We start from the raw sequence: 57,671 nt of genomic DNA on the forward strand, positions 1-57,671 counted from the left end.
GCGCAGCGCCTCGTAGCGTTTAGCTCCAATCCAGTTTAGAACCTGTCCCCTCCTGCCTAGCCCCCTACGGGCGATCATGTCCCAGGCTGGCGGCACGCCGTGTTGGCATGTCGCATCCGATACAGCTTCTAACGAAAAGCTCGCCTTCATTGCCGCGAGCTGCCCCCGTTTTTCGATTTGCTCGCTGCTTCTTTGCTCGCTGAATCCGACGACTTGGGTATGCCGATTGGCGCCGACGTTTTAATTCCGTGTGTACCAAGGATTTACCAAGGATTCTCATGACTTCGAGCAATACCCCCAGCAGCCCGTTGAACGCCATCGCCGATCAAGCCCTCGGTCTCGTTGACAGCAACATTGCACCCGCACAAGCCGCAGCAGTCGCTGCCGCACCGGAAGCTGTCGCCGCAGAAGCCGCCGCACCGGCCGGCCCGTCGTTCGCGTCGCTCGGTCTGTCCGCGGATGTCGTTTCCGCGCTGACCGCCGCTGGCTATCAAACGCCGACTCCGGTTCAGCAACGCGCGATCCCCGCCGGTATCGCCGGCCGCGATCTGCTGGTGTCGAGCCCGACCGGTTCGGGCAAGACCGCCGCGTTCATGCTGCCCGCTATCGAGCGCTTCTCGCAACTGCAAAAGGCGCAAGCCAGCCAACCGCGTGAACCGCGCCCGGCTGACGGCGCCCGCACGCGCCGTCCGCAACCGGTTGCCCGTCCGACCATGCTGGTTCTGACGCCGACCCGCGAACTCGCCATGCAGGTCACCACTGCCGCCGCCACGTACGGCAAGCACCTCAAGCGTCTGCGCACCGTCAGCATTCTGGGCGGCGTCGCTTATGGTCAACAGCTGATGCTGCTGGCAAAGAACCCGGAAATTCTGGTTGCCACGCCGGGCCGTTTGATCGACCACCTGGAACGCGGCCGTATCGATCTGTCGCAACTGCAGATCCTCGTGCTCGACGAAGCCGACCGCATGCTCGACATGGGCTTCATCGAAGACATCGAAACGATCGTCGCCGCCACGCCGGCTACGCGCCAAACCATGCTGTTCTCGGCCACGCTCGACGGCAAGATCGGTTCGCTGACCGGCCGTCTGCTGAAGGATCCGGAACGTATCGAGATCGTTCAACGCCTCGAGCAACGCACCAACATCGCGCAAACCGTCCACTACGTTGACGACCGCGATCACAAGGATCGTCTGCTCGACCATCTGCTGCGCGACTCCGGCCTCGATCAGGCTATCGTCTTCACGGCAACCAAGATGGACGCGGACCAACTGGCCGGCCGTCTGGCCGACGCCGGTTTCGAATCGGCAGCGCTCCACGGCGATCTGCCGCAAGGCGCGCGCAACCGCACGATCCGCGCTCTGCGCGAGCGCCGTGTGCGCGTGCTGGTGGCAACGGACGTCGCCGCTCGCGGCATCGATATCCCGGGCATCACGCACGTGTTCAACTACGACCTGCCGAAGTTCGCTGAAGACTACGTGCACCGTATCGGCCGTACCGGCCGTGCTGGCCGCTCGGGTATCGCCGTGAGCCTCGTGCACCACGCCGAACAAGGCGCGCTCAAGCGCATCGAGCGCTTCGTGCGCACCCCGCTGCCGGTCAACGTCGTCGAAGGCTTCGAGCCGCGCAAGTCGGCTCCGTCGGGCAATGGCCGTCCTGGCTTTGGCGGCCGTGGCCGTCCGGGCGGTGGCAATGGCGGTGGCCGTCGCTTCGGCAGCGGCGCAGGCAAGCCGGCCGGCAACGGCGGCGGTTCGCGCAGCGGTAGCGGCAATGGCGGCGGCTGGGCCGGCAAGTCGGCTGGCGGCGGTTCGCGTGAAGGCGGCTACGGCGGTGGCTCGCGCGAAGGCTACGGCGGTTCGCGTGACGGCGGCTACGGCGCACGCCGCAGCGACGGCCCGCGTACGGCGCGTCGCGGCAGCTAAGCGGCAACTCAGCAGTCGTCAGGCAAGCGTTATTGACGTGGCTCGTTCAGCACGTCAGGCAGCCTGACAAGACCCGAACGGCCCTGCGCCGTTCGTCAGTCGAAAGAAACCGGTGCTCACGCGCCGGTTTTTTTTCGTCCAGACTTTGGGGATCGGCAATATTTCACGATGTGGAAAATTTTTTTGCGTCGTAAAAAATCGTGTTGCAAGGCACAACGCAGCCTATTGCAAGATGGAAAAAGACGTTTCTCAATGCGGAACGCATGATATAAATAATTGATTTTTAACGAAAATAAATATTCGAAAAACGCTCATGGGCGGCTATTGCGCGACGGTCGATTTGCCTAGACTCTTATATAAGACTTCACGAAACGAAACGCCTTAACGGGCCAAGCGCTTCGACGAAGACCGCAAACACCTATCCATTACAGGCAACCAAGGAGCACACCATGTCGCGCGAACAACAAGCCAAGCAACTCCAACAGCAATGGGAAACCGATCCGCGCTGGAAAGGCGTGAAGCGTACGTACACCGCTGAAGACGTGATCCGTCTGCGCGGCTCGCTGCAAGTGGAGCACACGCTTGCCAAGCGCGGCGCGGAAAAGCTGTGGGAAAGCGTCAATAACGAGCCGTTCGTGAACTCGCTCGGCGCGCTGACCGGCAACCAGGCGATGCAGCAGGTCAAGGCCGGCCTGAAGGCGATCTACCTGTCGGGCTGGCAAGTGGCGGGCGATGCGAACGTCGCCGGTGAAATGTACCCGGACCAGTCGCTGTATCCGGCGAACTCGGTGCCGCTCGTCGTGAGGCGCATCAACAACACGCTGACGCGCGCTGACCAGATCCAGTGGTCGGAAGGCAAGAATCCGGGCGACGAAGGCTATATCGACTACTTCGCACCGATCGTGGCCGACGCGGAAGCCGGTTTCGGCGGCGTGCTGAACGCATTCGAACTGATGAAGGCGATGATCGAAGCCGGCGCGGCAGGCGTGCACTTCGAAGACCAGCTCGCTTCGGTGAAGAAGTGCGGCCACATGGGCGGCAAGGTGCTCGTGCCGACCCGCGAAAACATCGCCAAGCTGACCGCCGCGCGCCTGGCCGCCGACGTCTCCGGCACGCCGACCGTGCTGCTGGCTCGCACCGACGCCGAAGCCGCCGACCTGATCACGTCAGACGTGGATGACAACGACAAGCCGTTCCTGACAGGCGAACGCACGGTGGAAGGTTTCTATCGCACGAAGCCGGGTCTGGAACAGGCGATCTCGCGTGGCCTCGCCTACGCGCCGTACGCCGACATGATCTGGTGCGAAACCGGCAAGCCGGACCTCGAGTTCGCGAAGAAATTCGCCGACGCGATCCACAAGGAATTCCCGGACCAGCTGCTGTCGTACAACTGCTCGCCGTCGTTCAACTGGAAGAAGAACCTGGACGACGCGACCATCGCCAAGTTCCAGCGCGAACTCGGCGCTATGGGCTACAAGTTCCAGTTCATCACGCTGGCCGGCTTCCACGCGCTGAACTATTCGATGTTCAACCTGGCGCACGGCTATGCCCGCAACCAGATGACCGCTTTCGTCGAAATGCAGCAGGCTGAATTCGCTGCGGCCGAAAAGGGCTTCACCGCGGTCAAGCACCAGCGCGAAGTCGGCACCGGCTACTTCGACGCCGTGACGCAAACGGTCGAGCGCGATGCATCGACGACCGCCCTGCACGGCTCGACGGAAGACGAACAGTTCTTCGACAAGAAGGTCGCTTAAGGGACCCAGCGGTCTGATCGCAGGAGCGGCATGGCAGACGAAAAAAGCGGCCCCGGCAGAGGGCCGCCGTCAGGGAGGCACCATCAGGGCGGCAGCACGCCGACCGTCCTGATGGCTGGAATCTGGGAGAGGTTGCGTGGGACCGGAGTAGACAAAGCCAGCGCAACGCATTGTGCGGCGAACATGCGACGCGCCGGCCTCATCGCCGGCGCGTTTTTTTTCATGCCGTATCCGCCCGCAACGAGGAACGCGAGTATGCACCTCAGCGGTACACGATGACCGGAATCTTCGTATGCGTGAGGACCCGCTGCGTCTCGCTGCCGATCAGCAGGCTGCCGAGACCGCGCCGTCCGTGCGACGCCATGAAAATCACGTCGCAGCCACCCTGCTCGGCCGCCTCGATGATGCCGAGATACGGCGCCGGATGCACGCTGGTGCGGCTGTCGAATGCGACACCGACACGGCGCGCGGCCAGTTCCACTTCTCGCAGGTGCACGTGTGCTTCACGCTCGCTGCGCTCCAGAAACTCGACGGGCGGCTCGATCACCACGTCGGAGAACGGCGAGTACGGATATTGCGGCAGACAGGCGTAAGCGGTGACGCGCGCGCCGACGGCCTGCGCGAGATCGATGGCGCCGTTTATCGCTTTGCGTGACAGGTCTGAACCATCGGTCGGAACCAGGATGTGCCTGAACATGATGTCCTCCGTCGCCGGCTGCGTGCAGCGCGGCGTCAGCGTCCCACGATCGGCAGAAGCCGCTTCAATCGATTGTAGGTCGCAGAAACGCGCTCAAGGCCGTCGTGCGGGTCTGTCCGCATATCGGAAACCCGCTGCGCGGGGCTGCGTGGCAGTCGTGTGCGGCGGCTGTGCACGACGGCGTAAGGGCCGTTGCGCTGGATCGTCGTTGCGCCGTGGCGCCGTTGCCGGGTCGCCAAATCGCCGGGCCGCGGCCGCACCTCAGCCGGCCTCACCCCAGTAATCAGGATGGCCGTACGTATGCTTGAGAAAGTCCAGAAACAGCCGGACCCGCAGCGGCAAATGCCGGCGCTGCGGAAAGACCGCGTGGATGCCGATCGGCGGCGCGGCGAACTCGTCGAGCACGCTGACCAGCCGGCCGGCCGCGATATCCGTGCCGACCTCCCACCACGAGCGCCATGCAAGCCCATAGCCCTCGAGGCACCACTCATGCAGCACGGCACCGTCCGAGCATTCCATCGTGCCGGACACCTTGATCGACACGACCTTGTCGCCCTGCTGGAACATCCAGCCGCGCTGCTGATTGGCGCTTGCGCCAAGCGCGAGGCAATTGTGATGCGCGAGGTCGGCCAGCGAGTGCGGCGACCCGCGCCGGCTCAGATACGACGGCGACGCCACGCACACGCGGCGGTTCTCACCGAGCTTGAGCGACACCAGCGACGAATCCGGCAGCTCGCCCAGGCGCACGGCACAGTCGAAACCCTCGTTGACGAGGTCCACCAGCCGGTCGGACAGGTCGAGCGTAATCGACACATCCGGATGCGCGACGGTGAAGGCGGGCACCAGCGGCGCAACATGCCGGCGCCCAAACCCGGCCGGCGCCGACAACCGCAAATGGCCGCTCGCCTTCACGCCGCCCGCCGATACGCTGGCCTCGGCGTTCTGCATGTCGTGGATGACGCGCTGGCAATCTTCGAGAAACGCCGAGCCTTCAAAGGTCAGCGTGATCTTGCGCGTGGTGCGCACCAGCAGTTTGACGCCGAGGCGCTCCTCGAGCGCGTCGATGCGGCGGCCGATGATCGCGGGCGCGACGCCCTCGGCGAGCGCCGCGGCGGACAGGCTGCCCTTGGCCGCGACGGTCACGAAAGTCTCGATCTGCTTGAAACGGTCCATGGGGAGCGGAGCCGCAATACCCCGAAGGAAGTCTCCTCTGGGGGGCGTTGTGCGGGAAAGTGGTCGGTGCGCGTCAGATTAGGTGTATGAAAGTAAAAGATCAAGTGATCTTTAGCCTCTTTTTTAGCGTGGAGCATCACTAATACAATCCGTCCTGACCTCTGATAGGAGTGCACGGCAATGTCGGCCACAACGACACCCTTTCCCAAAGCAGTGATTTTCGACGCCTACGGCACGCTTTTCGACGTGCATTCGGTGATCGCTGCTGCCGAGCAGATGTTTCCCGGCCACGGCGACGCGCTCTCGCAGTTGTGGCGCCAAAAACAGATCGAATACACGCAGCTGCGCACGCTTGCCGATCCGGCCGGCGCGCCTGGCGCACACTACCGGCCGTTCTGGGACATCACGCTCGACGCCTTGCGCTTCTCGGCCAAGAAACTGCATCTCACGCTGGGGCGTGCGGCAGAGAAGCGTCTGATGGACGAATATGCGTGCCTGTCCGCTTTTCCCGATGCCGTGCCCGCCCTGCGCGAGTTGCGCGACGTGCCTTCGGCATCGTCCGGGTCCGGGTCCGCGTCTGCGGGCGGCAAAGCCGGAGCAGGGGCAAGTTCACGGCCCGGTCTCGCGATCCTCTCGAACGGCAATCCGCAAATGCTCGACATCGCCGTGAAGAGCGCCGGCATGACGGGCCTGTTCGACCATGTTCTATCCGTCGACACGGTACGCGCCTTCAAACCCTCACCCGCGGCCTACGCACTCGGCACGCAAGCCTTCGGCGCAGAGCCGCGCGAGATCGTCTTCGTGTCGTCGAACGGCTGGGACGTGGCAGGCGCGAGCTGGTTCGGTTTCACGACTTTCTGGCTCAACCGGCAAAACGCACCCGTCGAAGAACTGGGCGTCACGCCGCATGGCGCGGGCGGAGGCATGAACGATCTGCTCGCTTTTCTGAAGTCCCTCGCGTCGCCCTCTCCCGGCCGCAGTAGCGGCACGGGCAGCACCGGAAATCCTGGCGGCAGCCGCACGCGCCACAGCCCTGGCGCATGACGGTTACCACCTGGATGCCTCGACGCAATTCAACCGCATCGCAACATTTGCACCTTCGCAATCTGACCGACCAAGGAGAAACCATGGCGCATCCGCTGTCATCGCAATCATCGCTGCAACTGCCGCAGGGCATGGAAATCACGGCTGAGATCAAGCCGGGTTACGAAGCGATCCTCACCCGTGAAGCGCTCGAACTCGTCGCCGCGCTGCATCGCACGTTCGAACCGCGCCGCCAGCAACTGCTGCAGGCGCGTGTGGAACGCACCAAGCGTCTCGATGCCGGTGAGCGTCCCGACTTCCTTGCCGAAACGAAAAGCGTGCGCGAAGGCGACTGGAAGATCGCGCCGCTGCCGCACGATCTGCAATGCCGCCGCGTGGAGATCACCGGACCGGTCGAGCGCAAGATGATCATCAACGCGCTGAATTCGGGCGCGGATTCGTACATGACCGACTTCGAGGATTCGAATGCGCCGAGCTGGGATAACCAGATTACCGGCCACATCAATCTGAAGGACGCAGTGCGCCGCACGATTGCGCTCGAACAGAACGGCAAGTCGTACACCCTCAACGACAAGATCGCCACGCTGATCGTGCGTCCGCGCGGCTGGCATCTGGACGAAAAGCACGTGACGGTGGACGGCAAGCGCGTCTCCGGCGGCATCTTCGATTTCGCGCTCTTCATGGTTCACAACGCGAAGGAACAGGTTTCGCGCGGCACGGCGCCCTACTTCTATCTGCCGAAGATGGAGAGCCACCTGGAAGCGCGCCTGTGGAACGACATCTTCCTCGCCGCACAGGAAGCGGTCGGCGTGCCACGCGGCACGATTCGCGCGACCGTGCTGATCGAAACGATCGTCGCCGCATTCGAAATGGACGAGATCCTGTACGAGCTGCGTGAACACAGCTCGGGCCTGAACGCCGGCCGTTGGGACTACATCTTCTCGGCGATCAAGAAGTTCAGGAACGACCGCGATTTCTGTCTCGCCGACCGCTCGCAGATCACCATGACCTCGCCGTTCATGCGTGCCTACGCGCTGCTGCTGCTGAAGACCTGCCATCGCCGCAACGCACCGGCAATCGGCGGCATGAGCGCGCTGATCCCGATCAAGAACGATCCGGTCGCCAACGACAAGGCCATGGGCGGTGTGCGCTCGGACAAGGCGCGCGATGCCGGCGACGGTTACGACGGCGGCTGGGTCGCGCACCCGGGGCTCGTGCCGATCGCGATGGAGGAATTCGTCAAGGTGCTCGGCGACAAGCCGAATCAGATCGGCAAGCAACGCGACGACGTGCTCGTCTCGGCCGCCGACCTGACGGACTTCCGTCCGGAAGCGCCGATCACCGAAGGCGGTTTGCGCAACAACATCAACGTCGGCATTCACTACCTGGGTTCGTGGCTCGCGGGCAATGGCTGCGTGCCGATTCACAACCTGATGGAAGACGCCGCCACCGCGGAGATCTCACGCTCGCAAGTGTGGCAGTGGATTCGCTCGCCGAAGGGCAAGCTCGAAGACGGCCGCAAAGTCACGGCCGAGTTGGTGCGCACGTTGTCGGCAGAAGAGCTCGACAAGGTGAAGCAGGCGGTCGGCGGCGATACGAAACCGTACGATCGCGCTGCACAAATCTTCGAGGAAATGTCGACGTCGGAACAGTTCACCGACTTCCTGACGCTGCCGCTGTACGAGGAAATCTGAGGCAACTGGACGGCCTCATGCACCAGCTTCGTTGACCAGCAATAACGACGTCGTACCGGGCCCGCTTTCACCAGCCACGCAAGACGAAAGAGCGGCCCGGGTCGCAAGGCTGACCGACCGGACGGCCCGACAGGCGCATGCCTGCCGGGCCGTTTTTTTATACGCTTGCTTGGTGCCCGCGGTCTGTTCGTTACGCGTCCGCTATGTGTCCGCTAAGTGTTCGCCATGTACTTGCGGCGCGCTCGCTGCGCGCTGGTCGTGCCCGCCTCAACGCGTGCTGCGGTACTCGACCCAATCGCCCGACCTGATTTCCGGGAGGCCCTTTACCGCTTGCGGCGCGACCGGATAGAAGCGGCAATTCACGACGTTGCCGTCTACTTTCACCATCACCTCGCGCGCGAGGAAACGATTCTCGACGCCGGGATACACCGCTTCGATCTCGTCGAGCACCGCAACCAGTTCATCGTCGATTTCGTAGACGTCGCCCGTCACATTCACACCTGCTTCGTCGACCACCAGACCCGGATACAAGCCGAAGTCGAATAGATGACCGCGCACCGTGGCCGTGCCAAGCAGATTCGGCGCGGCGATGTCGTTGCGCGCGGCAGCCTCCCGAAGGTCGTTCACTTCACCGGCCCGCAACGTGCCGTATACAAAAACGGTCTGCATCGTGGTTTGTTCTCCTTGACGATGGGTTCGGTTTTCTCCGGCTGTTGCCGGAAGTTCAGTTCAGCGGCGCGCTCGCCACCAGTACGCCGTCGATATCCGCGTAGATCCATTCGCCCGGATGTACCAGCGCACCCGGCAATTGCACCGGCACGTCGCGCTCGCCGGTGCCGAGCTTCTGGCCACGCCGTGGGCAAGTCGCCAGCGCCGCCACGCCGACATCGACTTCGTTGAGCTCCAGCGTGTCGCGCACACACCCGTTCAGCACGATGCCCGCCCAGCCATTGCGCTCGGCAATTTGCGCGAGATTGCCGCCTACCAGCGCACAACGCAGACTGCCACCGCCATCGACCACCAGCACCCGGCCGGCGCCCTTCTCTTCGAGCGTGGCGCGTACGAGAGCATTGTCTTCGAATACTTTTAGCGTGACTGCCTCGCCGCTGAAGCACTCGGCGCGGCTGAAGAGATGAAAGACCGGCTCGAGCACACGCAGCGTGCCCAACGCGAGTTGGTCCTCGTGTGCGTCGCACAAGTCAGCGGTTGCAAAACTCATGGCGTTCTCCTCGGGATCCTTGTAATCGGGACATTATGCAACGTTGACTCCGACGTAACACCTACAATGAGAAGCCTGCGGTGGTTTTGGGGGTCCACGCTCTCCAGGCCCGCGCTCGATGGCTCGGTACATGAGCGCTCGTTGCCCGCGGGTTGCGCGTTGACACCCACTGCGTTTTTTTTCGCTCCATCCATTGGATCGATCTTCAATATGAATTCGTCCACTGACTCAGTCCTGTCGAGCCAGGTCCACTTCGCCGACATCCCGCCCGAATTCCAGCCGACCCAGACGCATCCGATCCGCGTGCGTTCGCGGCTCATGCCTTCGGGCTGGCGTATCGCGCGACACACGCACGCGTGGGCCCAGGTGGCCTATGCGTCGCGCGGCGTGCTGCGGGTCGCGACAACCGGCACGACATGGATGGTGCCGCCATCGCGGGCGATCTGGGTACCGCCGCATGTGACACACGAAGTGGTCGCCGTCGAAGATGCCTTTCTGCGCACGCTCTACATTACCGAAAGCACCGTCCCGGCCGGACTGGATACGCCGCGCGTGGTCGAGGTGTCGGATCTGCTGCGCGAAGTCATCGCCGCGCTCGATACGCCAGGTATTTCCGCGACGCGCGAACAGTTGCTCGGCGCGCTCGCGCTCGACGAACTGACGCGTTCGGAGCCGCTGCCGCTGTCCGTGCCGATGCCCAACGAGAAGCGCTTGCGCGCACTGTGCGAAGCCGTGATCGCGGACCCGACACACGGTGAATCGCTCGAGCAATGGGCATCGAGCGTGGGGGCGAGTACACGCACGATCGCGCGGCTGTTTCGTCAGGAGTTGGGCGTGAGCTTTTCGCAATGGCGTCAGCAGGCCATTCTCGCGCGCGCGATTCCACTGTTGAGCCAGGGGCGACCGCTTTCGCATGTCGCGCAGGAACTGGGTTATCAGAGCCAGAGTGCGTTCTCGGCGATGTTCAGGCGGGCATTCGGTGAAAGTCCACGCGCGTTTATCGAGCGCGGCGCTGAATATCGTGTGGAGAGCGGGGATCGTGACGATACCGAGGCGGACGAAGAAACCGCGCAAAAGTGACGGCATGACGCGTAACCGCAAGCCATAGCGCCTCAGACGCGCCGCGCCAGATGACGGATCGCGCCGAGTTGTGCCAGACGCGGCCCGGTCAGCTTGTACCCCTTGCGTTGGTACAACCGCGCGGCAGGATTGTCGACGAACACGCGCAACTGCAACTCGTGCAGCCCGCGCTCGCGCGCCCATTGATGCGACATATCGAGCAGATACGTGCCGGCGCCGAGGCGTCGATGCCCTTCGGCAATCTGCACGTCGCGGATATGGAGTGAATCGCCTTCCTGGGTGACGCGCAGCACACCAATCGGCGTGCCGTCCAGTTCGAGAATGAAATTTTCCGATTCGCGCCAGCTGCCGAGAAACAGATCGCCACGCCAGATCAGATGGTGCCGGCGATAGTAGCCACCCATGTTGTTGCGGGTCAGCGCCTCGGCGAACTCGAAATCGTCCATGCTGGCCGGGCGCAGATAAAACGGTGACGGAGCTTCGGTTGGATCGAACATGGTGGAACGACGAAGATGAGTCGGGTCAACGGTAAAACAGGCCGCGCCCGCTGGCAATGGCTGTTTGTCCCGAGCATATCCAGTCGAACCCGGCTGCGGAAATAAAAAAGCCCACTTCTTGCGAAGTGGGCTTTCTAAGATCTGGCGGAGCGGACGGGACTCGAACCCGCGACCCCCGGCGTGACAGGCCGGTATTCTAACCAACTGAACTACCGCTCCAGATTTTTGCACCGTGGCGCGCGAGCTTTGCTCACTCACCAACTGCACCGTTCAAACTGCCAACCGAACGACGCCGATGTTTTGGCGTCCCCTAGGGGATTCGAACCCCTGTACTCACCGTGAAAGGGTGATGTCCTAGGCCTCTAGACGAAGGGGACAACGTACTGCTTACACCTTTAATGAAAAAGCCCGTTCAGGTTTGTATGAACGGGCTTTGTCTGGCGGAGTGGACGGGACTCGAACCCGCGACCCCCGGCGTGACAGGCCGGTATTCTAACCGACTGAACTACCACTCCAGTCTTTACACCCTGGCTTGCGAGCGTCGGTTTTTTCTCTGCAAGCTGCGCTGCTTTACTACTTCTTATCGAATACTAAAGCGACGCTGATGTTTGGCGTCCCCTAGGGGATTCGAACCCCTGTACTCACCGTGAAAGGGTGATGTCCTAGGCCTCTAGACGAAGGGGACATAATCTTTTCAGATCTGTCTTTATCTTGCTGCTAACTCACGCTAACTTCTCGCCGCCAGCAGCAAAGACCGATATTCTAACTACGTTACAGCCGTTTGTGAAGTCTTTTTTGCTACAAGCCCCAGACTTCGGAACCACTTCACTCTGCTCTGATGGTGGAGGTAAGCGGGATCGAACCGCTGACCTCTTGCATGCCATGCAAGCGCTCTCCCAGCTGAGCTATACCCCCCCTTGCAGAACAGAAACGAGATTTTAGAGGCCAATCTGCGCTTTGTAAATACCCTTTGAGCAATTGCATGCGACTTTTTTCGCAAGTCGCATGCAAACCCGCTCAATGCACGCGCGAACGTGCTCAAGCCAACGCTTTTTCGATACGGCTCACGACGACATCGCGGCCGAACAGCATCAGCACGCTGTCGATCGACGGCGTATGCGTGGTGCCCGCCACCAGCAGACGAACCGGCATGGCCAGTTGCGGCATCTTCAGCTTGTGCGCGCCGAGTGTCGCCTTCAATGCCGCAGCGATCGCCTCCTTGGTCCACTCCACCGTCTTAAGCGATGCAGCCAGATCGGCAAGCGCCGGGCGCACGGCATCCGTGACGTGCTGCGCGAGCGCTTCTGCTTCAGGCTCAGGTACGCGGTAGAACATCGCGGCGTTTTCAGCGATTTCCTTCACCGTCGATGCACGGTCCTTCAGCAAGCCCACCACCGACGTCAGATCGGCGCCTTGCGCAATGGCGGCTTCGTCGATACCCAGTTCAGCAAAGAAAGGCTTGGCAAGCCCGGCGAGGCGCGCGTTGTCCGCTTCCTTGATGTAGTGCGCGTTGAGCCAGTTCAGCTTGTCGTGATCGTACTGAGCCGGCGACTTGCCCAGATGCTCCAGATCGAACCATTCGACGAACTGCTCACGCGTGAAGATTTCCGCGTCGCCATGCGACCAGCCCAGACGCGCCAGATAGTTGACCACCGCCTCCGGCAGAAAGCCGGCATCGCGATAACCCATCACGCTCATCGCGCCGTGACGCTTGCTCATCTTCTCGCCCTGCTCGTTCAGCACGGTCGGCAAGTGCGCATAGACCGGCGGCTCACCGCCGAGCGCGCGCAGGATATTGATCTGACGCGGCGTGTTGTTCACGTGATCGTCGCCGCGAATCACGTGCGTGATGCGCATGTCCAGATCGTCGACCACCACGCAGAAGTTGTAGGTGGGCGTGCCGTCCGGGCGCGCGATCACGAGGTCGTCGAGTTCGTCGTTCGAGATTTCGATACGGCCCTTCACCGCGTCGTCCCATGCGACCACGCCCGAGAGCGGATTGCGGAAGCGCAGCACGGGCTGCACGCCGGCCGGCGGTTCCGGCAAGACCTTGCCGGGTTCCGGACGCCACGTGCCGTCATAGCGCGGCTTTTCGCCGGCCTCGCGTTGGCGTTCGCGCAGTGCGTCCAACTCTTCCGTCGACATGTAGCACGGGTACACGAGCCCCGCGCCCTGCATCTGCTTGAGCACTTCGCGATAACGGTCCATGCGCTGCATCTGGTAGAACGGGCCCTCGTCGATATCGAGGCCGAGCCATTCCATCCCTTCGAGAATGGCGTCGACCGCTTCGGTACTGGAGCGCTCGACGTCGGTGTCCTCGATCCGCAGCACGAAGGTCCCTTTCATCTTGCGCGCGAACGCCCACGGATAAAGCGCGGAGCGAATGTTGCCGAGGTGGATGAAGCCGGTGGGACTCGGTGCGAAACGGGTACGGACGGAGGTGGTCATTAGCGGTTACTCGGAAGACAGGCGCCGGCGCCGTGGCAGAGATTGCCAGTGAAGCGCGGCAGCGGACCGCGTCCGTGCAGCAGAAAGCTGTCATGCACAGACACGAAGGAAATAAATGCGAGAGCCGAATTATACCTTCCGAACACGTGCTGCCCGCCCTCGTCCGAATGGCCATGCGCAGCACACAGGACGCCCGGGAAGCGTGCCTCAGGGGACCTGAGCGTTTCCTCTGCAACGTTTCATTACCGGACCGACGCGCGCCCGGAGCTTTGATTTATGATGTGCGCGCGCTGCGGGTGAGGATAGAACCACAGCGCGATGGAATCGCCACTGGCGATCCCGTCCGTTTGACTATCCGCCTGATTGCGGCACCGCTTGTGCCGATCGTCGATCGTCGATCACGCCGCCGCTGCCGTTGCTGGAGAACCCGTTGAAACCGTCATCCCCTAGCCTCGCCCGCCGCAACTTCTCATTGGCGGCCGCCTCCGCAGTGCTCGCGGCCTGCACCACGACCGGCGGCAGCAAGACCGACAGCACACCGATCGCCACCACGCCCGCCGCCAACCCGCCACCGCTCGACAAACCGCAGCGGCCGATCCGCGTCGGGCTCGCGCTGGGCGGCGGCGCGGCGCGCGGCTTCGCGCACATCGGCGTGATCAAGGCACTCGAGGCGCGCAATCTCCAGATCGACCTCGTGGCGGGCACCAGCGCGGGTTCGGTGGTCGGTGCGCTGTACGCCTCGGGGATGAACGGCTTCGCGCTGAACAAGCTCGCGTTGACCATGGACGAAGCGTCGATCAGCGACTGGGCGATGCCGTTTCGCACACGCGGCTTTCTGCAAGGCGTCGCGCTGCAGAACTATCTCAATACGACGCTCAACAACCGTCCGATCGAAAAGATGGTCAAGCCGCTCGGCGTGGTCGCCACCGATCTGAAAACCGGTCAGCCGATCCTGTTCCAGCGTGGCAACACCGGCATCGCAGTGCGCGCGTCATGCAGCGTGCCGTCGATTTTCGAGCCGGTGAAGATCGGTGGGCACGAGTATGTGGACGGCGGCCTGGTGAGTCCGGTGCCCGCCTCGTTCGCGCGCAAGATGGGCGCGGATTTCGTCATCGCCGTGGACATCTCGCAGCGCCCGGAAAGCGGCCTCACAGCCAGCTCGTTCGACGTGCTGATGCAGACCTTCACGATCATGGGCCAAACGATCAAGGCTTATGAGCTCGACAAGTACGCCGACGTCGTAATCCGGCCGAATCTGGCCGCCATGAGCGGCAGCGATTTCTCACAACGCAATGCAGCGATCCTGGCCGGCGAGGAAGCCGTGGCGAAAATGATGCCCGAGTTGCAACGCAAGCTGGCCGCGAGCCGCGCCGCGGCTTAACCTGCCTGCGGCGCGCCGGTTGCGCCGGCCGCCGCAGCGCAGCTGCCGTCACGCACGCCGCGCCACCTCAACCGGGAGTGCGGCGCGGAAGATTCCGTGCCGGATCGGTATGCGCCCAAACGCAAAAAGCCTGCTTCAAACGAAGCAGGCTTTTTTGTCGCCCCAACAAACCGCGGGGGCGGGCCGAATCAGTTACTGATTACCGCCAATCGAAGCATTCACGCGCTTGCGCAGATCTTCACCTTCCTGATAGGAGGTCTCGATCCGGCGTGCGCCGGTGAAGCGCTTTTCCCAATAACCGCTATCCATATCGTCGACGCGAATCGTGCTGCCCGTGGAAGGCGAATGCACGAATTTGTTGTCGCCGATGTAGATGCCGACATGCGAGAACGTGCGGCGCATCGTATTGAAGAACACCAGATCGCCCGGCTTCAGATCGCTCACACGAACTTTTTCACCGACGCGGCTCATTTCCTCGGCGCGGCGCGGCAGCGCCATGCCGAGCGTGTCCTGGAACACGTAACGAACGAAGCCGCTGCAATCGAGTCCCGAATCGGGCGTATTGCCGCCCCAACGGTAGCGCACGCCAATCATGTTCAGCGCGCCGACCACCACATCGCCCGCTTTACCGGCCATGCCGGACAGGAACGATTTGGCGCCACCGTCGCTGGCAGGAGCGGCCGATTGCGAATTAAGGGGGGACAAAGAATTCGACCCGCTGGGGGTCGAAAATGAGGCATTCTGATTAAAACTGCTTACTTCGTCGGCGAACGCGCCGGGAGCTGCTGCCATCAAGACGCCAATGAACATCCCGGCGACGACGCGCGTGCAAGCCTGGGTTAGGTTTCTGTGCTGCATTGGTCGGTATTTTTTGCCTAAAAATCAGTGGGCTACGGAAAAAAGTTTGGTCGATACTAGCCAGTAAGTATTCACGTGTCAAAACAAATAGAAAAATACAATCGAGACACGCACCCAATTGGTGAAAGAGTGCAAAATCAGTAGTCAAGCGCCGCTTTCAGCAGCTTTCGGGTGTAAGGGTGCGCTGGTGTCGCAAAAATCTGCTCAACGTCCCCGCTTTCGACGATCGAACCGTTTTGCATCACTGCGACACGATGCGCCATCGCCCCGATCACAGCCAGATCGTGACTGATGAAAACGAAGCCGAGGTTGTACTTCTGTTGCAACCCGGCAAGCAGTTTCAGCACCTGCTGCTGAATCGACACGTCGAGTGCGCTGGTCGGTTCGTCGAGAATCAGGATGCGCGGCTCCAGCACCAGCGCGCGCGCAATCGCTATCCGCTGACGCTGGCCGCCGGAAAACTCGTGTGGATAGCGATACAGCACCGTGCGGTCGAGACCGACCTCGCGCAGGACCGATACCACCTTGTCGCGCCGCGCCTCCTGGCTCATCTGCGGCCGGTGCAGCGCGAGCCCTTCGCCGACGATCCGTTCGATGGTCTGGCGCGGCGAAAGCGAGCTGAACGGGTCCTGAAAGACAACTTGCATATTCGAACGTAAGGCGGTCTGTTCGTCGCCGCGATAGCTGCCGAGCGCCCTGCCCTGAAACTCGATCTCGCCGTGCGCGGTGCGTTGCAGACCGAGCAAAGCCATCGCAAGCGTCGATTTGCCCGAACCCGATTCGCCGACGATCCCCAGTGTCTCGCCCTGGCGCACCGACACGGTTGCATCGGCGACCGCGCGAAAGCGCCCCGAGCGAAACCAGCCGCTCAAGCCCGGCAGTTTCGTTTTGAAATCGACCGAGACATCGCGTGCTTCGAGCAGCACCGGCGAGATCGGCAGCACCGGCACCACCGTGCGCTGCGGACGGCTTGCCAGCAGACGCTGCGTGTACGGATGCTGCGGCGACTCGAACACCTGCTCGACCGGCCCGCTTTCCACGAGCACGCCCTTCTCCATCACCGCGATGCGTTGCGCGAAATGGCGCACCAGGTTCAGGTCGTGCGTGATCAGCAGCACGGCCATGCCGCGCTTCTTGGCTTCGTCGCGTTGCAGCTCCAGCAGCAGGTCGACGATCTGCGCGCGAATCGTCACGTCGAGCGCCGTGGTCGGCTCATCGGCCAGCAGCAGACGCGGGCGGCACGCGAGCGCCATCGCGATCATCGCGCGCTGCCGCTGACCGCCCGAGAGTTGATGCGGATAGCTGTTCACGCGCTTGCCAGGCTCGGCGATGCCCGTGCGTCCGAGCAGCGCCACGGCGCGTTTGCGCGCCTCGTTCGCCGTGACGCCGTCGTGCACGACGATCGTCTCCGCGATCTGATCGCCGACCGTATAGAGCGGATTGAGCGCCGTCATCGGCTCCTGGAAGATCATCGCGATGTCGGAGCCGCGCATGCCGCGCATCTCGCGCTCGCTTTTGGCAAGCAGATCCTGGCCGTCGAAACGGATCGCCCCGCTCACCTGCGCGTCGCTCAACAGACGCAGGATCGACAGCGCGGTCACGCTCTTGCCCGAGCCCGATTCGCCGACCAGCGCGACCCGTTCGCCGCGTTGGATCGCGAGCGTGACATCGTTCACCGCGACAGTGTCGCCAAAGGCCACATGCAGCCGATCGAGTTCCAGCAGCGGGGGCGTCATGCCGTGTTTTGCGTCGTTCTCCACCATGGCGCTCACTGGTTGCCTCCAGCACGCATGGCATCGGCGATGCGGGTGTCCAGCGCGTTGCGCAGCGCGTCGCCCATGAAAGTCAGCAGCAACAGCATCGCGACCAGCACGCCGAACGTGGACAACGAGATCCACCATGCGTCGAGATTCGCTTTGCCTTGCGCCAGCAGTTCGCCCAGGCTCGGCGTCGGCGACGGCACGCCGAGGCCGAGAAAGTCGAGGCTGGTGAGCGCGAGAATCGAGCCGCTCATGGTGAACGGCAGGAACGTGATCACCGGTGTGAGGCTGTTCGGCAATATATGCCGCCACATGATCTGCCAGTTCGACAGGCCGATCGCCCGTGCCGCGCGCACATAGTCATGCTGGCGATTGCGCAGAAATTCCGCGCGCACATAGGCCGCCAGGCCGACCCAGCCGAACAGCGACAGCAGAACAATCAACAGAATGAAGCCCGGCTCGAAGATCGAAGCGAAAATGATCAGAAGATACAACTGCGGCATGGCGGTCCAGATTTCGATCAGCCTCTGCCCGACAATGTCGATACGTCCTCCGAAATATCCCTGCACCGCGCCCGCGGCAATCCCGAGTATCGTGCCAATCAAGGTCAGCACCAGTCCGAATTCGACCGACACGCGAAAACCGTACAGAAGACGCGCGAACAGATCTCGGCCGCGGTCGTCGGTACCCAGCCAGTTGTCACGCGACGGCGGCGCCGGGTTCGACGCCTTCGAGAAATAATTCAGCGTGTCGTAGTAGTACCGGTTCGGCGGATACACCACGAAGTTACCCGGTGCATCGAAACGATGCTTGATATACGGATCGAGATAATCGGCAGGCGTCGGGAAGTCGCCGCCGAAGGTGGTTTCCGCGTAAGTCTTGAACATCGGAAAATACCACTGCCCTTCGTAGCGCACGACGAGCGGCTTGTCGTTCGACCACAGCGGCCCGGCGAGGCTCGCCGCAAACGCGACGACGAAGATGATCAGGCTCCAGTAGCCGAGGCGCTGCTGCCGGAAACGCTGCCAGATGCGTCGCGCGGGTGTTGGCGAGACAAATGCGCGAACCGGTTCGGTGCGCGCCGCCGCATCGGCTGAAAGGCGGGCTCGATTCATCTGCGCTCCAGTTGTTCGAATTGGATGCGGGGATCGACCCACACATAGCAAAGATCGGAAATCAGATTGGTCGCGAGACCGATCAGCGTGAACAGATACAGCGTGCCGAGCACGACCGGATAGTCGCGCCGCACCACCGATTCGTACGACAACAGGCCGAGTCCGTCGAGCGAAAACAGCGTCTCGATCAGCAGACTGCCGGTGAAAAACGCCCCAATGAACGCCGCCGGAAAGCCGACGATCAACGGCAGCAACGCGTTGCGAAACACGTGTTTCCATAGCACGCGCTTTTCGGACAACCCTTTGGCACGCGCGGTCAGCACATATTGCTTGCGGATTTCGTCGAGGAAGGCGTTTTTCGTCAGCATCGTGACGACGGCGAAACTGCCCACCACGGAGGCCGTGATCGGCAACGCGATGTGCCACAGGTAGTCGACGATCTTGCCGAAGAAGCTCAACTGCGCCCAGTTATCCGAGTAGAGATTGCGCAGCGGAAACAGCTGCAGAAACGTGCCGCCACCGAACAGCACCAGCAGCAGCACGCCCAGCACGAAACCCGGAATTGCATAGCCGACCAGCACGACGAGGCTCGTCGCGATATCGAAGCGCGAACCGTTGCGCACCGCCTTGGCAATGCCCAAAGGCACCGATATCAGGTACGTGAGAAAGAACGTCCATAAGCCGATGCTGATCGACACCGGCAATTTCGAAACGATCAACGACCACACGCTCTGGTGGCGGAAATAGCTCTGGCCAAGGTCAAACGTCGAGAAGCGCTTGAGCATCAGGACGTAGCGTTCGAGCGGCGGTTTGTCGAAGCCGTATAGCACTTTCAGTTGCGCGATCTGCTGGGCGTCGACGCCGCTATGCGCGCGCAGGCCGAACGGCGCGCCATTCTCCGCCGCGCCTTTGCGCAGCTCGTGCTGCATCTGCTCGACCGGGCCGCCCGGGACGAACTGGATCACGACGAAGGTCAGCGTCAGCACGCCGAGCAAGGTCGGAATCATCAACAGCAGGCGTTTGAGGATATAGCTCCACATAGCGGCGTTTCCGGTGCGAATGCGGTGAATGAATGGACGCGTTCAGTGCGGCTGTGCTTGCGCCGGTTGCGGCTCGGCATACCACCACATCGACGTGATCCAGCCTTCCGCGCCATAGTACAGAGGCAGCGTCTTCGGCCACGCCAGGCCGCGCTTGAACGCTACCCGGTGCGACGCGCTGTACCACTGCGGAATCACATAGTAGCCATGCATCAGCACGCGGTCGAGCGCGTGCGTCGCGTCGGTCAGCTGCTCGCGCGTCTGCGCATGCACGAGCGCGTTCACGATCGCGTCGACGGCCGGCGACTTCAGCCCGATCACGTTGTCCGAGCCGTTGGTGTCCGCCGCTTTACTGCCGAACCGGTCGATCTGCTCCGAACCGGGCACCTGCACGTCCGGCATGCGGATCGTGGTCGTATCGAAGTCGAATGCGTCGAGCCGCTTCTGATAGACCGCGAAGTCGGATACGCGGAAGGTTGCGGTGATGCCGAGTTTCTGCAGATTACGTATGAAGGTCGCGGCGATCGGCTCAAACTGAGCGGACGAACCGGAATCGTCGAGAATCTCGAACTGGAATGGCTCGCCTTTGGCGTTACGCAATGCGCCGTCACGATAGGTCCATCCCGCCTGCTGCAACAACGCGCGCGCTTGCAGCAGATTGGCGCGCAGCGAGCCGGGCGGATCGGTGTCCGGCTGCTTCGGCGGCGGACCGAACACGGTCGGATCGAGCCGGGCGCGCCATGGTTCGAGCAGCGCCAGCTCGCCCGGCGACGGCATGCCCTTCGCCTGCAAATCCGTATTGGCGAAGAAGCTGTCGATACGCGTGTACTGATTGAAGAAGAGTTGCCGGTTCAGCCACTGAAAGTCGAGTGCGAGATCAAGCGCTTTGCGCACCCGTACGTCCTGGAACAATGGCCGCCGCATGTTAAGCACGAAGCCTTGCATGCCGGTGCCGTTATGTTGCGGAAACTCGCGCTTGATCAGCTCGCCGCTATCGAACTTCTTGCCGACGTCGCGCCGCACCCAATTGCGCGCGACATATTCGACCAGGGCGTCGTACTCACCCGCCTTGAACGCCTCGAGCCGCGCGGTGCTATCCGAATACAGCTTGTAGACGATCCGATCGAAATTGTTCATGCCGACCCGCACCGGCAACGTCGCGCCCCAATAATTCGGATCCCGCCGATAAGAAATCGTGCGGCCGTTCTCGTACTGATCGATCAGGTAGGGCCCGCTGGCAATCGGCTTCTCGAACGCCAACTGGTCGAAAGCGATGCGGCTGCCGTCCGGCTTCATCCCCCACTTGCGCGAGAACACCGGCATGCTGCCCACGAGCAATGGCAACTCGCGATTGCGCTGATGAAACTCGAAACGGACCGTATGCGGGTCAACGACGACTGCACGCGTGATCTCGCCGAAAATCGACGCGAACTGCGGCGCGGCCTGCGGGCTTTTCAACGTGTCGAGCGAAAACTTGACGTCGTCCGCGGTGACCGGATCGCCATTCGAAAAGCGCGCGCGCGGGTTGATGTGGAAGGTGGTCGACAGGCCGTCGGGCGCGATCTTGATGTCGTCGGCGAGCAGGCCGTAGGCAGAGGCCACTTCGTCGCTGCTGCCGATGGTCAGGCTTTCGAACATCAGGTCGACGCCCGGCGCGGCGTTACCGCGCAGCGTGAACGGATTGAATTTGTCGAAGCTGGTAAGCCGGCTCGGATTGGCCAGCACCAGCGTGCCGCCCTTCGGCGCATCCGGGTTGACGTAGTCGAAGTGCTTGAAATCCGCGGGATACTTCGGCTCGCCATATTGCGCGATCGCGTAGACCGCCTGAGCCTCGGGCGCCGCGAGCAAACCGGCGAGGAGAGACGCGCCGCACAGCGCGACAGCATACGCCGGGCGTGAGACGTGAAGTACAACCCGCGGCACAACCGGTAGACCGACACGCGATAGCCTGTGAATCACGCTGCACCAAAGTGCACGAGGCGTTTGAACCCATCGCGAGCCAGTTGTCATAGGGGCCTTGTTGGTCAGTAGGCAATTGCGGTGTGAGGGAATTCTACCCAATAAACCCGGGCAATCCGCACAACTCATCTGCAAGACGTTGCTCAGCCTGCGGGTTTCTCGAGCGCAATAAAAAAGCCGCCCTTTTCAGGCGGCTTTTTTCAACGTGGCGACTGCGGCTTTTTTTGGCGCTTAGTGCCAGCCGCGACGATTGTCGTAGTGGTCACGGCCGTAGTCGTAGCGGCCCGGGGGATGATGGCGATACCAGTCGTCTCGCGCCCAGTAGCGGCGACCGTCCCAGTAGCGATCGCCATGCCAGCCGATCACGATCGCCGGGCCGCCGTAGTAGACGGGAGCCGGTTGGTAGACGACAGGCGGCGGCGGGGGCGGCGGCGGTGCGTAGACCGGAGCCGGCGCCACGTAGACCGGCGCGGGGATGCCGATGTTGACGCCGATGTTAAGCCCGCCGGCCATTGCAGCACCCGACGCAGCCAACCCGAGAACCCCGATCAGAAGTGGAACAAGACGTGCGGACTTCATCGATCACCCTTTTGAAGAATGTGTGTTGTTGGCCGAAATATAGCGCAAGGCAGCCATCCGCGTATTTCAAGTTTGTAATAACTGATGCTCAACATCGCACCGGTGGCCACCCCGTTACGTCTGGTTACATTGGCCGAAGGTTTGGTGAAAAAGTCACGGCGAAGTAATCGCGCGGCCTCGCCGTGAGTCGCCTGTCTGTCGGCAAGTTAGTCACCTTTTCCCGCCCTCGCCGCTGTTGGGCAATTCTGGCCGCCGCTTTCTCACGCGCCTGCTAACCCTGTCGCCTGCTTAACGATCAGCGTTGTGACCGCGGCAGCGGTGGCACACCCGCATCAATAGGATATCGAAGCATTATTGCGGCACATAACGGGCTTGACCCGACTCCCAGACACGTCCGTGCCATCTGCCTCGATCGCCTGCGCCTTCTCGGGCGTTCGCACCGCCGCGCCTCTCCCCGCAGGCAATTCAACATTGAATCGCAAGATAGTAGCGCGGCGTTGTAAAGCTTCGCCGCCTCTCCACCTCTCCACCTCTCCACCTCTCCACCTCTCCGCGTCTTCGCGTCTTCGCGTCTTCGCGTCTTCGCCCCCCGCCGCAGTGCCCGCGGCACCCGGCGCGCCCATTCGCACAGGCCGCCAAAACGAACATTGGATGTTCGAAAGAACATTTTACAGTTATTGGTAAGTCACCGGTCGTCCGACCTCATTATCACCAAGGCACACCACAAAACGCCCTAGTCAGCGAATATTTCAAGAAACTCAATCACTTAAACCATGGTTTTCCCTAGTATCCACCCGCTCCACCAGTGATACGATGACTGACACTAAACGCCGGTAAATGTTCGAATTCGCGCATGCCTGCTGTCCAGCGGACAGTCAGCGGACACATTGGGTACGGAGACAGATTTTGAAAACAATCATTGGTTTGCGCTGGTGGATCATCGCGCTCGTATGTGTCGGGACGATCGTCAACTATCTGTCGCGCAACGCCCTCGGCGTGATGGCGCCGGAGTTGACGAAGCTCCTGCACATGAGCACCAAGCAGTATTCGTACGTCGTCGGCGCATTCCAGGTCGGCTACACGATCATGCAGCCGGTATGCGGGCTGATCATCGATCTGATCGGCCTGAGGCTCGGCTTTGCGCTCTTCGCCTGTCTGTGGTCGCTGACAGGCGTACTGCACGGTTTCGCCAGCGGCTGGCTCTCGCTGGCGGCCTTGCGCGGACTCATGGGATTGACGGAGGCCGTCGCCATTCCGGCAGGCATGAAGGTGGTCGCCGAGTGGTTCCCCAATCGCGAGAAATCCGTGGCGGTGGGTTACTTCAACGCGGGCACGTCGCTCGGTTCGCTGCTCGCCCCGCCGCTCGTCGTCTTCCTGTCGTTGAGATATGGCTGGCAAAGCGCGTTTGCAGTGACGGGTGCGCTCGGCTTCGTGTGGGCCGCCGCCTGGTATCTGCTGTACCGCTCGCCGGCCGATCACGCGCGCATCTCCGCGGCAGAGCGCGAGACGATCGTCAGCGGACAAACCCCGGGCACCCCGCAACGGCGCAGCATCCGCGAAGTACTCCGCACGCGCCGGTTCTGGGCAATCGCACAAGCGCGCTTCTTTGCGGAACCCGCGTGGCAAACGTTCAGCTTCTGGATCCCCCTTTACCTCGCGACGCAACGGCACATGGATCTGAAGCAAATCGCGCTGTTCGCGTGGCTGCCGTTTCTTGCCGCCGACCTCGGCGGCCTGTTCGGCGGCTACCTGTCGCCGTTCCTGATGAAGCATTTGCGGATACCGCTGATCGGGTCGCGTATCGCCGGTGTCGTGCTCGGCGCCTTCATGATGCTCGGACCGGCATGTATCGGCCTCGTCGCCTCGCCGTATCAGGCGATCGCGCTCTTCTGCGTGGGCGGCTTCGCGCATCAGATGATCTCGGCGCTCGTCAATACCCTGGCGGCCGACGTGTTCGACCCCAGCGAAGTCGGCACCGTCGCCGGATTCGCAGGAATGTCCGCGTGGATCGGCGGCCTGGGCTTTTCGCTGCTGGTCGGCGCGCTGGCCGATTCGATCGGCTACACGCCGCTATTCGGCGCCCTTGGTGCTTTCGACCTGATCGGCGCCACGCTGCTGATCATTCTGATGCGCGGCGTCAAACGCGACGCGCGTCCGCATCAAGTCGACAACAACGCCAGCACTGCTGCGTGACCCCACTCGAAGACCCATCATGCGTTCACTGACGAATCTGAAGCACCCGCCGCGTTTTTCGCTGTCGTCCCATACCGGCAGCCACATTGTTCTCACCGCGCAGGGAAACTGCCGGATCGAACTGTTCGTTCTCGCTGAAGACATCGTCCGGGTACTCGTGCTGCCGGACGGCGAAACGCACGGTCCGCGAACCTGGTCCATCGCACCGGGCGCGGACGACGTCCCGCTCGAAGGACGCGATCGCCGGGACACGAGCGGCTTCACCCCGCCGCCGTTTACGCTTTCGAGCGACGCCGGGCAGGTCGTGGTCGAAACGGCGCGCATCCGCTTGACGGTCACGCTCGACGGCGGATTTTGCGCGTGGGACATCCTGCACGGCTCGACGTGGCATCGCGTGATGAACGATCGGAAGACGCAGGCGTATAACTTCGGCTGGTGGGACGAGCGCGCGTACCACTACATCGAGCGGCGCAAGGACGAAATGTATGTCGGCCTGGGCGAGCGCGCCGGTTCGCTGAATCGCGCGGACCAGTCCTACGAAATGCGCAATATCGACGCGATGGGTTACAGCGCGCGCACGACGGATCCGCTCTACAAGCACATCCCCTTCTACGTGACGTGGCAGCCGGAAACCTCCACGGGATTCGGCCTGTTCTACGACACGCTGGCCGACTGCCGCTTCGACATGGGCCGCGAGCTCGATAACTATCACGGGCACTACCGGCACTTTGTCGCCGAGCATGGCGACCTCGACTATTACTTCATCGCGTCGGCGGGCACGCCCCTGCATGCGGTGCGCCGCTTTACGTGGCTGACCGGCCGTCCGGCCTGGATGCCGAAGTGGGGGCTGGGCTATTCCGGCTCGACGATGAGCTACACCGACGCGGCCGACGCGCAGCACCGGATGGGCGAATTCATCGAACGATGCAGCGAGCACGACGTGCTGTGCGATTCATTTCACCTGTCGTCGGGTTATACCTCGATCGGCGCGAAGCGCTACGTGTTCAACTGGAACCACGAGAAGTTTCCGGATATCGACGGCTTCGTGCAGAGCTATCTCGACCATGGCGTTCGCCTGTGCGCGAACATCAAGCCTTGCCTGTTGCAGGATCACCCGGCGTTCGACGAAGTGGCGCGCGCCGGCCTGCTGATCGAGTCGCGCGACGGCGATCCGGCGTGGGTGCAGTTCTGGGACGAAGTCGGCGCCTATCTGGACTTCACGAATCCCGCCACCATCGACTGGTGGAAAGCGCGCGTGAAAGACAGCCTGTTGAAACACGGTATCGCCGCGACCTGGAACGACAACAACGAATTCGAAATCTGGTCGCCCGACGCGATGGCTCGGGGCTTCGGCCAGCCGTATCCGGCGCGCGAGGCGAAGGTGCTGCAAACGCAACTGATGATGCGGGCGTCGCACGACGCGCAGCGCGAATACGCGCCGGACCGCCGGCCGTTCCTCGTGTCCCGCTCGGGCGGCGTCGGCATGCAACGCTATGTGCAGACATGGTCCGGCGACAACTTCACCTCGTGGGAAACGCTGCGCTTCAATCTGAAGATGGGACTTGGGCTCGCCATGTCCGGCGTGTCGAACAGCGGCCACGATATCGGCGGATTCTCAGGTCCTGCACCGGGCCCGGAACTGTTCGCCCGCTGGGTTGCCTTCGGCATCTTCCTGCCGCGCTTCAGCATTCATTCCTGGAACGACGACGGCACGGTCAACGAACCCTGGATGTATCCCGAAGTCACGCCGCAAGTGGCGGCGCTGATCAAACTGCGCTACCGGCTGATTCCCTACCTGTACGAGCTGCTATGGCAATCGCACAGCGCATACGAGCCGGTACTGCGTCCGATGTTCGCGGAGTTTCCGCACGATCCGCGCTGTCTCGCCGACGGCGACGACATGATGCTGGGCTCGTCGATGCTGCTTGCGCCGGTGGTCGAGGCGGACCAGTCGACGCGCGACGTTTATCTGCCCGCCGGTGCACGTTGGGCGTCGTACTGGAGCGGCGAGGTGTTCGAAGGCGGTCAGACGGTGAATCTGCCGGCTCCATTCGAGCGGCCGGTGATGTTGCAGCGAGAAGGCAGCGTGATTGCGCTGAACATCGCCGAACAACACTTCGGCCGTCCCGCCGACGAACGTGCGTTCATCGCGGTGCCGCACGAGGGCACTGGGATCGCTCGCGGCAGTTGCGTCGAGGACGATGGCGAAAGCGAAGCCTGGCGCTCAGGCGCGCAAGGCCACTGGCACTTAACGATTACAAGCGACGCAAGCGCGTTGCGAATTTCGGTTGTGCGAGAAGGCTGGGTCCAACAGCCGCAACAAGAAGTTCGACTGCTCGTGCCAATGAGCGAAGTGCGCCCGGCCGTCTGCGTCGACGGCGCGCTGGTGGCCGACCATACCGCTGACGGCTGGCGATGCCTGACGATTTCCATCGCCCACTAACACAGCATGCATCACCGACCTGACGACCCAAGAACACCTGTCCAATCCGGAGACTCGCTAGCCATGAACTCATTGAAGCGCGCGCCCACTCGCGCATTCGTCCTCTCGTGCCTGCCGCTTGCGGGCATCGTGCTGTCAACCGGCGCGTCCGCGCAAAGCAGCGTGACGCTGTACGGCGTCGTGGACAACGCCTTCGCCTATGTCAGCAACCAGAAGGGGCACTCCAACTTCTACATGAGCCAGGGCAACCTGCAGGCGAGCAAGTTCGGCCTGCTCGGCGCGGAAGACATTGGCGGCGGCACGAAGGCGATTTTCAGGCTCGAAAGCGGCTTCAACTCGCTGACTGGCGCACAAAGCAGCGCGGGCTTCATTTTCAATCGACAAGCGTACGTCGGGCTCAGCAATGACCAGTACGGGACAGTCACGCTCGGCCGTCAATACACACCCTACTTCCAGATGGTCGGCGCACTCGGGCCAACCGGCGTACTGACGGGTGCGACAGGTGCGCATCCGGGCGACCTCGATGCGCTCGACACCACGTTGCGCCTCAATAATTCGGTTACCTATCTGTCGCCGAACCTCGCCGGTTTGCAATTCAGCGCGCAGTACGGCCTGGGCGGTGTACCGGGCAGCGTGGCCAGCGGCAGTCAATTCAGCGCGGCGGCTCGCTATGACTACCGGCCGTTTGCAATCGCGGTGGGCTATGTGAAACTGAAAGACATCGCGACGAGCCAGGCGCTCGGCACCTATGCCGTCAACTCGCCGGTGAACAGCGGCTATGCGACAGCACGCAGCGCGCAGTTGTTCGCGGCGGCGGCTCGCTACACCCATCAGGACCTGATGGTCGGCGTGAACTATTCGAACGTGCAGTACGCACCGGGCTCCGGCTCGCTGTTCACCGGCGAGGGCGTGTTCAATACGTATGGCGTGATTTCCACGTACCGGGTCACGCCGGCTGTGACGGTCGGCGCCGGTTACAGCTACACGCAGGCGAGCAAAGCGAACGGCATCAGCGATGCGGCGCGCTATCAGCAGATCTCACTCGAGCAGACCTACAACCTTTCCACCCGCACGACGCTATATGCACTGGAGGCGTATCAGCATGCGCGCGGCAAGACGCTGGTTGCGTCGGGCAGCACTGGCACGAGCATCACCGACGCGGTGGCTGTAGTCGGCGACTCGCAGAATACGACGCCGTCGTCGGGACCGTCGCAATTCGTCGGCATGGTGGGGTTGCGGCACGCGTTTTGACGCCGATAGCAGGTTGAACGTCCTGCGCCAGATCGAAGTCGTATCGACAGCGTGTGAGGCGCCCTGCGGACACAATCAGACGCATTCAGTAAAGCCTGCCGACTAAATCAACCCGGTCAGACTCAGGCGCCTTGTCCGTCGCGCAAATTGCGAGCTGAAAAAACAAAACCCCGTGGAGCCCAGACTCTGCGGGGTTTGCCGCCATTGCTGCTGATCTTCCTCGAAGCGATACCTCACCCGTCGCTGATTCAGTTGTAGCCGAGAATGGCAGCGGATGAGACATCTGCCCGATCGCTTACGTTGCTGGCGAGCGTCGACGTCGGCGCGTGTAGCAAGGCCTTGTAGAGCGAAATCTGCCTCGCATTGACCAGATCGATTCGGGACGTCGCGACCAATCCAGCTTCAGCCGCTTCGCGAGCCATCGCGAATTTTTGATATACGTTCATTTCGTCACACCTTTCTCAAAACATGTGCATGTCCATTGCGATGAACACGCGGGTGGAGTCGCCCGCGCTTGCACGAGCCAACAATTGAATACTCAGGCACCAAGGCGCTACCTGAAAGCAGGTGCGATGATCGTCGAGATCAGTTGCACGACTGCCAGGTGCGTAGCCTCGGGTATGCCGTCGACGTTCCCGTCAATGACATTCGCCACCGAATTGATCAGGCCCACATCGACTCCCCTTCTCAACAGCGCCGCTTCGAGCTCGGGACTGTGCGCGAGCACGGGCTTGCCGAGTCGGGCTGCGAATGCCCCAGCAATTGCATGGCAGCCCCAGTTCGAGCAGGCGGCCGTCACGAGCACATCGGCCCCCGTCACCGCGCCGATGCCGGCGCTGCCATCGGGACGTAGGTCGCCGAACTTGACGTGCTTCCGAACCGCCTCCGCAACGACGCCCATACCAATCTCGTTGCCGCCGTCACCGACGGCCACGGTAGGAACATTCTGCGCAATCGCTTCATCGAACAAAAAGTCGATTCGCGCCCGACCCATCCCATAGTCGATGCCGCGCATACTGCAATAGATGCCATCTACGTTGCGTCCCACGCGTTCAGTCGAGAAGAACAGTGCAGGTCGATAGCGGTCGATAAGCATGCTGGAGACAGCTTTGGCGCCCGCTTCATCGAGTGGAAACGGCTCGACGCATACAACGGCGAGGCTCCCGTCGTCACGAGCAATCGTTGCCTGCTCGTACGGCAGCACCGTTAGACCTGCACTGGTCAGAATGGCGGAGGTCGTCTCGATCAGCGTCGCCTCGACGAATACGATGCACAGCGCTTTCTTCGCCAGAGACAAGGCTCTGACGATTACCGCAAGGCCTGCCGGACCGTCGTTCTCCCCGATAGTCGGTGAGATCCACGCACGCGACACCGAGCCTGTCGTCACGAACACGTTCGCTTTTTCGGGAATCGAGGCCAGTGCATCGGCAGCCGCGCCGACGAGCGACCTACCCTGCCGTTCGCGTGCCGCGCGATAGAGGTGCTCGACGCCGCGGCCGCCGAGGTCCAGAGACACCAATGCGTCGAGACGGTCGTCGATCGCGCTGAATTTGCTGTCCGTCATGGTCAATGCCCCACGACGAGTTGTCGGATCGCCTCGCGGTCGCCGATCATCTTCGCCACTTTTTCGAGCGACAGCATGACCGCCACCACTACCGCGTCAAATCCGCCGACGCGTTCCAACGCATCGAGCGTCGGCTTCAGGCGTAGCGACACGCGAGCACCCGGCTGTCCGTGCGTATTGACCGTCAGGATGCCGTAGTCTTTCAGCAGCACCATGCCCAGTGCCGAGGTCGCCTCGCACGGCACAACGACCGGCTGCGCGTGTTCGTCGCCGGCGAGTTTCAGCAGCACGCGCAGCACCGAGTCTTCATCGATCATCGGACCAAGGTCGCTGCGCTGCACAAGTCGCCCGCCGAGTTTCGCCTCGAGAATCGCAGCGAGTTGCTGCCCCGCCGCGGACTCCTTGCGCAGATCGTCCGGCTCGTACTTCTGCAGTGAGCGCAGCACCGCGGCCACGATCGGCGCACGCGCCTCCATACCGAACTCGGCACCCTTCGCCGCAGCCGCCGTCACCAGTTCCGCCCGCCCCACGAGAACACCCGCTCGCGGCCCGGACAGTCCAGCCTTGTCACAGTTCGTGATCGACAGATCGGCGCCGAGCTGCAGGCTCATCTGACCACCGTGCAACACGGTGCGCAGACGCGCGCCGTACGCTTCGTCGAGGAACACTTTCGCACCGAGTGCGTGCGCGTACTGAACGACTTCCTGCGTGACATGATCCTCGAGCCGTTCGAGACTGCTGGTCACCGTCGTGATGATCACCAGCGCAGGCCGGTGCGTCTCGATGACCTCGAGCCATTCCTTGTCGCCCTGAATTTCGTGAACGCTCACGCCGGCGATCTTTGCGCCGCGTAAGACGGATGCATGCGAGCGACCGCCGGGCGGCACTACGGAAACGACGGGCTGACCGCTTGCCAAAGCAGTGATCGTCGCGATGATCCCGGCACTCGTGCGGTTGAAAGTCGCCACCGCATCGGTGCCGCGTCCGCCCATGTGGCCAATCGCGACCTGGCGCAATTCTTCTGCCGCCAGCCCTGGGCCGACCCACTCTTCGCAGAGCGTGCCGATATCGTCCGCGTTCACCGGGAAGTCGCGCTGGTTGCCCGTGAAAACGCCGATCGACTTCGCGCCGAGTAGTTTCACGCGCTGCGCCGCGATGACCTGGCCCTGTCGCAGCCGCAACGCCTCGTCGATACTCGATCGGATGATGGTGCCGCGCGCGAAGCCCACGGTGGGGTCGATGGGATTGCCGAAGCTGTCGGTCTTGACGGCGTGATGAACGGACGCGTCGGCGCGGCCCGTCTGCCTGACATCGCTCATGAGAGATTCCTGTGCATTGAATGAGGTGCTGCTGCGAGAGTTCAACGGGGTTGTCCCGAGTCGTTCATAGCGACACGGTGACGACGCTTCTAAGCAGTTCGACGAAAGCGGTATGGCCCTGCCAGTTGATGCCGTCCACCGCGACTTCGGCTCTGGAGGTGGCGCCGTCCCGTGCACCTGCGCGTACCGTCGCCGCAATGAGCTCGTGTTCGAGTTCCTGGCCATGGAGCAGATCGGGGTCGCCCAAACGCGCCGCGAGTGCCGCTGCTACGGCGTATGCGCCCCAGTTCGACACGGACGCGCTGACAACCACGTCCGTCGCGGTGACCGTCACCACGCCAGATGCGTGACCAGCGAGCGATCTGCCGCCGAACGGATGAACCGCCGTGATGGAATCCCGCACAGCGCCGAAACCCACTTCGTTGCCACCGTCACCGATGCCGATAGTCAGCACACCGCGTTTGCGCGCCAGTTCGGCGAGCAGATACACGTGCCCGACGTCTTCGGGATTGCGGCAGTCGCCGCGGACGCCGTGAAAAAAGCCCTCGCGGTTCGGGCCATCGCGCTCGACAAACACAACGGCAGCGGGCCGGTACTCTTCCATCAATGACTGCGCTATCTGCGTCCCCGGTTCGAGACCAAGCGGAAAGCAGACGGTCGAGACGGCACTCCGGCCGAGTTCCGCATTGATTGTTGCAGCAACAGCCATGACCGGCGACGCATGCGCGTCTTCGGTCACCAGCACCACGCGTACATCGAACGCGAGCACCAGTGCGCGTGCGAGCACTGCGGCGCCGACAGGACCGTCCGTCTCGCCTTGCGGCAGGTTCGGCGGCGTACCCGCGCCGGTCGCGATGAAGACGATATCGCCACAAGCAAGCGTGTCTGCCAGCTTGCCCGCCGCCAGCGAACTCAGTGGTTCGCCGTGATGGGCACGGCATACTTCGTACATCGGCACGACATAGCCGGCCGGCAGGCCACCATTGAGCGGACGGATCTCGACTGTCATCAGGCGGTCAATGCGCTCGCCGGTAATCTGATCGTTATTGGACGTCATCGTGGAACCTCGTTCAGCGGTCGATTGGCTCATGGAAGGTTTCCTTCACTAGCAGCACGCAAACAAACGAGATGACGGCCGCTGCCACGACGTACCACGACACCGACATCGAGTTTCCGCTTCGCGCGACCAGCCAGGCTGCAACCAGTGGCGTCGGCGCGCTCGAAATGATTCCGGACAACTGGTAGGCTGTAGACGCGCCGCTGAAGCGATAGCGGGTCGGATACTGCTCGGCATAGATCACGCCGTGCAGCGAGCCGGTCGATGCATGGCCGATCCCAAGACCGAGCGCAAGCGCGACGGTGATGAGAAGGGGATTGCCGGTATCGAGCAACCAGAAGAACGGAAACGCGTAAGCCGCAAAGAAGACCGCGCCGAAGCCGTAGACCACCTTGCGGCCAACCTGGTCGGAGAGCCAGCCAAACACCGGCTGCATGGCGAGATCGACGGCAGCAGCCACGAGCAGCCCGCTCGACGCGACGCTGCGCGGAAGATGCAGCGTGCTCGTGATGTAGGTCAGTGCATAGACCGTGATGAGGAAATAGCCGACGTTCGCGACGGTCTGAAAGAAAACCATGATGAGCGTTTTCAGCTTCTCGTTCTGCCAGACCTCGAGCAGTGGAATGCGTGCGACGTTTCCAGATGCCTTCACCTTCTCAAAGTTTGGCGGTTCACTCACCTGCAGTCGGATATACATGCCCACTGCGAGCAACGCGAGGCTGAATACGAAAGGCAGTCGCCATCCCCATGTGAAGAACTGCGCGTCGGGCAGGCTGGATACGAGTGCGAATGCGCCGGTAGAGACCAGCAGTCCCGCCGGAACACCCATCTGCATCGTCGCGCCGAAGAGACCGCGCCGTCCTGCTGGCGCATGTTCGACCGACATCAACGCAGCGCCGCCCCATTCACCACCCAGCGCGAATCCCTGGACGATCCGAAGCAGGATCAGCAGTCCCGGGGCCCAGTATCCCGCTATGGCATACGACGGCAGGAATCCGATCGCCGCCGTGCATAGCCCCATCACGAGCAACGTAAAAATCAGCATCTTCTTGCGACCGACGCGATCGCCGAAATGGCCGATGACCATACCGCCAAGTGGACGCAACACGAACGCGACAGCGAACGATGCCATCGACGCGAGGGTGGCGAACTCAGGCGTCAACTGGCTGAAGAATACCTTCGGAAACACCAGAGCCGCTGCGGTACCGTACAGGAAGTAGTCGTACCACTCCACCGTCGTGCCGATAAACGAGCTGAACGCCGCTCGTGTGGACGAGGAACGCGACTCGCGCGCTATGTCGTCCGTGGTTGCTTCCAGATTTGCACTCATGTTCCACTCCAGACCCGTTGCTTCATGTGGCCGGCTGGTGGCCCAGTCCGCTACAAGCTGGCCGGGCCATCTCGGCATAGTGTCGTCGTCAGACGTTAATCGTCACGCTCTTACGCGACGTGTAGGCCTCGAGTGCGCCTTCGATCGAGTACTCCGCACCGATCCCACTCTGCTTCGCGCCGCCGTACGACATCCCCGGAATCTGCCCGCCTGCGCGGTTTACCTGCAACCAGCCCGCGTCGATCTCAGTCGTGGCTTTCAGAGCCGTCGTGACGTCGTTGGTGAAAACGTAGGCGGCAAGGCCGTAGACGGTGTCGTTTGCCCAGCGAATGACCTCTTCCTCGTCGGACCAGGGAATCGCAACCAATACCGGACCGAATACTTCCTCCCGCGCGACGCGCCAACTGTTGTCCACGCCTGAGAAAATGACCGGTTCCGGGAAGAAGCCCTTCGCCTCCTCGACTGCCGGTGGCAGCGAACCGGTCAGGACCGTAGCCCCCGCGTCGATCGCTTCCTTGATGAACGCGCGCACTTCCGAATAGCGTTCGGCGTTGACGATCGCGCCGATATCGTTCGATTCGTCGAGCGAATCGCCGATCTTCAGCTCCTTGACCTTCGCGACGAGCTTCGTCATGACGACGTCCCACACGTTCTTGTGCACGTACAGACGCGAGCCAGCAGTACAAGACTGCCCCTGACGCGCAAAACGCATCGCGTTGATGATGCCGGTCACCGTCGCGTCGACGTATTCGGGTGTTGCCGCGTCCGGATACACGATGCACGGACTCTTGCCGCCGAGTTCCAGCGTGGCGTGACCGATGCGATCGGCTACTGCGTGACCGACCAGCTTGCCCACTTCGAGCGAACCGGTGAACGACACCTTCGCGACATCGACATGCGCAGCGAGCGGCGCGCCCGCATCGATACCGGTACCCGTCACCACGTTGAACACGCCGGCCGGGAACAGACCCGTCGCCAGTTCGGCGATCTTGATGACGGCAAGCGGCGCGTCTTCGGCGGGCTTCAACACCAACGTGTTGCCGGTACCGAGGGCCATGCCGATCTTCACAGCCGCGAGCACCACAGGCGAGTTCCATGGAATGATCGCGCCGACCACGCCGAGCGGCTCGCGCGTGGAATAGCTGAAAAGGCCCGGACCTAGCGGCAGCGTTTCACCCTTTTGTTCCGCCATCACACCGCCGTAATACCGCAGCACTTCCGCTGCGCCCAGCACTTCGGGGCGGCTCTGCGTGCGAAGCGCGTTGCCGCTCTCGGCGGCGAGCACACGGGCGATTTCCTCAGCATGAGCCGTCACACGATTGCCCAATTCCGTCAGCAATGCGCCGCGCGCGCGAGACGCCAGGCGCCGCCATGCCGGAAAGGCGGCACGTGCCGCTGCCACTGCAGCGCTCACGTCCGTCGCGTCGCTTGCGCCGATAGTGGCAAGTCTCTCGCGGCGCGACGGATTCTCCACATCGAGGGTATTGCCGTTGGCGGGTACACGCCACTCGTTGTCGATCAATAGGCCCGTAATCCCCGCCTTCGGCAGTACGACTTCAGGAGCGACGGTATCGGTGCGAGAGTTCACTATGATTCCTCGTGTTGAATGTGTCATTGCGCTGCGGGCAAGCTCAGACGAACGCCGAGCAGTTCTTCATAAATTTCGTTGACGCTCGTCGAGTCCTTGCCGCCGAGCCCCTTGGCACGCGCCGCGTTATAGGTCTGCAGAACAAGTTGACCGAGCGGCATCGGTAGATTCGAGAACTCGTCGAGGCACAGCTTGACGTCCTTGTGCATCAGGTCGATCGCGAAGTTTGCCGGGCGTTCGGCCGTGAACAGCGTCTTCGGCAGATAGTCGAGCATCTTGCTGCCAGCGAGGCCAGCGGTCAGCACGTCGCACAGCACGTCGAGCTTCGCCCCGGCCTTCACGCTCGCCGTGAGCACTTCGCCGAGCGCTACCGTGTTGATCGCGGTCAGCAGGTTGTGCGAGAGCTTCGTCAACTGGCCCGCGCCCGTGTCGCCGCAATGCACGACACGGCCCGCGAGCACGTCGAAAATCGGTTTGAGCTGTTCGATGACCGAAGCCGGGCCGCCTACCATCAGCACCAGCTTGCCGTTCTCCGCGCCGGCAACGCCGCCGCTCACCGGCGAGTCGAGGAAGGCGACATGCTTTTGCGCGGCGGCAGCAGCGATTTCTTTCGTCGTAGCCGGATCGACCGTACTGAAGTCGACGATGACAGCACCTTGCGCAGCAGTCTTGAGAACACCGTCCTCACCAGTCACCGCATCGCGCAGTGTCTTCGGGCTCGGCAGGCTCAGTAGAATGCGCTCGGCGTCGAGCGCCGCATCGGCCGGGCTCGTAGCCGCCGCCGCGCCCTTCGATACAAGCGCGTCCACTGCTGCCTGACTCGGATCGAACACACGTACCTGATGGCCTGCGACGACAAGGCGAGCAGCCATCCGGCTACCCATTCGACCCACGCCGATAAATGCAACCTTCATTCGAATTTCCCTCCAACGGATTCAAGTGAGTGGAACTGTGACGCCGAATCACCGCCGAGCTGGTTGGCAAATCGTTTGGCGTCCTCTTGGTGTGACTATAGAAAGACAAAACAAGAAAAAAAAGACGACACTTTTTGACGGTATGCGTAAGTTTTATTTACTATTCGAAGATACCGAACGGAGTCGCCATGCTGAATCTCAGCCGTTTGCATCTCCTGCACGAGCTGTCTGTTCTCGGCACTGTCTCGGCAGTTGCCGAAGCGGTCCACCTCACGCGACCAGCCGTGTCGCAGCAGCTCGCGCTGCTTGAAGAGGAGCTCGAAACAGTGCTCATCGAACGCTCCGGCAGAGGCGTGCAACTCACGCCAGCAGGGCGCCGTCTCGTCGCGAGGTCGACGGATCTCTTCCAGATCGTGGAAGAGATCGAAGCGGAAGTAGCAGCGGCCAACGTGGAAGTGAGCGGTGAAGTACGGATTTCGGCATTCGGCTCGCTCGCCAGTAGCGTCGTGCCGCTCGCGATCAGGCAATTGCTGGAAGATCACCCGCGGCTCAACGTGATCTTCACGGAGCTGGAGCCGGCAGAAGGCTTGCGCGCAGCGGCAGCAAAGCAAACCGACCTGGCGATCGTGGACGATCTTGTTAGCGCGGAGGCACTGGCCAATGTGCTGGAATTCCGGCCGCTGTGCGTCGATCATTTCGACGCCGTGGTGTCGGCAAACCACAAACTGGCCGGACGCAAGTCAATCCAGTTGCCCGACCTCGCGCATGAGCGTTGGGCACTGAACCAATCGGCGGCCGCGTATCACGCCTTCATTCTCAATGCGTGCTATGCCGGCGGCTTTACGCCGAAGGTCACCACCAGTAGCCGCAACATGGCGGTCACTCTCGAAATGGTTCGAACCGGTTGTACGGTCGCCGTACTCCCACGCCTCGCGTTACGGCAGGCAGAAAAGGATCCCGACTTCGCCGTGATTCCAATCGATCCGGTTCTCAATCGACGTGTCTTCGTCGCTCTGCCGAAGGGCAGCGCGAAACGGCCTGCAGTAGCGGCCGTGCTCGATGCGCTCACTATCGCAGCGAGCGAACCCGAATAGTGTTGCCTGCGCGTCCGCGGGGACCAGCGCCGTGGGTAACCGATACTCCGTCCCAATAGCCTTATCGGCTCACATCCGTAGCTCGTCGCCGCGCACCGATCCGCTTTCGGGTGCCGTTCTACGCGGCATCCAGAACCCGCCTGAGCGATGGCGAGGCCCGTTGTAAAGCGGTATCGACTGGTTCCGAGGCTAATCCCGCGACCTCCGGAAGCCGGAATACAGACACCGCATGCTTCAATTCCGCCGCCTGCTGTTCCTGAGATTGCGCGGCCGCGCCAGCCTCCTCGACCAGGGCTGCATTGTGCTGCGTGACCTCATCCATTTGTGTAACCGCGAGGCTGATCTGTTCGATTCCTCGGCTCTGCTCTTCGGACGCCGCGGTAATTTCGCTCACGATGTCCGATACCTGCCGGGTCGCCTGCCTGACGCGGTCGACGGTTTCGCCAACCTCGGCCGCTTGTTGCGACCCGCTCTGGATCAATGCGACCGATGAGCCAATCAGATCCTTGATCTCGCGCGCCGCAGTAGCTGAGCGTTGCGCGAGGCTACGCACTTCCGCGGCCACTACCGCGAACCCGCGACCCTGCTCGCCGGCTCGAGCCGCCTCGACGGCCGCATTGAGCGCAAGGATATTGGTCTGGAAGGCAATGCCTTCAATGATGCCGGTGATGTCGGAAATCTGGCCGGAACTGCTGCTGATCTTCCCGATCGTGCCGATCATGCTTCGCACCGCTTCATTGCCTGCGTCGGCCAGGCTTGTCGCGCGTGTCGCGAGGACATTGGCCTGTCGGGCGTTGTCGGTGTTCTGTATGACAGTCTGCGTCAGTTGCGTCATGCTGGCCGCAGTCTGTTCGAGAGAAGCCGCCTGCTCTTCGGTGCGCACCGAAAGATTCAGGTTGCCGCTCGCAATCTCTCGAGCGCTAAGGTCGATCGATTCCGCACTGCGATTGATCGCTCCTACGATTTCGATCAGGTTGACCTGCATTTTGCGAAGCGACGCGCTGAGCCTCCCAGTCTCGGTAGAGGCCGCGCCGCTATCGATTCGCTCCGTCAGATCACCAGACGCCAGATGTTCCATCACGCCCACCACGACCGTGAGCGGCTGCGTCACTTTTTCCCGCAATACCCAGACCGAACCGCCAGCGAGCACCAACGATAGAGCGAGCGCGCCCATCAGCATGCCGCGCACGAACATCGCCTGGCGTCGCGCCGAATTGAACAAATCCGATGCACGCGCCTTACGCGCTGATACGACCGTATCCAGCGACTTGTCGAGCTTCGCGAACGTGGGATCCATTGGTCCTGCCACGAGCGCACGGTACTTCACCAGGTCGCCCGCTTTCAAGGCCTGTGCCGCCGGCGTCAATACGTTATCGAACACATCTGCGTATGCGTTGGCCACGGCCGCGTCCGTCTCGCTCTGCGTTGCCACCGGCACCATGTCCCGATAGCGGTTCCACGACGCGCGGGCCGATTCGAGCAACGACCGGCCGTCGCCGAGCGATGCGTTCGAGGCATCCAGTTCACCGTTACCGAAGTGCCGGTCGCATGCGTCGAAGGCCGCCCGCGCGCGCAGCAGCGCGGACCAGCTCGTTGTCAAGGCATCGGCGGATAGCATGTCGGCCTGCGCGACAGACAACGACTCGTTACTGACCGACAGCGCGCGCATGCTGCCCACGCCAACCAGCATTAACAGACTGACGAGTACCGCGACGACGAACAGAAGACTGGTCCTGATCGACACGTTGGCAAACATGGCATTGGCCCCTTTGTTTTTGTTGGCGAGGGTACGTCTCCGCGCACGGTCCGCATCAACCAGCAGCGTGTGCCGGCACCGTTCGCAGTGCGACGATGCCTTTTCGGATGATCTCGATGACGCGATCGACGTCGGCCGGCGTATTGAACATGGCGAACGAAATGCGGACGCCGCCACGTTCCGGCGACACCCGAACTCCTTCGCGGGTGAGGTAGTCGAACCATGGCTGGACAGGCAGATCCAGAACATGGATATGGGAACGTGCTTCCCGCGAGCGCGGCCCGACAAGCGCTATCTCGAGTTCGTCCAGATGCGCGATCAAACGCTCACCCAGCGCCAGCACATGCGTCTCGACGTTCGACACACCGATTTCTTCGATCAGGTCAATCGCGGCGCCAAGCGCATGCAGATCAGGCAGATTGAAATTGCCGATCTCGAAGCGACCCGCGTCCTTGCGCAGTTGCAAGTCGTCCGGCCGGGCGACATAGTCGGCAGGTGGATTCGCCAGCGCGGACATTGCCACATAGGCTGGTTGCATCTCGTCGAGTCCGTTCTTCACGTACAGGATGCCGAGTCCCTGCGGAACGAGCAGCCCCTTGTGACAGCCCGCAGCGAGTACCGATACGCCGAGCGCCTTGACGTCGACAGGCAACACGCCGACCGACTGCATCGCGTCAACGACGAGATAGATGCCTTTCTCCTCGCACAGCCTGCCGATACTTGCGATATCGTGCCGCTGACCTGCATGAAATGTCACATGCGAAAGCGAGATCACCTTCGTCCGCTCGTCGATGAATGGCGCGAAGGTTTCCGCATCCGCAATGACGCTGTCGGAGGACAGTTGGACAAAGCGGACTTCGACGCCCTTGCGCTTCAAATTCAGCCATGCGTAGGCGTTGTTCGGATGATCGCCCTCGATCAGCAGCACGTTGTCCCCTGCCCTCAACGGTACCGCGTTGGCGGCGATGTTCAACCCCTCGGACGTGTTCTTCGTGAACGCGATTTCGCATGGCTCCGCATTGAGAAACGCGGCGACACGCGTACGCGTCTCTTCGACACGGCGCAGCCATATCGGCTTCGGTCCCGCCATTTCGTGACCTTCCGCGTAGAACGCGTCGAGCGCCACGCGCACTCTGGTGGCTAGTGGTGTCTGATGCGCGGAATCGAGGTACAGCATGTGGCGCGTGACGGGAAACTCGTCGCGAACTGTTTCGTGATCGAAAAGCGTGGTCATGGGAAAATCGCGGCCAGCGCCGTGATGGAAGAAATGTTAAAAGAAACCGCGAAGTGAGACTCTCCGTGGCAGGCACGGCATTCATGAACTCGAAAAAATCTCCGCAGCCTAAGCCGGCGACAGGACCTGCCCCAGGAATTCGCGTACGCGCGGATGCGACGTATCTTCGAAGAATTCGTCCGGCGAGGCATCGACGACGATCCTGCCTCCATCCACGAAAATGATTCGATCGGCAACGCGGCGCGCGAACGACATTTCATGGGTCACGCAAAGCATCGTCATGCCTTCTGTCGCAAGTGCGATCATGGTGTCCAGCACTTCCTTGACCATTTCCGGGTCGAGCGCCGACGTGGGCTCGTCGAACAGCATCACATCGGGATTCATGCATAGCGCCCGCGCGATAGCCACGCGCTGCTGCTGACCTCCCGACAGTTGCGGCGGATATTTGTCCGCCTGATTCGCAACGCGCACCTTGGTCAACAGCTTCATCGCCGTATCGCGTGCCTGTTCCTTACTTAGACCACCCACCTTGATCGGCGCAAGCATGCAGTTGTTCAGCACCGTGTGATGTGGAAACAGGTTGAAGCTCTGAAACACCATGCCGACGTGACGGCGAATCTCGGGCGATTTGTCGTAGCGCTGGCCCGTGCGTGCATTGCGGACGATGACTTCTCCGTCATCGACGTCTTCGAGACCGTTGATGCAACGGATCAACGTCGACTTGCCTGAGCCCGACGGGCCGCAGATCACGACCTTCTGCCCGGCGTAGACCTTCAGATCGACGTTTTGAAGCACCGTGTGCGGACCGAAGCGTTTTGTCAGCGAAGCGAGTTCGATCACTGGGGTTGATTGGGAGTCCACGTTACGTCCTTCTCATTTCAGGGGCGGGAAGCATCTCAGTTCGCGGCGGTCAAGGTGGCAGCGGGCGGTAGCCGAACCTGGCCACGCAACTGGCGCCGGTGACGCAGATGATCGGCGAGTCCGGCACACACGGAACACACCACGAAGTACACGAGTGCGGCAAAGGTATAGAACTCAATAAGCTTCCCATCGCGCTGCGCGATCTTTGACGCCATGCCCGTGAAATCGGTAAGCGATAGCACGTAGACGAGCGACGTATCCTGAAACAGGATGATCGCTTGCGTCACCATGATCGGCACTACTGCGCGCAGGGCCTGTGGCACGATCACAATGGTGTATGCCTGCCATGTGCTGAAACCGAGTGCCTTCGCACCCTCGTATTGGCCACGCGGCACGGATAGCAGCCCGGAGCGAATGATTTCGCAGAAGTAAGCGGCCTCAAACAGCGTGTAGGTGACAAAAGCTGTCAAATGCGGACTGACCGACACTGAAATCCCGCCCGGCGAAAACCTGCGCAAGACGAGCGGCACCAGGAAGAAGAACCAGAACAACACCATGATGAGGGGAACGGAACGCATCACGGTGACATAGGCCCACACAATCCGGTCCAATATCGGCACGCGGACATGTCGAATCACGGCGAGCACAATACCGCTCGCGAGACCGCCGATGAACGCGGTAAACGTAAGCTCCAGCGTAAGCAGCATGCCCTCGCCGAGGTACGGAAGTGCGCGCTCGATCGCGCCGAAGTCATAGGCAATCATTTTTTCCTCCGCGCATGCTTTCCCGTTGCTGCGAGTGTCGTTGTGGACGGGTATTTCGCGGCAACGAGGTGGGCGGCCCAATAGATCGCAAGCGAGAGAGCGAAGTAGACGCCGGTCACGACACTGAACGACTCAAAGGTGCGGAACGTAAACTCGTTCATCTGTTGCGCCTGCGCGGTCAGTTCGAGCAAACCGATGGTCATGGCCACCGACGTGTTCTTCAGCAGCGCTAGCGCTTCGTTCGTAAGCGCCGGCGCCATGCTTCTCAGTGCCTGAGGAACGAGCACGCTTGCATATGTGTTCAGGCCCGACAGTCCGAGCGCGTGTGCGGCTTCGCGCTGTCCCTTGGGCAATGCCTGAATGCCGGCCCGCACCTGTTCCGTGATGCGAGCGCCCGTATAGAGGCCGACTGCAATCAATGCTGGAACGAAGCTCCCCCACGGCGGCGGCATGCTCTTCAGCGCGCCGCCCAAACCTGACGGCAACAGCTCGGGAAACACGAAGTACCACAGGAACGCCTGAAGCAGCAGCGGTACGTTTCTGAACACCTGCACATAGGTGCGACCGACTGTCCTGAACACCGTGCTGTCCGAGGTCCGCCCGCAGCCCATGCATACTCCGAATACCGCCGCGATGACACCTGCGCCGAACCAGAGCAGGAGCGTCCAGGACAATCCCGACAGGAGCCAGTCAATGTACCGCCCCCCGTCAATAGTCGTTTCGAAAAGAAGTTGCATGATGCTGTACCTGTGCGGAGGGAGAAACATCTCCCTCACTTACCTGTTCAAGACGGAACCTTATCGCTGGGCGACTTGACACGCTCCTTCAGATCGTTGCTCATCGGGAAGTCCATCTTGATGCCGCGCGGCGGAATGGCGCCCACGAACCACTTGTCGTAGATCTTCGTGAACTCGCCGGACGCCATCAACGACTTCAGCGTGTCGTCTACAACCTGCTTGAATGCGGGATCGTTCTTCGGAATCATCAATCCGTAGTAGAGCGTGTTGTACGACTGCGGAACAAACATGTAGGCTTTCGGGTCCTTCGCATCGGCCTTCTTCGCGGCGAGCAAGACGTCATCCTCGATGAATGCGGCAGCGCGGCCACTTTCGAGAACAAGCATCGATTCGCCGTGGTCGTGCGCCGGGATGTACTTCAGGTCGAGGTTATTTTTGTCGCTGATTTCTTTCGCGAATCCAAGCGCATTGGAACCTTGCGTATAGACGACGGTTTTGCCTTTCAGATCGGCGTCGGTCTTGATACCGGAGTCAGCCCTGACTAGCCAGCGCGTATGGCTGACAAAAGTCGCGACCGAAAACCCAACCTGCTGCTGACGATCGGGCGTGTTCGCTGTGGCTGCGCATTCGATGTCGACGTTCCCGTTGTTGACGAGCGCAATGCGGTTTGCCGACGTCACCGGCACGTTGGTAACCTTCAGTGCGGGCACGGCTTCCTTGATCTTGTCGACGATCTTGTGGCACAGGTCAATCGAAAAGCCGACATAGTTCTGGTTCTGGTCCAGATAGGAGAACGGAACGGACGCGTCACGAACGCCGAGCCGGATCTCGCCAGTGCTCTTGATTTTCGCGAGGGTATCGGCCGCGAGCGCGTCGGTCGACGACGCGAGGCTCGCTGCCACGAGAAGAACAGTTGGAACGAACGATCTGAACAGCATTCTCAACTCCTGTGTGATTCCAGGTCGTGCTACGGGGGTCTCCCGGCTCTTGGAATGTTGGGTATAAGCGCACCGGAGGACGACGCGCAAAAGGACTGTAGGCACACAAAAACAATAAGAAAAGACGACCTTTTCTTTCTAAACAGGAAGAAAAATCTTTCCTATCGACACGTACCGGCAAGCTTGCGATGCTGTGAAGCAGCTATGGAATACAAGGCGTTCACACCCGCTGATCGAGCGAATCCGACAGTTCTCCGCGCCGAGGTAAGCCGGAGAGATACGAGGTCGTGGTGTCGTCGACACAACGCACGATGTCGAACCGATACCAAAAGACCAGGGTTTGTCCTGAAAGGATATGTTGGGTACCCGATCTTGATCTCGCGTGACACTGCAAAGGGAAAGGTTTCGTTCGACAGGTCCTCACCGGAGACCTTCTCCAGCAACGCACGCGAGTTCAGCCCCATCGCAACCCGGTTTCCTCGACGGGCAGGCTACCGAAGGGCATTCAGGTAACGGTTGACCTCGGTCAAAAGAGCCGAGTGGTATTGTTCCGGCAGGCCCCTGTCGTCACCCAGGGACATCAGATCCTCGATCCTGCCGCGGAACGAGCCGGCAATTTCCGCCCGCATCGAGGCTGGCAGGTGCGTCAACACCGAAACCAGCAATTCTCCGAAGACCGCAAGGCGCGCGCCGTGTTGAACCACGCTCATACCGTTTATCTTCGATAGCGTCGCAAGCGAATCGAGCAACATGTCGTCGTTCACCTGTTCAGATTGTTGGGCTGGAACTGGCTGCGACTGCTCAGGTGAAACCGGCCGGACCTCAATGTCTGCGGCGCCGCTCTGCGTTTTAAAGAGCCTGAACATGACACATCTCGTGATCAGAACGTTTCCCAGTCCGCGGTCGCCGTGGCTGCTACGGTGACGGAGTGTTTGTCACTATTGGCGGAAGGAGCAACCGGTGGCTTCGAGGGCTCAGCACGACGCGTGACCGGCGTCCTCGGGGCAGGCAGGCGGGGCTTGCCTTGCGGAATCGCCACGCGTGCCGCAGATTGCCCCGTGTCGGCGATCCTGAACACGGACACGGCCTCCTTCAGCCTGGTTGCCTGCTCTTCAAGTGACTGCGCTGCGGCCGCGGCCTGCTCGACAAGCGCCGCGTTCTGCTGAGTGACTTCGTCCATCTGGCCGACGGCCTGGTTCACCTGCTCGATGCCACGGCTCTGTTCTTCAGAAGCTGCCGCGATCTCGCCGACAATATCGGAAACCTGTTTGATTGCGTGCTTGACCTGTCCCATGGTGGCGCTGACTTCCGCTGCCTGCTTTGCGCCGTCCTGAATCGTTGTCACGGACGAGCTGATCAGCTCCTTGATTTCCTTTGCAGCGGTGGCGGAGCGCTGAGCCAGACTGCGGACCTCACTGGCGACCACGGCAAAGCCTCGCCCCTGTTCGCCGGCACGTGCGGCTTCGACGGCTGCGTTGAGCGCAAGGATGTTCGTCTGGAAAGCAATGCCTTCAATGACGCTGGTGATTTCGGAAATCTTGCTTGAACTACTGCTGATCTGTCCGATTGTCCCGACCATGGCCTGAACCGAGTCGTTACCTGTATCGGCCATGTCAGTGGCATTGGTAGCCAGCGCGTTCGCCTGCCGGGCATTGTCGGCGTTCTGCTTCACTGTTTCGGTCAACTGCGTCATGCTGGCTGCGGTTTCTTCAAGCGACGCCGCCTGCTCCTCGGTGCGTGCCGACAAATCGGTGTTGCCGCTGGCAATTTCACGCGACGCCACAGCGACCGACTCGGTGGACACCTTAATCCCGCGAACCGTATTGCTGAGCTGGTGGTCCATTTTCTTCAGTGCCTCGAGAAGCTGGCCTAACTCGCCTCCTGAATCAACTGCGATCTGATTTTCAAGCTTGCCGCTCGCGATATTGTTCGCGCCCTCAACCGCCTTGTTGAGCGGCTTCGCGATTGCACGCAGCAGATAGGTCGATGCACCGAGGGCAACCATAACGCCGGCACCGAGAAGAACAATTGCGATCCAGAGGATAGTCGTGAACGTCGATTTACCGTCATCGACAAATTGCTGGGCCTGAGCCAGATTGAGTGCGGCATCCTGGTCCAGTGCGTCGTTCATGGTCTCGGTTATCGGGACGATCTTTTCGATCACGGAAGACGCCGCATCGAAATTGCTCGCGCTAGCAGCGGCTAAAGCTTCATCCGTAAGGGACGTGAACTGCGTCAGGGTGCTCTGGATCAGCTCCGCGGCCTTCCGCTCCGCGTCGCTGGATACGCCGCTTGGGTAATAGTGATTCCATGACTTGTTGAGCTTTCCAAATTGTCGGTGAACGGCCGTACCGAATTCCGCTGTTTTAGCTGGATCGTGAAATACCTGAATACGCCTTAGCAGAAGGCGCACGTTAAGCTGGGCTGCACGAACTTCTGATAGATCCGCAATCGGTGAAGATCGCGCGCAAACATGGGCTCCTCATCATCGAGGACGCCGCCTATGCGTTCCTCGCGAAGGCGCCGCCGCCTCCCCTGGCGGCGCTTGCACCCGAAACGACCGTGTACGTCTCAGGGCTCTCAAAGAGCGTCGCCACCGGGCTGCGCTTCGGCTTCGCGGTCGCGCCAGTTCAATGGGTGCCCGCCATCGAGCGAACCATCAGGGCGACCACCTGGAATACGCCCGGCGTGGTAACAGCGATCGCCTGCGGCTGGCTCGACGATGGCACCGTCGCCAGGTTGGAGGTCGAGAAGCGGCAGGACGCAGCGATCCGGCAGTCGATGGCACGCGATATCCTTGCGGGACTAGGATCCGTCGGCCATCCATCGTCCTATTTCCTCTGGCTTCCTCTGACAGAAGATATTCGCGCCGACCAGATCGCGATGGCACTCACGCGCGAACACGTTTCGGTTTCCACCGCCGAACCGTTTTCCACATGTGCTTCCGTGCCGCATGCGATCCGCGTGGCGCTCGGCTCGGTGGAACTAGAGGATCTTCGCAAAGCACTGGAAAAAGTGAGACGACTCATTCGTGCTTACCTGTAGTGAGTTCCTTCAAGCGATCGCCAGGGACCGCGTGCCGCGTGAGTCCCCCTGCATCAACTGAAATGGCTCACCGCCAGGTCGATGAACTCCCTCACCTTGCGCGGCACGAAGTCCCGGCTCGGATAGACAAGCGAAACAGCCACGTCCGCATTGATCAGCGAATACCCGTCGAGGACATGAACCAGCGTCCTCGCCCGAAGCGCATCCGCAACCAGCTCGCTGGGCAGCAGGGCAACGCCCATGCCGTTGAGCGCCGACTGCATTTGCATCACGAGGCTGTTGACGGTCATCGACGGTTGAACGGTGACGCTTTCTTCCTTCCCCTCACGGTCGACGAAAATCCACGCTTGCTGGGCGCCGTCGGCGGGTACTGAAATCACCCTGCACCTCTTCAGGTCCGCGGGAATTTCCGGGTAGCCCGCCTGGGCAAGATAGTCGGGCGACGCGACCGGAATGACGAACGAGCTGATCAGCCGCCGCAAGATCAGCGTTTCCGAGCGGACCATCTGCTCGCTCACGATCCCGACGTCGAAGCCGCCTTCGAGCAGGTCGACACGCCGCTCGGTCAGCGTGACGTTGAGGTTCACTCGTGGAAATCTCGCCTGGTAGTCCGCGAAGAGCGGTGTGAGTTGCAGGAGCGAAAAGCTGCCCAATGCAACGATGCGGATCTCACCGCTTAATTCGGTTTGCTCCGTAGTCGCGCGGGATTCGACTTCATCGAGTTGTTTCAGCAGATCCCGGCAGCCGTCGGCGTACTCGGCACCCGCCTGAGTCAGCACGACTTTGCGCGTAGTGCGCTGAAACAGGCGGATGCCGAGGTGTTTTTCCAGACTCGACACATGGCGCGTGACGACGGACGTCGACGTGCTGAGCCGCTCCGCCGTCTGCGCGAAGCTCCTGCAATCGGCGACCTGTACAAAGACCTGCATGGCCTGAAAGAGATTCATAACGGGACGGTTCATGGAAAATACCTGTAATGCCGCATCGGCCGTTGCGCGTGCTCGTCATTGCGGATGCTCGCGGGCGTCGGCGCCTAGCGCCGCTGGTCGAGCCATCTGGTCCACCATGCCTCGCGCATCGCGCGTTCGAGGTCGTCCGCGTAGTCGTCCACCACCTTTTCGTATTCGGCGGTGTTCGCTTCGCAGTCGGACGGATTGAGTTTGCCCTGCGCCTTGCGAATCGCGGAAACGCTCATGTGGAGCATCGTCATCTCGTCCCACATTGCGCGGTAACGGTCACTGTCGTCGTCGTTCACCATGGCTGATCCATCTGGAATCGCGGCATGCCGGGCCGCTGCGCTAGAGGCAAAGCGTCGTCAACTCAACCGGATCTTCGGCTGGACCAGTCCGTTGATCTGCTCGGCGGTCCACAGCAGCCCCGCTCTGCCGAAACCGTGAAGCGCCTGCTGATGACGTCGATAAAGCATGGCGTGGCTCAGTTGCGCGAAGCGCCCGCGAATGAAGCCGCCCGGGAAGAAGCCAAACCGTCCGAGTGTGCCGAATGCGCCGTAGTCGCTCAACGACACGAGCGAGCCGAAGTCCCGAAACGCGAACTCCGGCATCGGCACGCCGGCGAGCCATCCAGGCAGGTGACGGGCCAGATGCTCCGCCTGCTGCGTGGCCACTTGCGCGGTGGGCGGCAACGGCCTCTCATTGTTCGCGGGCGTCAAGCTCGCGCAATCGCCGAGCGCGAACACCCGGTCGTCGCGGGTCGACTGAAGCGTCGCGTCGATCACGATCTGATTCGCGCGATTGGTTTCCAGCCCGGCCAGCTCGCTCATGAAGTCCGGCGCCTTGACGCCCGCGGCCCACACCATCAGATCCGCCTTCACCAGGCGGTCGTCGCCGTGCCGGAATCCGTCCTCCTGCGCCGCCGTGACGCGCGCCGAGGTCAGCACGCGAAAGCCGATGTGCTCGAGCTGTTGCTGGGTCGATGCGGAGATCGCCGGCGGAAACGAGGCGAGCACGCGCGGGCCGCTTTCCAGCAGCGTGAGACTCAGCCGGCTGCGCAGTGTCGGATCGCCGTAGCCTTGCGCAATTTCGAGCACCCGGCTCAACTCGGCGGCAAGCTCGACGCCGGTAGCGCCGGCGCCGACAATCGCGACGCGCAGCCTTTCGTCCCGCACCACCGCGCGCAGCATACGCGCGCGCAACACGCCGTTGAAGGCTTCGGCCTGCTGCTGGCTGTCGATGAAATGACAGTGCTGCCTGACGCCGGGGACACCGAAGTCGTTTGCCCGGCTGCCCACCGACAGCACCAGTACGTCGTACGGAACCGCTCGTGCCTCCAGCACCAGTTCGCCTTCGGGCGTCCTGACTTCATTGAGCAGGACTTCCTTGCGCTGCCGGTCCAGTCCGCACATCTCGCCTGGCTGCCAGGCAAAGCGGTGCGCGCTTGCATGCGCGAGGTAGCTCACCTGCTGTTGCTTCACGTCGCGCGTGCCGGCCGCGATGGTATGCAGCATCGGCTTCCAGATGTGCGTGGGGCTGCTGTCGATCAGCGTCACTGACGCCTCGTGCGAATGCGTAAAATGGTTGCCCAGCCGCGTGGCGAGCAGAATGCCGGCGATTCCGCCGCCGACGATGACAATGCGTGTTGCGTTGGACATAACTGTTCCGTGTTGATGACGGTTCGCGAATTCCGCGCGAGGACGAAAGACGCATGGCGCTTGAGTGCGCATTCGGTGCACCTTCAGTGCGCCTGCGACGTGTCCGCGACCCGCGTCGGTTTCGGCGCCAGCCAGACCGCGAGCGCGGCGAAAATGAAACAGGCGGCTGCAATCGTGAAGAGCTGATTGGTCGCGAGCATCACCGCCTGCGACTGCACCACGTCGCTGATCTGCGCCTGCGCCTGACTCGCGCTCCAGCCGGAATGGGTCAGCATGGTCGAGAAGTGGCCGGCCTGATCGACGAGTCCCGACAATTCCGCCCGGTCATATTTGGTCCGGTCTTCCCAACTCGTATTGACCAGCGACGTCGCAATCGCACCGCCGAAGGTCCGGCAGAAATTCATGAGTCCCGCCGCCGATGCGGTTTCAGGTTCCTCGACGCTGCTCAGCGCGAGACCCGTGAGCGGCACGAAGAAGAACGGCAAGCCGATGCCTTGCAGCAGCAGCGGCAACGCCACCTGCCAGAACGTCATGTCGGTATTCGCATGCGTGCGCAACAGCGTGATCGCGCCGAGCCACATCACGCCGGCGAACACCAGCCAGCGGCCGTCGAATCGGGACGACAGGTTGGCCGCGAGCGGTGCCGAGAGCACGGCGAGGATGCCGGTCATCGCCGTGGCGCACCCCGCCCACGTCGCCGTGTAGCCCATGTAGCTCTGCAGCCACAACGGCGTCAGCACGGTGGCGCCGAAAAACGCGCCGAATGCCAGCGTGATCGTGACGACGCTCGCGCTAAAGCCGCGATGACGGAACACCCGCAGATCGACGACGGGATGACGGTCCGTCAGTTCCCAGATCAGGAACGACGCAAAGCCGATCGCCGCGATGATCGCGAGTACGCGGATTTCCGTCGATGCGAACCAGTCGTTGTCCTTGCCTTCGTCGAGCAGAATTTGCAGCGCTCCGACCCACACCACCAGCAGCGCGAGACCCACGGCGTCGATTGGAACGCGCATCAGGCTCGTCTCGTAGCGCTTCAGCAGTCGCCATCCGAGATACCCGCAGATCAGCGCGACGGGAACGTTGATATAGAAGATGTACGCCCAGTGCATGCGGTCGCAGATCATGCCGCCCAGGATCGGCCCCATCACCGGCGCGACCAAAGTCGTCATGCTCCACAAGCCGATCGCCGCAGCCGCTTTCTCCTTCGGGAAAATGCGCAGCAGCAGCGTTTGCGACAGCGGCATCAGCGGCCCGCCGGCGAGTCCCTGAAACACGCGGAACAGCACCAGCATGCCGAGCGACGTCGCCATGCCGCACAGCGCCGAACACAGGCCGAACATGATCAGCGACGTGATGAACACGCGCACCGTGCCGAAGCGGCTTGCCAGCCAGCCGGTCAACGGCACGGTGATCGCCTCGGCCACTGCGTACGACGTAATGACGTAGGTGCCCTGGCTCGACGACGCGCCCAGTGCCCCGGAGATGGTCGGCACCGACACGTTCGCGATCGTCGTGTCCAGCACCGCGACAAAGTTGGCCGCAGCCAGCAGCAGCGCCGCGCCGATCAGCATGCCGCCGCTGAGCGGCGGCAGCGGGATATCCCGCGTTTGACTGGAAGACATGGTCGGCGCGGCCTCAGCTTGCGGGCGTGGCGTCGCCGCCGTTGCGCGTATCCACGGTCGCTTCCATCGACAGACCGACACCCAGCGGATGCGCGCGAAGATCGGCCGCGTCGATGGCGACCCGCACCGGCAGGCGCTGGACCACCTTGATCCAGTTGCCGGTGGCGTTCTGCGCGGGAATCATCGCGAACGCCGAGCCCGCGCCGCCCGCCAGTCCCGCGACCTTGCCGTGATAGACGACCTTGCCGCCGTACAGATCGGACGTCAGCTCGACCGGCTGACCGATCCGCACGTTGTCGAGCTGAACTTCCTTGAAATTCGCATCGACGTGCAGCGAATCCACCGGCACGACAGACAGCAGCGACGCGCCCGGCTCGACCCGCTGGCCCACCTGCACCTGGCGGCGCGCGACGACGCCGTCGACAGGCGCACGCAACACCGTGCGCTCCAGATCGACGCGCGCCTGATCCCGCTTGGCGCGCGCGAGCAGCACTTCAGGATTGGTGTCGACGGTGGTATCGACGAAGAGCACCTTGTTGGCGTCCTGTGAACCGACCGCCGCCGCACGGCTCGCCTGCGCCTGCAATGCGGCGGCACGGGCCGCCGTCAGCGCCGCCTCGGCGCTCGCGAACGAGGTCTGCGCGTTGCTGAGTTCCTCGCCCGAAACCGAGCCGGAATGCGCGAGCGCTTCGCGGCGCTTCAGGTCGATCGCCGCACGGTCGAAGTCGGCCTTGGCCGACGCGATCTGCGCATTCGTGCGCGCTTCGTCGGCCGCGCGCGCGTCCACCTGGGCGGCGAGGCCGGCGTCGGTCGCGAGGTAGCCGCGCACTCTGCGCTCGGCGCGTCCGACTTCGGCTTCAGCCTGCTCGAGCGCGAGCTTCGCATCGGTGTCGTCGATCACGACGAGCACGTCGCCCTTGCGGACATGCTGCGTATCGACCGCGGCGACGCGCTGCACGATGCCGCTCACCGACGGCGTGATCGACGCGATTTCGGCCGCGGTGTAAGCGTTGTCGGTCGACACATAACGCGAGCCGATGAAGTACCAGTAGCCGCCGTAAGCGAGGCTGGCGAGGACGATGACCGCGCCTAGCAAGCCGAACAGTTTCTGGCGGCGGGCGGAGGAAGCGGCGGGCGCGGCGGCCGTCGCCGTCTTGTCGCCGGCATAGGCGGAATGGTCGGCGGCCGGCACGGACGGCGCGTCGGCTACGGGGGAATGGCTTTGAGACATGTTCTGGTCCTTGGGATCAGCTTTGATTTTTCGGGTTAGCTTGTGGGCTCGCTTCCGGGTTCGCTTCGGAGTTCGCTCCCAGATTCGCTTCGGACTTCGTACTACCGGCGGCGGGCAGCGCGGCGGCCGACGTATTGGCCGAGCCGGCCGCGTTGGCCGCGTTGGCCGCGTTGGCCTGATAACCGCCACCGAGCGCGCGCACGAGCGAGACGTCCAGCGTGAAGGTGCGCGAGCGCATGTCGGCGAGCTGGCGCTGCGCGCTGACCAGCGTGTCGGCGGCGCTCAGTACGTCGAGATAGCCGGACAGACCGCCCTGATAGCGCTCGAGCGCGACCCGGTGCGACTGCGCGGCCGCGTCGTAAGACGCCTGCGTCGCCTGCAACCGGTCGGTGAGCGCGCGTTTGCTGACGGCGACGTCGGCCACGTCGCGCAGCGCCCTGGTCAGCGTTTCGTCGTAGTTGGCGACGGCTTCGTCGTAAGTCGCGCGCGCGCCGCGCAACTGGCCGCGCAACCGGCCGCCGTTGAAGATCGGCAGCGTGACGGCCGGGCCGACATTCCCGACCGCCGAACCCGCGCGCGTCAGCATGTTCAATCCGAGCGACTGGAAGCCAATCATCGCCGAGAGATTCACGTTCGGATAGAAACCGGCCTTGGCGACGTCAATCCGCTTGCTCGCCGCCTCCGCGCGCAAGCGTGCAATGACGACGTCGGGGCGGCGGCCCAACAAACCAAGCGCCAGGTCGGCGGGCATCGCGACTGGCTGCGTCAGATCCACGGCCGGACGGCCGATGCCTAGGCCGCGATCGGGACCGTCGCCCATCAGCGCGGCAATCCGGTTGCGGGTGAGCGCAATCGCTTCGTCGAGTTCGAACAGGTCGGCGCGCGCGCTTTGCTGCCTAGATTCCGCCTGCTTGACGCCGGCTTGCGTCTCCAGTCCGTTAGCGAAACGTTCGGCGAACAGTTGCGCTGACTGGGTGCGGATCTTGACCGCGGCTTCGGCGCTGTCGCGTTCGGCGAACTGGCGCGCGAGATCCGCATACGCGTCGGCAATCGACGCCGCCAGCACCATGCGGGCCTGGGCGGCATCGGCGCGCGCCGCGTCGAGTTCCGACGTGGCAGCGGCGAGCGACGCGCGGTTCTTGCCCCAGAAGTCGATCTCGTAGCTGAAATTGAGTTCGGCGGTGCCGTACGGACGCCAGCCGCGCGGCACGAAAGCGGGCGGCACGCCGTTGTTATAACTCTGCTTCTGCTTTTCGACTGAACCTTGGGCGCTGACTTCAGGCAGCAGCGCGGCGCCCGCTTCCTGTGCCGAGGCTTCCGCATTGTGCAGACGCGCTTGCGCGGTCGCCAATGTCGGCTCGCCCTTTAACGCTTCCGCGATCAGCGCGCTCAACTGCGGATCGTTGTAGCGCAGCCACCACTGTTCCGTGGGCCAGGTGGACTGCGCGTCCGTGCCCGTGCCGAAACTGTGCGCGGTCTCGTAGCTGCTCACATCCTTCGGCGACGGTTTTTGCGGCATGTCAGGCAATTGCGCGCATGCGCTCGCCAGCACGGTGATGGCAAGCCCGACGGCAAACCTCATGCCCGGCTTCGTCATTCGTACGGGACGCACCCGCTCCCCGATTACCATGGTTTCTTTCACGATGTCAGTATTCGCTCTTAACAATACCGTTGAGTTTAGTTATGTGAATGTCGGTGTGTCAACATAAATAAACTCGCGGGTTCAGTTTTGATGGCAGGGTTTGGTGACAGGTTTTGGTAACATCACGCACGGACAGGTTTCATGAACCTGTCCGGAAAAGCACAGGGAAGCCTCGGGAATGAGAAAGAAAACGGAAGAGAAGCGGCAGGCGATCGTCGACGCCGCATTTGAAGTCTTCAGTGAGGTCGGCTTCGAGCAGGCGTCGATGTCCGAGATCGCAGCGCAGGCCGGCGCGTCCAAAGCAACGCTATATGGCTACTTCAAGTCGAAAGAAGAGATGTTCTTCGAAGTGATGATCGAGTCCGCCGCGCAGGAAGTGATAGAGGCGTTTGCGCTGCTCAAGACATCGGTGCCGATCCGCGAGGCGCTGACAGGTTTCGGCAAGCACTATCTGACCGCCATTCTCAAGCCGCAATTGCTTGCGGTGCGCCGCTTAACCATTCACGAAGGCGGCCGCTCGCATGTGGGTGCGTTGTTTTACGAACGCGGACCGAAAATCGGCTGGCAGATGGTGATGAACTTTCTGCAGCAGTCAAGCGAGGCGGGCCAGTTGTGCAAGTGCAATGTCACCGTCGCGACAGCGCACCTTCAAGCGCTATATGAAGCGGAGCTGGTTGAGTTATGTCTACTGGGCGTGCCGGCGAACGTCTCGGCGCGCAACATTACGCAAGTGGTGAACCGGGCCGTGGACGTTTTCATGGCGGCCTATGGCGGCGACTCCGATAAAAGCCGCTAGACCGGGACGCACGTGCTGATCATGACTGGGAGCGGCATCATCCTGATGAAATCTTCCTGCCGTTCGGCAGGTCGTGGCGGCGATGCCACCGGCATAGCGCCGGCGCGAGGGTCTTCATCTTCGCCAGGCTGCTCGTCGCCATCGCCAACCTCCGAGGCGGCGTAAGCCCTGCCCGCTATAAACTCACCAGCAAAACCGCCGACTCTGCGGCCACCGTTCTGATACTTCATCAAGGACGTGCAGGACGACAAACGCGTGCTTTCCTCGCTTGGGTAACGCGTCTCATATTCGCATCGAACTTGAAGCGTCAGGTAGACTGCGTGAATTTCATAGCTGGTCAACGCTGGGGGCAATCTAACTAGATTTAGTTTATATCTATAGGGTTACTAACTTTTCGCGTCACGGGCCTGGCGAAGCATGCACGATAGCGAGAACCGTGCGTGTTCGGCACAGAGGCTTAACCAGGATCAACCAGGATCAACGCGCCAAAGGATAGCTCAACGGCGGCTGGATGAGGTCTAGCAGCATTGACAAGCAGAGGCGACCAAGTATCGCGGGGACAACCCAACTCGAAGAAACGCCCGGATGTACCGCGAACGTTCACGGGAATCCGATACTAATTTGATGGTCGCTGCGTAGGTCGCAGATAAACAAAAACCCCGCAGAGCCTAGACTCTGCGGGGTTCTCTCTACCACTTCTGGCGGAGACGGAGGGATTCGAACCCTCGATCCAGGTTTTGGCCCAGATGCTCCCTTAGCAGGGGAGTGCCTTCGACCTCTCGGCCACGTCTCCCAAACTTTCGGTTGCGCAGGGAGTCAGCGCAACGAAGCCAAGATAATAGCGGGCTGAACCGCGAAGGTCAATGTCTACCGCACATTTTTTGTGCCAGTTTTATCAACGACGACGCAATTTATTCACATTGTCCGGCCATACAATCACGCATTCACCGATGAGGCGCTCTTGTACGCCCCACCCGGTGCAGCCAGGTCCAGATTTTAGGCCTGGTCCAGTTCGAACGCCTTATGCAGCGCGCGCACGGCGAGCTCCATGTACTTCTCGTCGATCAGCACCGAAATCTTGATTTCGGAGGTCGAGATCATCTGGATATTGATGCCCTCTTCCGACAGCGTGCGGAACATCGTGCTCGCGATACCCACATGCGAACGCATGCCGACGCCGACCACCGAGACCTTCGACACCTTCGGATCGCCCAGCACCTGCTCGGCTTGCACGTGACCCTTCACCTGGCCGGTGAGGATGTCCATGGCGCGCTGATAGTCACCGCGGCCGACCGTGAACGTGAAGTCCGTTTTACCTTCGACGCTCTGATTCTGAATGATCATGTCGACGTCGATATTCGCGTCCGCCACCGGGCCGAGAATCTGATACGCGATGCCCGGCTTGTCGGGCACACCCATCACGGCGATGCGAGCTTCGTCGCGCTGGAACGCGATGCCCGAGATGACTGCTTTTTCCATGGTCTCGTCTTCTTCAAAAGTAATCAGGGTGCCCGACTTCATTTCAGCGTCGAGCGGGATCAGCGGATCGGTCAGGCTCGACAGCACGCGCGTCTTCACCTGATATTTGCCGGCGAATTCCACCGAGCGGATCTGCAGCACCTTGGAACCCAGGCTTGCCATTTCCAGCATTTCTTCAAACGTCACGCGATCGAGGCGGCGCGCTTCTTCCACCACGCGCGGGTCGGTCGTGTAGACGCCGTCGACGTCCGTGTAAATCAGGCACTCGTCGGCCTTCAAGGCGGCAGCGACAGCAACCGCGGATGTATCCGAACCGCCACGGCCGAGCGTGGTGATATGGCCTTCAGGATCGATGCCCTGGAAGCCCGTGATCACCACCACTTTGCCTGCGTCGAGATCGCTCAGCACGCGCTCGCCGTCGATTTCGCTAATGCGTGCTTTCGTGAACGCGCTATCCGTTTTGACCGGCACTTGCCAGCCGGCATAGCTGACCGCTTCGACGCCGGCTTCCTGCAGCGCGATGGCGAGCAAACCCGAGCTGACCTGCTCGCCGGTGGCGGCAATCATGTCGAGTTCGCGCGGACTCGGCTGGCTCGTGATTTCTTTCGCGAGACCGAGCAGGCGGTTGGTTTCGCCGGACATCGCCGACGGCACGACGACCATCTTGTGGCCGGCCTTGTGCCATTTCGCGACGCGCTTGGCGACGTTCTTGATGCGCTCGACCGAGCCCATCGAGGTGCCGCCGTATTTATGTACGATGAGTGCCATTGTCGTTCTGAACTGGAGGATAAACCGCGCTGGCGCGCTGGAGACGACCACACAAAAGCACAGGAGCGCAACGTCTTGTGAACGACGGCAGAGTGTTGGCGGCGTGGATGCAGCGCGCGTATAACACGCGTGGATTTGCCCGGGAATGATCGCTAGTGGCTCACCGGAAACGACGGATCGCGCTCGGAAACCGGCAAATACGACAAAATTGACAAAAGCGACGGCGAAATCGGGTCGGGCAAACAAGTTAAATTACCTGATCGGGCGCAAAAAGACAAGCCGCAATGCCCGTCGAATGGCCCCGATTTGCGCTTGAAAAGGCTTATCCGGTGCGGTTTTGCGCCCTATTTCCACGATTCACCGGATGGATAACCCGTGCGTCCGACCGGTCGGTCATGCGATCAGCAGATCGTCGCGCCAGGTGATCCGGACGCGCTGGCCGGCCGCATCGACCTGCTCGGGCAACGCCGCGCGGTTCAGGCCGAGCAAGGGCACGAACAGCAGATCGTCGCCGACGTAAAGCAGCGGCACGTCGCGCTTCCATGCAGGAATGCCGTGTTCCTGGAACAGGTTTTTCAGCGTGCGGCTCGGGCTGCCGGGTGCCGCGCTCGTGCGCATCCGTTCGCCGCCGCTGCGCGAACGCGCACTCAACAATGCCCGGCGCAGCACGCTGACGGGAAGCGTATCGGGATCTTCCGAGACCGCTTCGGCATTGCCGGAAGCATCCCCCTCGACACCGGCATCAGCCACGGCGACAAACACAAAGGTGCCCCGCCATTGCGGCAACCGCCAGATCGCTTCACCCTGCCATGCGAGTTCGCTGACTGCTCGCATCGAGAGCGCCGTTTCGTCCGCGGGTTCGCCGCTATCGCCCGCTTCCCAGTAGATGAGGCCACGATAACTGCGCAAAGCCTGCCCGGCGTGATCGATACGCAAGCTATTGCCCTCGCCTGCTTCGCCGACTTCGCGTAGCTGCCGCAAAGCGTCGGTGAGACGCGCGGTCGATGCCGCGACGAGACCCAGCGTGCGCATCCAGTAGCGCAACAGATTGAGCGCGCGATCGTCGTCGAGGCTGAGCAGCGCGTCATGCGAGAGCGCGCGGCCGTCTTCGCGCGCTGCTTCGACCAGATCGATGCGTGCGAGATCGTCGAGCAGACGTTGCGCCGATGCCGCATGCGCGGCCGTGCGCGCGAGCGCGTCGCGAAAACCAGGAAAAT

Annotated in this window: 46 protein-coding genes, 6 tRNA genes and 1 pseudogene (1 of these 53 only partly in view); 12 read left to right on the top strand and 41 right to left on the bottom strand. The window is 62.0% G+C overall.

Going from position 1 to position 57,671, the window contains the following annotated elements; genetic code table 11:
- Window positions 1–278: 278 nt before the first annotated feature.
- Both DSC91_RS18250 and aceA read left to right on the top strand, forming a co-directional pair.
- The gene (locus DSC91_RS18250; RefSeq protein ID WP_115780260.1) at window positions 279–1,919 is read left to right on the top strand and encodes a DEAD/DEAH box helicase; all 1,641 of its coding nucleotides are present in this window, start codon (window positions 279–281) and stop codon (window positions 1,917–1,919) included.
- 449 nt (window positions 1,920–2,368) lie between these two features.
- Window positions 2,369–3,673, top strand: a complete 1,305-nt coding sequence (gene aceA / locus DSC91_RS18255) for an isocitrate lyase (RefSeq protein WP_115780261.1) — start codon at window positions 2,369–2,371, stop codon at window positions 3,671–3,673.
- 262 nt (window positions 3,674–3,935) lie between these two features.
- Here aceA and DSC91_RS18260 read toward each other — a convergent pair whose 3' ends face one another.
- Window positions 3,936–4,370 (bottom strand): universal stress protein, encoded by a 435-nt coding sequence (locus DSC91_RS18260; RefSeq protein ID WP_115780262.1) that lies wholly within the window; start codon window positions 4,368–4,370, stop codon window positions 3,936–3,938.
- Window positions 4,371–4,631: 261 nt separating this feature from the next.
- Window positions 4,632–5,543, bottom strand: coding sequence for a LysR family transcriptional regulator (locus DSC91_RS18265; protein ID WP_115780263.1), 912 nt, complete (start codon window positions 5,541–5,543; stop codon window positions 4,632–4,634).
- A gap of 180 nt (window positions 5,544–5,723) precedes the next feature.
- Here DSC91_RS18265 and DSC91_RS18270 point away from each other — a divergent pair, with 180 nt between their 5' ends.
- Together DSC91_RS18270 and aceB are read left to right on the top strand one after the other, a co-directional pair.
- Complete coding sequence (locus DSC91_RS18270; protein ID WP_115780264.1) at window positions 5,724–6,587, top strand: (S)-2-haloacid dehalogenase; 864 nt, start codon at window positions 5,724–5,726, stop codon at window positions 6,585–6,587.
- 83 nt (window positions 6,588–6,670) lie between these two features.
- Entirely contained in the window at window positions 6,671–8,281 is a 1,611-nt protein-coding gene (aceB, locus tag DSC91_RS18275; RefSeq protein ID WP_115780265.1) for a malate synthase A, read from the top strand.
- 267 nt (window positions 8,282–8,548) lie between these two features.
- Here aceB and DSC91_RS18280 read toward each other — a convergent pair whose 3' ends face one another.
- Window positions 8,549–8,950 (bottom strand): gamma-glutamylcyclotransferase family protein, encoded by a 402-nt coding sequence (locus DSC91_RS18280; RefSeq protein WP_115780266.1) that lies wholly within the window; start codon window positions 8,948–8,950, stop codon window positions 8,549–8,551.
- A gap of 55 nt (window positions 8,951–9,005) precedes the next feature.
- The gene (gene rraA, locus DSC91_RS18285; protein ID WP_115780267.1) at window positions 9,006–9,500 is read right to left on the bottom strand and encodes a ribonuclease E activity regulator RraA; all 495 of its coding nucleotides are present in this window, start codon (window positions 9,498–9,500) and stop codon (window positions 9,006–9,008) included.
- Between the two features lie 210 nt (window positions 9,501–9,710).
- Here rraA and DSC91_RS18290 point away from each other — a divergent pair, with 210 nt between their 5' ends.
- Window positions 9,711–10,580 carry an AraC family transcriptional regulator gene (locus DSC91_RS18290; RefSeq protein ID WP_115780268.1) on the top strand — a complete coding sequence of 290 codons (870 nt, stop codon included), beginning with the start codon at window positions 9,711–9,713 and terminating at the stop codon, window positions 10,578–10,580.
- A gap of 32 nt (window positions 10,581–10,612) precedes the next feature.
- Here DSC91_RS18290 and DSC91_RS18295 read toward each other — a convergent pair whose 3' ends face one another.
- The 7 genes from DSC91_RS18295 to gltX form a co-directional block, all read right to left on the bottom strand.
- On the bottom strand, window positions 10,613–11,077 hold the full coding sequence (locus tag DSC91_RS18295) for a GNAT family N-acetyltransferase (RefSeq protein WP_115780269.1): 465 nt from the start codon (window positions 11,075–11,077) through the stop codon (window positions 10,613–10,615).
- 142 nt (window positions 11,078–11,219) lie between these two features.
- Window positions 11,220–11,296: transfer RNA gene (locus DSC91_RS18300), tRNA-Asp, on the bottom strand.
- 82 nt (window positions 11,297–11,378) lie between these two features.
- A tRNA-Glu gene (locus DSC91_RS18305) sits at window positions 11,379–11,454 on the bottom strand.
- 61 nt (window positions 11,455–11,515) lie between these two features.
- Window positions 11,516–11,592 (bottom strand) — tRNA-Asp (locus DSC91_RS18310).
- A gap of 94 nt (window positions 11,593–11,686) precedes the next feature.
- Window positions 11,687–11,762: transfer RNA gene (locus DSC91_RS18315), tRNA-Glu, on the bottom strand.
- 154 nt (window positions 11,763–11,916) lie between these two features.
- Window positions 11,917–11,992, bottom strand: a tRNA-Ala gene (locus DSC91_RS18320).
- Between the two features lie 123 nt (window positions 11,993–12,115).
- A complete protein-coding gene (gltX, locus tag DSC91_RS18325; protein ID WP_115780270.1) occupies window positions 12,116–13,525 on the bottom strand; it encodes a glutamate--tRNA ligase in 1,410 nt (469 codons plus the stop codon).
- 430 nt (window positions 13,526–13,955) lie between these two features.
- Here gltX and DSC91_RS18330 point away from each other — a divergent pair, with 430 nt between their 5' ends.
- Entirely contained in the window at window positions 13,956–14,906 is a 951-nt protein-coding gene (locus DSC91_RS18330; RefSeq protein ID WP_115780271.1) for a patatin-like phospholipase family protein, read from the top strand.
- A 192-nt stretch (window positions 14,907–15,098) separates the two neighbouring features.
- Here DSC91_RS18330 and DSC91_RS18335 read toward each other — a convergent pair whose 3' ends face one another.
- The 6 genes from DSC91_RS18335 to DSC91_RS18360 all read right to left on the bottom strand — a co-directional run bounded on the left by DSC91_RS18335 (window position 15,099) and on the right by DSC91_RS18360 (window position 22,217).
- Window positions 15,099–15,764: a C40 family peptidase gene (locus tag DSC91_RS18335; RefSeq protein WP_115780272.1), complete on the bottom strand. Its 666-nt coding sequence runs from the start codon at window positions 15,762–15,764 to the stop codon at window positions 15,099–15,101.
- Between the two features lie 137 nt (window positions 15,765–15,901).
- Window positions 15,902–17,527, bottom strand: a complete 1,626-nt coding sequence (locus DSC91_RS18340) for an ABC transporter ATP-binding protein (protein WP_115783322.1) — start codon at window positions 17,525–17,527, stop codon at window positions 15,902–15,904.
- Between the two features lie 5 nt (window positions 17,528–17,532).
- Window positions 17,533–18,639, bottom strand: coding sequence for an ABC transporter permease (locus DSC91_RS18345; RefSeq protein WP_115780273.1), 1,107 nt, complete (start codon window positions 18,637–18,639; stop codon window positions 17,533–17,535).
- Window positions 18,636–19,679, bottom strand: coding sequence for a microcin C ABC transporter permease YejB (locus tag DSC91_RS18350; protein WP_115780274.1), 1,044 nt, complete (start codon window positions 19,677–19,679; stop codon window positions 18,636–18,638). Before DSC91_RS18350 ends, DSC91_RS18345 begins: the two co-directional genes overlap by 4 nt.
- 42 nt (window positions 19,680–19,721) lie before the next feature.
- Window positions 19,722–21,689: an extracellular solute-binding protein gene (locus DSC91_RS18355; protein ID WP_115780275.1), complete on the bottom strand. Its 1,968-nt coding sequence runs from the start codon at window positions 21,687–21,689 to the stop codon at window positions 19,722–19,724.
- A gap of 180 nt (window positions 21,690–21,869) precedes the next feature.
- The gene (locus DSC91_RS18360) at window positions 21,870–22,217 is read right to left on the bottom strand and encodes a hypothetical protein (protein ID WP_115780276.1); all 348 of its coding nucleotides are present in this window, start codon (window positions 22,215–22,217) and stop codon (window positions 21,870–21,872) included.
- A 906-nt stretch (window positions 22,218–23,123) separates the two neighbouring features.
- On the opposite strand from DSC91_RS18360, the gene DSC91_RS18370 reads away from it, so the two are divergent.
- The 3 genes from DSC91_RS18370 to DSC91_RS18380 all read left to right on the top strand — a co-directional run bounded on the left by DSC91_RS18370 (window position 23,124) and on the right by DSC91_RS18380 (window position 28,104).
- Complete coding sequence (locus tag DSC91_RS18370) at window positions 23,124–24,410, top strand: MFS transporter (RefSeq protein WP_115780278.1); 1,287 nt, start codon at window positions 23,124–23,126, stop codon at window positions 24,408–24,410.
- 19 nt (window positions 24,411–24,429) lie between these two features.
- Window positions 24,430–26,853, top strand: coding sequence for a glycoside hydrolase family 31 protein (locus tag DSC91_RS18375; RefSeq protein ID WP_115780279.1), 2,424 nt, complete (start codon window positions 24,430–24,432; stop codon window positions 26,851–26,853).
- A gap of 63 nt (window positions 26,854–26,916) precedes the next feature.
- Complete coding sequence (locus DSC91_RS18380; RefSeq protein WP_115780280.1) at window positions 26,917–28,104, top strand: porin; 1,188 nt, start codon at window positions 26,917–26,919, stop codon at window positions 28,102–28,104.
- Window positions 28,105–28,352: 248 nt separating this feature from the next.
- Here DSC91_RS18380 and DSC91_RS18385 read toward each other — a convergent pair whose 3' ends face one another.
- The 7 genes from DSC91_RS18385 to DSC91_RS18415 form a co-directional block, all read right to left on the bottom strand.
- A complete protein-coding gene (locus tag DSC91_RS18385) occupies window positions 28,353–28,550 on the bottom strand; it encodes a hypothetical protein (protein ID WP_115780281.1) in 198 nt (65 codons plus the stop codon).
- 107 nt (window positions 28,551–28,657) lie between these two features.
- Window positions 28,658–29,668, bottom strand: coding sequence for a glutamate cyclase domain-containing protein (locus tag DSC91_RS18390; RefSeq protein ID WP_115780282.1), 1,011 nt, complete (start codon window positions 29,666–29,668; stop codon window positions 28,658–28,660).
- A gap of 2 nt (window positions 29,669–29,670) precedes the next feature.
- Window positions 29,671–30,987, bottom strand: coding sequence for a PLP-dependent aminotransferase family protein (locus DSC91_RS18395; protein ID WP_115780283.1), 1,317 nt, complete (start codon window positions 30,985–30,987; stop codon window positions 29,671–29,673).
- A gap of 64 nt (window positions 30,988–31,051) precedes the next feature.
- A complete protein-coding gene (locus DSC91_RS18400; RefSeq protein ID WP_115780284.1) occupies window positions 31,052–32,077 on the bottom strand; it encodes a glutamate cyclase domain-containing protein in 1,026 nt (341 codons plus the stop codon).
- The gene (locus DSC91_RS18405; RefSeq protein ID WP_115780285.1) at window positions 32,058–33,374 is read right to left on the bottom strand and encodes an MFS transporter; all 1,317 of its coding nucleotides are present in this window, start codon (window positions 33,372–33,374) and stop codon (window positions 32,058–32,060) included. The genes DSC91_RS18400 and DSC91_RS18405 overlap by 20 nt, the downstream gene beginning before the upstream one ends.
- An 88-nt stretch (window positions 33,375–33,462) precedes the next feature.
- A complete protein-coding gene (locus DSC91_RS18410) occupies window positions 33,463–34,962 on the bottom strand; it encodes an aldehyde dehydrogenase family protein (RefSeq protein WP_208645767.1) in 1,500 nt (499 codons plus the stop codon).
- 23 nt (window positions 34,963–34,985) lie between these two features.
- The gene (locus DSC91_RS18415; protein ID WP_115780287.1) at window positions 34,986–35,876 is read right to left on the bottom strand and encodes an NAD(P)-dependent oxidoreductase; all 891 of its coding nucleotides are present in this window, start codon (window positions 35,874–35,876) and stop codon (window positions 34,986–34,988) included.
- A gap of 188 nt (window positions 35,877–36,064) precedes the next feature.
- On the opposite strand from DSC91_RS18415, the gene DSC91_RS18420 reads away from it, so the two are divergent.
- On the top strand, window positions 36,065–36,970 hold the full coding sequence (locus DSC91_RS18420; RefSeq protein WP_115780288.1) for a LysR family transcriptional regulator: 906 nt from the start codon (window positions 36,065–36,067) through the stop codon (window positions 36,968–36,970).
- 118 nt (window positions 36,971–37,088) lie between these two features.
- Here DSC91_RS18420 and DSC91_RS18425 read toward each other — a convergent pair whose 3' ends face one another.
- The 8 genes from DSC91_RS18425 to DSC91_RS18460 form a co-directional block, all read right to left on the bottom strand.
- Window positions 37,089–38,726 (bottom strand): methyl-accepting chemotaxis protein, encoded by a 1,638-nt coding sequence (locus tag DSC91_RS18425; RefSeq protein WP_115780289.1) that lies wholly within the window; start codon window positions 38,724–38,726, stop codon window positions 37,089–37,091.
- Between the two features lie 55 nt (window positions 38,727–38,781).
- Entirely contained in the window at window positions 38,782–39,960 is a 1,179-nt protein-coding gene (locus tag DSC91_RS18430) for an aminotransferase class V-fold PLP-dependent enzyme (protein ID WP_115780290.1), read from the bottom strand.
- A 108-nt stretch (window positions 39,961–40,068) separates the two neighbouring features.
- On the bottom strand, window positions 40,069–40,821 hold the full coding sequence (locus DSC91_RS18435) for an amino acid ABC transporter ATP-binding protein (protein WP_115780291.1): 753 nt from the start codon (window positions 40,819–40,821) through the stop codon (window positions 40,069–40,071).
- A 35-nt stretch (window positions 40,822–40,856) separates the two neighbouring features.
- Window positions 40,857–41,585 carry an amino acid ABC transporter permease gene (locus DSC91_RS18440; protein ID WP_115780292.1) on the bottom strand — a complete coding sequence of 243 codons (729 nt, stop codon included), beginning with the start codon at window positions 41,583–41,585 and terminating at the stop codon, window positions 40,857–40,859.
- A complete protein-coding gene (locus tag DSC91_RS18445) occupies window positions 41,582–42,322 on the bottom strand; it encodes an amino acid ABC transporter permease (protein WP_208645768.1) in 741 nt (246 codons plus the stop codon). The genes DSC91_RS18440 and DSC91_RS18445 overlap by 4 nt, the downstream gene beginning before the upstream one ends.
- A 47-nt stretch (window positions 42,323–42,369) precedes the next feature.
- Window positions 42,370–43,260 carry an amino acid ABC transporter substrate-binding protein gene (locus DSC91_RS18450; RefSeq protein ID WP_115780293.1) on the bottom strand — a complete coding sequence of 297 codons (891 nt, stop codon included), beginning with the start codon at window positions 43,258–43,260 and terminating at the stop codon, window positions 42,370–42,372.
- Window positions 43,261–43,751: 491 nt separating this feature from the next.
- Window positions 43,752–44,126, bottom strand: a complete 375-nt coding sequence (locus DSC91_RS18455) for a hypothetical protein (RefSeq protein ID WP_115780294.1) — start codon at window positions 44,124–44,126, stop codon at window positions 43,752–43,754.
- A 14-nt stretch (window positions 44,127–44,140) separates the two neighbouring features.
- Window positions 44,141–45,673: a methyl-accepting chemotaxis protein gene (locus tag DSC91_RS18460; RefSeq protein ID WP_279636333.1), complete on the bottom strand. Its 1,533-nt coding sequence runs from the start codon at window positions 45,671–45,673 to the stop codon at window positions 44,141–44,143.
- A 35-nt stretch (window positions 45,674–45,708) separates the two neighbouring features.
- Here DSC91_RS18460 and DSC91_RS18465 point away from each other — a divergent pair.
- A pseudogene (locus DSC91_RS18465) lies at window positions 45,709–46,305 on the top strand (aminotransferase class I/II-fold pyridoxal phosphate-dependent enzyme); the annotation flags it as partial.
- Window positions 46,306–46,358: 53 nt separating this feature from the next.
- On the opposite strand, the gene DSC91_RS18470 reads toward DSC91_RS18465, so the two are convergent.
- The 6 genes from DSC91_RS18470 to DSC91_RS18495 all read right to left on the bottom strand — a co-directional run bounded on the left by DSC91_RS18470 (window position 46,359) and on the right by DSC91_RS18495 (window position 53,351).
- Window positions 46,359–47,267 (bottom strand): LysR family transcriptional regulator, encoded by a 909-nt coding sequence (locus DSC91_RS18470; RefSeq protein ID WP_229758054.1) that lies wholly within the window; start codon window positions 47,265–47,267, stop codon window positions 46,359–46,361.
- Window positions 47,268–47,338: 71 nt separating this feature from the next.
- Entirely contained in the window at window positions 47,339–47,563 is a 225-nt protein-coding gene (locus DSC91_RS18475; RefSeq protein ID WP_115780298.1) for a hypothetical protein, read from the bottom strand.
- A 57-nt stretch (window positions 47,564–47,620) separates the two neighbouring features.
- Window positions 47,621–48,913: an NAD(P)/FAD-dependent oxidoreductase gene (locus DSC91_RS18480; protein WP_115780299.1), complete on the bottom strand. Its 1,293-nt coding sequence runs from the start codon at window positions 48,911–48,913 to the stop codon at window positions 47,621–47,623.
- An 83-nt stretch (window positions 48,914–48,996) separates the two neighbouring features.
- Window positions 48,997–50,538 carry a DHA2 family efflux MFS transporter permease subunit gene (locus DSC91_RS18485; RefSeq protein ID WP_115780300.1) on the bottom strand — a complete coding sequence of 514 codons (1,542 nt, stop codon included), beginning with the start codon at window positions 50,536–50,538 and terminating at the stop codon, window positions 48,997–48,999.
- A gap of 13 nt (window positions 50,539–50,551) precedes the next feature.
- On the bottom strand, window positions 50,552–51,769 hold the full coding sequence (locus DSC91_RS18490; RefSeq protein ID WP_115780301.1) for an HlyD family secretion protein: 1,218 nt from the start codon (window positions 51,767–51,769) through the stop codon (window positions 50,552–50,554).
- A 16-nt stretch (window positions 51,770–51,785) separates the two neighbouring features.
- Entirely contained in the window at window positions 51,786–53,351 is a 1,566-nt protein-coding gene (locus DSC91_RS18495; protein ID WP_229758053.1) for an efflux transporter outer membrane subunit, read from the bottom strand.
- 238 nt (window positions 53,352–53,589) lie between these two features.
- Between DSC91_RS18495 and DSC91_RS18500 the strand changes: the two genes are divergently transcribed.
- A complete protein-coding gene (locus DSC91_RS18500; protein ID WP_115780302.1) occupies window positions 53,590–54,207 on the top strand; it encodes a TetR/AcrR family transcriptional regulator in 618 nt (205 codons plus the stop codon).
- A gap of 699 nt (window positions 54,208–54,906) precedes the next feature.
- Here DSC91_RS18500 and DSC91_RS18510 read toward each other — a convergent pair.
- From DSC91_RS18510 to tilS, 3 genes are all read right to left on the bottom strand, one after another.
- Window positions 54,907–55,000 (bottom strand) — tRNA-Ser (locus tag DSC91_RS18510).
- A 203-nt stretch (window positions 55,001–55,203) separates the two neighbouring features.
- Window positions 55,204–56,454, bottom strand: a complete 1,251-nt coding sequence (locus DSC91_RS18515) for an aspartate kinase (RefSeq protein ID WP_115780304.1) — start codon at window positions 56,452–56,454, stop codon at window positions 55,204–55,206.
- 393 nt (window positions 56,455–56,847) lie between these two features.
- Window positions 56,848–57,671: the 3' portion of a tRNA lysidine(34) synthetase TilS gene (tilS, locus tag DSC91_RS18520; RefSeq protein ID WP_115780305.1), read on the bottom strand. 652 nt of this gene lie beyond the right edge of the window; the window shows 824 of its 1,476 coding nt (coding positions 653–1,476); its start codon lies beyond the right edge, outside the window — the gene reads right to left on this strand; it ends in the stop codon at window positions 56,848–56,850.

It is taken from the genome of Paraburkholderia caffeinilytica (genome assembly GCF_003368325.1).
Classification (GTDB): domain Bacteria; phylum Pseudomonadota; class Gammaproteobacteria; order Burkholderiales; family Burkholderiaceae; genus Paraburkholderia; species Paraburkholderia caffeinilytica.

Excerpts from the sequence above, each read along its gene's own strand:
- DSC91_RS18250 (WP_115780260.1), top strand. The coding sequence starts at position 279 with ATGACTTCGAGCAATACCCCCAGCAGCCCGTTGAACGCCATCGCCGAT.
- DSC91_RS18440 (WP_115780292.1), bottom strand. The coding sequence starts at position 41,585 with ATGATTGCCTATGACTTCGGCGCGATCGAGCGCGCACTTCCGTACCTC.
- DSC91_RS18420 (WP_115780288.1), top strand. The coding sequence starts at position 36,065 with ATGCTGAATCTCAGCCGTTTGCATCTCCTGCACGAGCTGTCTGTTCTC.
- DSC91_RS18470 (WP_229758054.1), bottom strand. The coding sequence starts at position 47,267 with ATGAACCGTCCCGTTATGAATCTCTTTCAGGCCATGCAGGTCTTTGTA.
- DSC91_RS18380 (WP_115780280.1), top strand. The coding sequence starts at position 26,917 with ATGAACTCATTGAAGCGCGCGCCCACTCGCGCATTCGTCCTCTCGTGC.
- DSC91_RS18360 (WP_115780276.1), bottom strand. The coding sequence starts at position 22,217 with ATGAAGTCCGCACGTCTTGTTCCACTTCTGATCGGGGTTCTCGGGTTG.
- DSC91_RS18430 (WP_115780290.1), bottom strand. The coding sequence starts at position 39,960 with ATGACCACGCTTTTCGATCACGAAACAGTTCGCGACGAGTTTCCCGTC.
- DSC91_RS18335 (WP_115780272.1), bottom strand. The coding sequence starts at position 15,764 with ATGCAGCACAGAAACCTAACCCAGGCTTGCACGCGCGTCGTCGCCGGG.
- aceA (WP_115780261.1), top strand. The coding sequence starts at position 2,369 with ATGTCGCGCGAACAACAAGCCAAGCAACTCCAACAGCAATGGGAAACC.
- DSC91_RS18390 (WP_115780282.1), bottom strand. The coding sequence starts at position 29,668 with ATGACGGACAGCAAATTCAGCGCGATCGACGACCGTCTCGACGCATTG.
- DSC91_RS18290 (WP_115780268.1), top strand. The coding sequence starts at position 9,711 with ATGAATTCGTCCACTGACTCAGTCCTGTCGAGCCAGGTCCACTTCGCC.
- DSC91_RS18415 (WP_115780287.1), bottom strand. The coding sequence starts at position 35,876 with ATGAAGGTTGCATTTATCGGCGTGGGTCGAATGGGTAGCCGGATGGCT.
- DSC91_RS18515 (WP_115780304.1), bottom strand. The coding sequence starts at position 56,454 with ATGGCACTCATCGTACATAAATACGGCGGCACCTCGATGGGCTCGGTC.
- DSC91_RS18395 (WP_115780283.1), bottom strand. The coding sequence starts at position 30,987 with ATGAGCGATGTCAGGCAGACGGGCCGCGCCGACGCGTCCGTTCATCAC.
- DSC91_RS18340 (WP_115783322.1), bottom strand. The coding sequence starts at position 17,527 with ATGGTGGAGAACGACGCAAAACACGGCATGACGCCCCCGCTGCTGGAA.
- DSC91_RS18265 (WP_115780263.1), bottom strand. The coding sequence starts at position 5,543 with ATGGACCGTTTCAAGCAGATCGAGACTTTCGTGACCGTCGCGGCCAAG.
- rraA (WP_115780267.1), bottom strand. The coding sequence starts at position 9,500 with ATGAGTTTTGCAACCGCTGACTTGTGCGACGCACACGAGGACCAACTC.
- gltX (WP_115780270.1), bottom strand. The coding sequence starts at position 13,525 with ATGACCACCTCCGTCCGTACCCGTTTCGCACCGAGTCCCACCGGCTTC.
- DSC91_RS18260 (WP_115780262.1), bottom strand. The coding sequence starts at position 4,370 with ATGTTCAGGCACATCCTGGTTCCGACCGATGGTTCAGACCTGTCACGC.
- DSC91_RS18400 (WP_115780284.1), bottom strand. The coding sequence starts at position 32,077 with ATGAGCCAATCGACCGCTGAACGAGGTTCCACGATGACGTCCAATAAC.
- DSC91_RS18450 (WP_115780293.1), bottom strand. The coding sequence starts at position 43,260 with ATGCTGTTCAGATCGTTCGTTCCAACTGTTCTTCTCGTGGCAGCGAGC.
- DSC91_RS18445 (WP_208645768.1), bottom strand. The coding sequence starts at position 42,322 with ATGCAACTTCTTTTCGAAACGACTATTGACGGGGGGCGGTACATTGAC.
- aceB (WP_115780265.1), top strand. The coding sequence starts at position 6,671 with ATGGCGCATCCGCTGTCATCGCAATCATCGCTGCAACTGCCGCAGGGC.
- DSC91_RS18500 (WP_115780302.1), top strand. The coding sequence starts at position 53,590 with ATGAGAAAGAAAACGGAAGAGAAGCGGCAGGCGATCGTCGACGCCGCA.
- DSC91_RS18345 (WP_115780273.1), bottom strand. The coding sequence starts at position 18,639 with ATGAATCGAGCCCGCCTTTCAGCCGATGCGGCGGCGCGCACCGAACCG.
- DSC91_RS18270 (WP_115780264.1), top strand. The coding sequence starts at position 5,724 with ATGTCGGCCACAACGACACCCTTTCCCAAAGCAGTGATTTTCGACGCC.
- DSC91_RS18425 (WP_115780289.1), bottom strand. The coding sequence starts at position 38,726 with ATGTTTGCCAACGTGTCGATCAGGACCAGTCTTCTGTTCGTCGTCGCG.
- DSC91_RS18490 (WP_115780301.1), bottom strand. The coding sequence starts at position 51,769 with ATGTCTCAAAGCCATTCCCCCGTAGCCGACGCGCCGTCCGTGCCGGCC.
- DSC91_RS18485 (WP_115780300.1), bottom strand. The coding sequence starts at position 50,538 with ATGTCTTCCAGTCAAACGCGGGATATCCCGCTGCCGCCGCTCAGCGGC.
- DSC91_RS18495 (WP_229758053.1), bottom strand. The coding sequence starts at position 53,351 with ATGAGGTTTGCCGTCGGGCTTGCCATCACCGTGCTGGCGAGCGCATGC.
- DSC91_RS18455 (WP_115780294.1), bottom strand. The coding sequence starts at position 44,126 with ATGTTCAGGCTCTTTAAAACGCAGAGCGGCGCCGCAGACATTGAGGTC.
- DSC91_RS18475 (WP_115780298.1), bottom strand. The coding sequence starts at position 47,563 with ATGGTGAACGACGACGACAGTGACCGTTACCGCGCAATGTGGGACGAG.
- DSC91_RS18375 (WP_115780279.1), top strand. The coding sequence starts at position 24,430 with ATGCGTTCACTGACGAATCTGAAGCACCCGCCGCGTTTTTCGCTGTCG.
- DSC91_RS18480 (WP_115780299.1), bottom strand. The coding sequence starts at position 48,913 with ATGTCCAACGCAACACGCATTGTCATCGTCGGCGGCGGAATCGCCGGC.
- DSC91_RS18295 (WP_115780269.1), bottom strand. The coding sequence starts at position 11,077 with ATGTTCGATCCAACCGAAGCTCCGTCACCGTTTTATCTGCGCCCGGCC.
- DSC91_RS18405 (WP_115780285.1), bottom strand. The coding sequence starts at position 33,374 with ATGAGTGCAAATCTGGAAGCAACCACGGACGACATAGCGCGCGAGTCG.
- DSC91_RS18355 (WP_115780275.1), bottom strand. The coding sequence starts at position 21,689 with ATGACAACTGGCTCGCGATGGGTTCAAACGCCTCGTGCACTTTGGTGC.
- DSC91_RS18280 (WP_115780266.1), bottom strand. The coding sequence starts at position 8,950 with ATGCAGACCGTTTTTGTATACGGCACGTTGCGGGCCGGTGAAGTGAAC.
- DSC91_RS18350 (WP_115780274.1), bottom strand. The coding sequence starts at position 19,679 with ATGTGGAGCTATATCCTCAAACGCCTGCTGTTGATGATTCCGACCTTG.
- DSC91_RS18385 (WP_115780281.1), bottom strand. The coding sequence starts at position 28,550 with ATGAACGTATATCAAAAATTCGCGATGGCTCGCGAAGCGGCTGAAGCT.